51 protein-coding genes and 1 riboswitch (1 of these 52 running past the window's edge) are annotated in these 57,671 nt (G+C 70.9%); of the genes, 15 read left to right on the forward strand and 36 right to left on the reverse strand.

The annotated features are described in order from the left end of the window. Positions 1-122 precede the first annotated feature (122 nt). Both ACGFW6_RS17460 and ACGFW6_RS17465 read right to left on the reverse strand, forming a co-directional pair. On the reverse strand, positions 123-1,799 hold the full coding sequence (locus tag ACGFW6_RS17460; protein WP_393509913.1) for a PucR family transcriptional regulator: 1,677 nt from the start codon (positions 1,797-1,799) through the stop codon (positions 123-125). A gap of 144 nt (positions 1,800-1,943) precedes the next feature. Then, positions 1,944-4,370: an ATP/GTP-binding protein gene (locus tag ACGFW6_RS17465; protein ID WP_393509915.1), complete on the reverse strand. Its 2,427-nt coding sequence runs from the start codon at positions 4,368-4,370 to the stop codon at positions 1,944-1,946. A 286-nt stretch (positions 4,371-4,656) separates the two neighbouring features. On the opposite strand from ACGFW6_RS17465, the gene gabT reads away from it, so the two are divergent. After that, positions 4,657-5,991: a 4-aminobutyrate--2-oxoglutarate transaminase gene (gabT, locus tag ACGFW6_RS17470; protein ID WP_393509918.1), complete on the forward strand. Its 1,335-nt coding sequence runs from the start codon at positions 4,657-4,659 to the stop codon at positions 5,989-5,991. Between the two features lie 471 nt (positions 5,992-6,462). After that, positions 6,463-7,047 (forward strand): phosphatase PAP2 family protein, encoded by a 585-nt coding sequence (locus ACGFW6_RS17475; RefSeq protein WP_393509921.1) that lies wholly within the window; start codon positions 6,463-6,465, stop codon positions 7,045-7,047. On the opposite strand, the gene ACGFW6_RS17480 is transcribed toward ACGFW6_RS17475, so the two are convergent. The 8 genes from ACGFW6_RS17480 to ACGFW6_RS17515 form a co-directional block, all read right to left on the reverse strand. Then, entirely contained in the window at positions 6,986-8,779 is a 1,794-nt protein-coding gene (locus ACGFW6_RS17480; RefSeq protein ID WP_393509924.1) for a chitinase, read from the reverse strand. The two genes, ACGFW6_RS17475 and ACGFW6_RS17480, sit on opposite strands and share 62 nt — an antisense overlap. A gap of 173 nt (positions 8,780-8,952) precedes the next feature. Beyond that, positions 8,953-9,399, reverse strand: a complete 447-nt coding sequence (locus ACGFW6_RS17485) for a hypothetical protein (RefSeq protein ID WP_393509927.1) — start codon at positions 9,397-9,399, stop codon at positions 8,953-8,955. 129 nt (positions 9,400-9,528) lie between these two features. Then, positions 9,529-10,956: an NAD(P)/FAD-dependent oxidoreductase gene (locus ACGFW6_RS17490; RefSeq protein ID WP_393509930.1), complete on the reverse strand. Its 1,428-nt coding sequence runs from the start codon at positions 10,954-10,956 to the stop codon at positions 9,529-9,531. 22 nt (positions 10,957-10,978) lie between these two features. Then, positions 10,979-11,779, reverse strand: coding sequence for an ABC transporter permease (locus ACGFW6_RS17495; RefSeq protein WP_393509933.1), 801 nt, complete (start codon positions 11,777-11,779; stop codon positions 10,979-10,981). Beyond that, complete coding sequence (locus ACGFW6_RS17500; protein ID WP_393509936.1) at positions 11,780-12,706, reverse strand: ABC transporter permease; 927 nt, start codon at positions 12,704-12,706, stop codon at positions 11,780-11,782. Beyond that, complete coding sequence (locus tag ACGFW6_RS17505; protein ID WP_393509939.1) at positions 12,706-13,851, reverse strand: ABC transporter ATP-binding protein; 1,146 nt, start codon at positions 13,849-13,851, stop codon at positions 12,706-12,708. The genes ACGFW6_RS17500 and ACGFW6_RS17505 overlap by 1 nt, the downstream gene beginning before the upstream one ends. A gap of 7 nt (positions 13,852-13,858) precedes the next feature. After that, entirely contained in the window at positions 13,859-15,106 is a 1,248-nt protein-coding gene (locus ACGFW6_RS17510; RefSeq protein WP_393509942.1) for a PotD/PotF family extracellular solute-binding protein, read from the reverse strand. A gap of 70 nt (positions 15,107-15,176) precedes the next feature. Continuing rightward, on the reverse strand, positions 15,177-16,712 hold the full coding sequence (locus tag ACGFW6_RS17515; RefSeq protein WP_393509945.1) for a gamma-aminobutyraldehyde dehydrogenase: 1,536 nt from the start codon (positions 16,710-16,712) through the stop codon (positions 15,177-15,179). A gap of 167 nt (positions 16,713-16,879) precedes the next feature. Between ACGFW6_RS17515 and ACGFW6_RS17520 the strand changes: the two genes are divergently transcribed. Further along, positions 16,880-17,464, forward strand: a complete 585-nt coding sequence (locus ACGFW6_RS17520) for an NADAR family protein (RefSeq protein ID WP_393509948.1) — start codon at positions 16,880-16,882, stop codon at positions 17,462-17,464. Between the two features lie 242 nt (positions 17,465-17,706). Here ACGFW6_RS17520 and ACGFW6_RS17525 read toward each other — a convergent pair whose 3' ends face one another. After that, the gene (locus ACGFW6_RS17525; RefSeq protein ID WP_393509951.1) at positions 17,707-17,922 is read right to left on the reverse strand and encodes a DUF4190 domain-containing protein; all 216 of its coding nucleotides are present in this window, start codon (positions 17,920-17,922) and stop codon (positions 17,707-17,709) included. An 891-nt stretch (positions 17,923-18,813) separates the two neighbouring features. Here ACGFW6_RS17525 and ACGFW6_RS17530 point away from each other — a divergent pair. Both ACGFW6_RS17530 and ACGFW6_RS17535 read left to right on the forward strand, forming a co-directional pair. After that, positions 18,814-19,932, forward strand: a complete 1,119-nt coding sequence (locus ACGFW6_RS17530) for an adenosine deaminase (RefSeq protein WP_393510828.1) — start codon at positions 18,814-18,816, stop codon at positions 19,930-19,932. A gap of 55 nt (positions 19,933-19,987) precedes the next feature. After that, a complete protein-coding gene (locus ACGFW6_RS17535) occupies positions 19,988-20,665 on the forward strand; it encodes a glycerophosphodiester phosphodiesterase (protein WP_393509954.1) in 678 nt (225 codons plus the stop codon). Between the two features lie 219 nt (positions 20,666-20,884). On the opposite strand, the gene ACGFW6_RS17540 is transcribed toward ACGFW6_RS17535, so the two are convergent. Beyond that, on the reverse strand, positions 20,885-22,543 hold the full coding sequence (locus ACGFW6_RS17540; protein WP_393509957.1) for an RNA polymerase sigma factor: 1,659 nt from the start codon (positions 22,541-22,543) through the stop codon (positions 20,885-20,887). Positions 22,544-22,789: 246 nt separating this feature from the next. On the opposite strand from ACGFW6_RS17540, the gene ACGFW6_RS17545 reads away from it, so the two are divergent. After that, positions 22,790-23,950: a serine hydrolase domain-containing protein gene (locus ACGFW6_RS17545; RefSeq protein ID WP_393509960.1), complete on the forward strand. Its 1,161-nt coding sequence runs from the start codon at positions 22,790-22,792 to the stop codon at positions 23,948-23,950. Here the strand turns inward: ACGFW6_RS17545 and ACGFW6_RS17550 are convergent. Continuing rightward, the gene (locus ACGFW6_RS17550) at positions 23,940-24,476 is read right to left on the reverse strand and encodes a hypothetical protein (protein WP_393509962.1); all 537 of its coding nucleotides are present in this window, start codon (positions 24,474-24,476) and stop codon (positions 23,940-23,942) included. The two genes, ACGFW6_RS17545 and ACGFW6_RS17550, sit on opposite strands and share 11 nt — an antisense overlap. A gap of 125 nt (positions 24,477-24,601) precedes the next feature. Between ACGFW6_RS17550 and ACGFW6_RS17555 the strand changes: the two genes are divergently transcribed. After that, positions 24,602-26,005 carry a diacylglycerol/lipid kinase family protein gene (locus ACGFW6_RS17555; protein WP_393509965.1) on the forward strand — a complete coding sequence of 468 codons (1,404 nt, stop codon included), beginning with the start codon at positions 24,602-24,604 and terminating at the stop codon, positions 26,003-26,005. Here ACGFW6_RS17555 and ACGFW6_RS17560 read toward each other — a convergent pair. Continuing rightward, entirely contained in the window at positions 25,947-27,137 is a 1,191-nt protein-coding gene (locus tag ACGFW6_RS17560; RefSeq protein WP_393509968.1) for a spermidine/putrescine ABC transporter substrate-binding protein, read from the reverse strand. The genes ACGFW6_RS17555 and ACGFW6_RS17560 overlap by 59 nt on opposite strands. A 192-nt stretch (positions 27,138-27,329) precedes the next feature. Further along, positions 27,330-28,769, reverse strand: coding sequence for a gamma-aminobutyraldehyde dehydrogenase (locus ACGFW6_RS17565; RefSeq protein WP_393509970.1), 1,440 nt, complete (start codon positions 28,767-28,769; stop codon positions 27,330-27,332). A gap of 168 nt (positions 28,770-28,937) precedes the next feature. On the opposite strand from ACGFW6_RS17565, the gene ACGFW6_RS17570 reads away from it, so the two are divergent. From ACGFW6_RS17570 to ACGFW6_RS17600, 7 genes are all read left to right on the forward strand, one after another. Next, on the forward strand, positions 28,938-29,456 hold the full coding sequence (locus tag ACGFW6_RS17570) for an Lrp/AsnC family transcriptional regulator (protein WP_381459306.1): 519 nt from the start codon (positions 28,938-28,940) through the stop codon (positions 29,454-29,456). Positions 29,457-29,475: 19 nt separating this feature from the next. Further along, complete coding sequence (locus ACGFW6_RS17575) at positions 29,476-30,849, forward strand: aspartate aminotransferase family protein (RefSeq protein WP_393509973.1); 1,374 nt, start codon at positions 29,476-29,478, stop codon at positions 30,847-30,849. 214 nt (positions 30,850-31,063) lie between these two features. Continuing rightward, entirely contained in the window at positions 31,064-31,804 is a 741-nt protein-coding gene (locus ACGFW6_RS17580) for an ABC transporter ATP-binding protein (protein WP_393509976.1), read from the forward strand. Beyond that, positions 31,786-33,198: a hypothetical protein gene (locus ACGFW6_RS17585; protein WP_393509979.1), complete on the forward strand. Its 1,413-nt coding sequence runs from the start codon at positions 31,786-31,788 to the stop codon at positions 33,196-33,198. The genes ACGFW6_RS17580 and ACGFW6_RS17585 overlap by 19 nt, the downstream gene beginning before the upstream one ends. 128 nt (positions 33,199-33,326) lie before the next feature. Next, positions 33,327-33,746, forward strand: coding sequence for a VOC family protein (locus ACGFW6_RS17590; protein WP_393509982.1), 420 nt, complete (start codon positions 33,327-33,329; stop codon positions 33,744-33,746). 37 nt (positions 33,747-33,783) lie between these two features. Beyond that, the gene (locus tag ACGFW6_RS17595) at positions 33,784-34,905 is read left to right on the forward strand and encodes an LOG family protein (RefSeq protein WP_393509985.1); all 1,122 of its coding nucleotides are present in this window, start codon (positions 33,784-33,786) and stop codon (positions 34,903-34,905) included. A gap of 183 nt (positions 34,906-35,088) precedes the next feature. Further along, on the forward strand, positions 35,089-35,739 hold the full coding sequence (locus tag ACGFW6_RS17600) for an LAETG motif-containing sortase-dependent surface protein (protein ID WP_393509988.1): 651 nt from the start codon (positions 35,089-35,091) through the stop codon (positions 35,737-35,739). 70 nt (positions 35,740-35,809) lie between these two features. Here ACGFW6_RS17600 and ACGFW6_RS17605 read toward each other — a convergent pair whose 3' ends face one another. The 13 genes from ACGFW6_RS17605 to rpsB form a co-directional block, all read right to left on the reverse strand. Beyond that, the gene (locus ACGFW6_RS17605; RefSeq protein ID WP_393509991.1) at positions 35,810-37,558 is read right to left on the reverse strand and encodes a DEAD/DEAH box helicase; all 1,749 of its coding nucleotides are present in this window, start codon (positions 37,556-37,558) and stop codon (positions 35,810-35,812) included. 87 nt (positions 37,559-37,645) lie between these two features. Further along, a complete protein-coding gene (locus ACGFW6_RS17610; protein WP_007502648.1) occupies positions 37,646-37,849 on the reverse strand; it encodes a cold-shock protein in 204 nt (67 codons plus the stop codon). 208 nt (positions 37,850-38,057) lie between these two features. Beyond that, complete coding sequence (locus tag ACGFW6_RS17615) at positions 38,058-38,843, reverse strand: maleylpyruvate isomerase family mycothiol-dependent enzyme (protein ID WP_393509995.1); 786 nt, start codon at positions 38,841-38,843, stop codon at positions 38,058-38,060. A 24-nt stretch (positions 38,844-38,867) separates the two neighbouring features. Beyond that, positions 38,868-39,887 carry an ABC transporter ATP-binding protein gene (locus ACGFW6_RS17620; RefSeq protein WP_393509998.1) on the reverse strand — a complete coding sequence of 340 codons (1,020 nt, stop codon included), beginning with the start codon at positions 39,885-39,887 and terminating at the stop codon, positions 38,868-38,870. Continuing rightward, the gene (locus ACGFW6_RS17625; protein WP_393510001.1) at positions 39,888-41,504 is read right to left on the reverse strand and encodes an ABC transporter permease; all 1,617 of its coding nucleotides are present in this window, start codon (positions 41,502-41,504) and stop codon (positions 39,888-39,890) included. 29 nt (positions 41,505-41,533) lie between these two features. Next, entirely contained in the window at positions 41,534-42,619 is a 1,086-nt protein-coding gene (locus tag ACGFW6_RS17630; protein WP_393510004.1) for a thiamine ABC transporter substrate binding subunit, read from the reverse strand. Positions 42,620-42,701: 82 nt separating this feature from the next. Next, positions 42,702-42,809: riboswitch (TPP riboswitch) on the reverse strand. A gap of 31 nt (positions 42,810-42,840) precedes the next feature. Further along, positions 42,841-43,947, reverse strand: a complete 1,107-nt coding sequence (gene rlmN, locus ACGFW6_RS17635) for a 23S rRNA (adenine(2503)-C(2))-methyltransferase RlmN (RefSeq protein WP_393510006.1) — start codon at positions 43,945-43,947, stop codon at positions 42,841-42,843. 65 nt (positions 43,948-44,012) lie between these two features. Continuing rightward, complete coding sequence (locus ACGFW6_RS17640) at positions 44,013-44,462, reverse strand: SRPBCC family protein (protein WP_393510009.1); 450 nt, start codon at positions 44,460-44,462, stop codon at positions 44,013-44,015. A gap of 106 nt (positions 44,463-44,568) precedes the next feature. After that, on the reverse strand, positions 44,569-45,723 hold the full coding sequence (locus ACGFW6_RS17645; protein WP_393510012.1) for a phosphatidate cytidylyltransferase: 1,155 nt from the start codon (positions 45,721-45,723) through the stop codon (positions 44,569-44,571). Beyond that, a complete protein-coding gene (gene frr, locus ACGFW6_RS17650; protein ID WP_062666818.1) occupies positions 45,723-46,280 on the reverse strand; it encodes a ribosome recycling factor in 558 nt (185 codons plus the stop codon). Before frr ends, ACGFW6_RS17645 begins: the two co-directional genes overlap by 1 nt. Before the next feature lie 177 nt (positions 46,281-46,457). Continuing rightward, positions 46,458-47,216, reverse strand: a complete 759-nt coding sequence (pyrH, locus tag ACGFW6_RS17655; protein ID WP_062723113.1) for a UMP kinase — start codon at positions 47,214-47,216, stop codon at positions 46,458-46,460. A 195-nt stretch (positions 47,217-47,411) separates the two neighbouring features. Then, on the reverse strand, positions 47,412-48,248 hold the full coding sequence (gene tsf, locus ACGFW6_RS17660) for a translation elongation factor Ts (protein ID WP_393510016.1): 837 nt from the start codon (positions 48,246-48,248) through the stop codon (positions 47,412-47,414). Positions 48,249-48,402: 154 nt separating this feature from the next. Further along, positions 48,403-49,323, reverse strand: a complete 921-nt coding sequence (gene rpsB, locus ACGFW6_RS17665; protein ID WP_393510018.1) for a 30S ribosomal protein S2 — start codon at positions 49,321-49,323, stop codon at positions 48,403-48,405. A 626-nt stretch (positions 49,324-49,949) separates the two neighbouring features. Between rpsB and ACGFW6_RS17670 the strand changes: the two genes are divergently transcribed. Further along, positions 49,950-50,612, forward strand: a complete 663-nt coding sequence (locus ACGFW6_RS17670) for a M23 family metallopeptidase (protein ID WP_393510831.1) — start codon at positions 49,950-49,952, stop codon at positions 50,610-50,612. 393 nt (positions 50,613-51,005) lie between these two features. Here ACGFW6_RS17670 and ACGFW6_RS17675 read toward each other — a convergent pair whose 3' ends face one another. From ACGFW6_RS17675 to lepB, 8 genes are all read right to left on the reverse strand, one after another. After that, positions 51,006-51,563, reverse strand: a complete 558-nt coding sequence (locus ACGFW6_RS17675; protein ID WP_393510834.1) for a TetR/AcrR family transcriptional regulator — start codon at positions 51,561-51,563, stop codon at positions 51,006-51,008. A gap of 94 nt (positions 51,564-51,657) precedes the next feature. Next, positions 51,658-52,500, reverse strand: coding sequence for an RNA polymerase sigma factor WhiG (whiG, locus tag ACGFW6_RS17680; RefSeq protein ID WP_030952229.1), 843 nt, complete (start codon positions 52,498-52,500; stop codon positions 51,658-51,660). 304 nt (positions 52,501-52,804) lie between these two features. Beyond that, on the reverse strand, positions 52,805-53,992 hold the full coding sequence (gene dprA, locus ACGFW6_RS17685) for a DNA-processing protein DprA (RefSeq protein WP_393510021.1): 1,188 nt from the start codon (positions 53,990-53,992) through the stop codon (positions 52,805-52,807). 287 nt (positions 53,993-54,279) lie between these two features. Next, positions 54,280-55,884, reverse strand: coding sequence for a YifB family Mg chelatase-like AAA ATPase (locus ACGFW6_RS17690; protein WP_393510024.1), 1,605 nt, complete (start codon positions 55,882-55,884; stop codon positions 54,280-54,282). Next, complete coding sequence (locus tag ACGFW6_RS17695; RefSeq protein WP_393510027.1) at positions 55,885-56,247, reverse strand: YraN family protein; 363 nt, start codon at positions 56,245-56,247, stop codon at positions 55,885-55,887. A gap of 107 nt (positions 56,248-56,354) precedes the next feature. Continuing rightward, entirely contained in the window at positions 56,355-56,663 is a 309-nt protein-coding gene (locus tag ACGFW6_RS17700; RefSeq protein ID WP_003965949.1) for a DUF2469 domain-containing protein, read from the reverse strand. Between the two features lie 56 nt (positions 56,664-56,719). Continuing rightward, positions 56,720-57,232: an NUDIX hydrolase gene (locus ACGFW6_RS17705; RefSeq protein ID WP_393510029.1), complete on the reverse strand. Its 513-nt coding sequence runs from the start codon at positions 57,230-57,232 to the stop codon at positions 56,720-56,722. After that, a protein-coding gene (lepB, locus tag ACGFW6_RS17710) for a signal peptidase I (RefSeq protein ID WP_393510032.1) crosses the window boundary here: on the reverse strand, positions 57,222-57,671 show its 3' portion. Its footprint extends 324 nt past the window's final position; 450 of the gene's 774 nt are visible here — the last part of the coding sequence; its start codon lies beyond the right edge, outside the window; the stop codon is at positions 57,222-57,224. Before lepB ends, ACGFW6_RS17705 begins: the two co-directional genes overlap by 11 nt.

Consider the following 57,671-nt stretch of genomic DNA (forward strand, 5'->3'; position numbering starts at 1 on the left):
TGCGGGGGTCCGGGGGCGGCAGCCCCCGGGGACGATGGGGGTCCCCCCGCTCGAGCGAAGCCGAGAGTGGGGGAGGGTAGGGGCGGCGGGGGCGAGAAGAGACCGGGCCGCAACCACCCCGCCTACTCCGTCGACGTCGCCTTCAGCGCCAGCCAGAGCTCCATCCGAACATCCGCATCGTCCAGCGACCGCCCGAGAATCTCCTCCACCCGCCGCATCCGGTACCGCAGCGTATGCCGGTGCACCCCCAGATCCGCAGCCGCCGCATCCCACTGCCCGTGCCGGGACAACCACGCCCGCAGCGAGGCGACCAGATCACCCCGCCCCGTCGCGTCATGCTCGTGCAGCGCCCGCAGCAACCCGTCGGCGAACGCCCGCACCGCGTCGTCCGCGAGCAGCGGCAGCACGGACCCCGCGGCCAGCTGCTCGTGCTCCACGAACACCCGCCCCCGCCGCCTGGCCACCGACAGCGCCTGCTCGGCCTGCTTGTACGCCCCCGCCGCGGCGATGGGCCCGGCCGGCGCCGACAGCCCGACGACCAGCTCGTCGTCGATGCCCCCGGGCTGCTCCGGTACGGCCCCCGAGCGCGCCGCCTCCAGCGCCGCCGCGTACTCCGCGCACGCCGTGACCGCCGCCCCGCCGTCCGCGGCCAGCACCACCAGCCGCGCGGTCTCGCCCTCGCCCTCCGGCACCACCAGCACGGCCTCCCCGGCACGGGCCGCCGCGGACTCGACGACCTCGGTGAGCGCACCCAGCGGATCACCGTTCGCCTCCGCCGCCGCGACCAGCGCCGCGGCGGACGCCTTGCTCGGCACCGCCCGCGCCCCGGAGTCCACGACCCGTGCGGCCGACACCGGGGCCGACTCGGCGACGATCACCCGGAACGGCGCGTCGAGCAGCTCGCCGTACAAGCTCCCGGCCACGGCCCGGGCGTGGTCCGGCTGCCCGGCGAGCAGCATCCGCAGCACCGCCGCGCCGATCCGCTGCTCGGCCGCCTGGAGGGACCGGGAGCGCTCGGTGGTCAGGGTCAGCAGGGCGATGGCCGAGTGGACGGCGTAGCGCTCCGCGGTGCCGAGGGCGGTCGCCGTTCCGACGGCCAGGGCGGCCCGGGGGCGCCGGCCGGTGCCCAGGCTGTGCAGTTCGACCCGGTCCTCGTTCTCCGGTCCGCCGACCACGGACGAGGCGGGCGCGGGCCGCTCGCGCAGCCGTTCCACGTCCGCCGTCAGCCGTGCCGCCCGCCGCCCGGCCCACTCGGGCGCCGTCGCGACGACGGCACCGGAGGCGTCGTACAGCGCCGCCCAGCCGTCGACCTGCGAGGCGAGCGCGGACAGCAGCCCTTCGGGGCCGTCGGTCAGGGCGTGCTTGGTCAGCTCCCGCTGGGCCGCGAAGCCCGCCGTCACCGCGCGGTACTGATCCGCCGCGATGGCCGCCGACACGGCCTTGCTGATGGCGAGGAAGGGGGTCCGGCGCGGCACCTCCAGCAGCGGAAGGTCCTCCTCCGTCGCCGCGTCGACCAGGGCCTCGGGGATGTCCTCGTAGTGGACGCCGACCGCGAAGCCGAGCCCGACCACGCCGGCGCCCACCAGGCGCCGCACATAGCGCCGCATCGCCTCGGGGTTCTCGGCGTCCAGCTTCAGCGCGGTGATCAGCAGCAGCTCCCCGCCCTCCATGTAGGGGACGGGATCGGTGAGCTCGCTGGCATGCGCCCAGCGCACGGGCACGTCCAGGCGGTCCTCGCCCGCCCGCACGGTCAGCTTCAGCGCGGAGTGATGGACGAGCGAGGAGAGCGTGGGGGGCATGCGGCCTTCAAGTCGGTGTGATCTCGATGATCGTCTGCGGGATCTCTGCGATCTCTGTGATCTTTTGGCCGCCGTGTATGAACGACCTGTGTCGATTCTGCCTCACCGTACGGTCCCCCGTGGCCCTGTGGCCGGATAACCCGGTCAGCCCCGCAGATCCACCAGCAGCGGTGGCGCGTGCTCTCCCTGGACGCTGGTGAGCGACAGCACGGCGTGCCCCGGCGGCACCCCGTGCGCCAGTTCGGAGGCCGACCACCGCTCCCGCTCCACCTGCCGCACGGTGACCGCCTCCGTCGTCACCGCCTTGCCGGTCACCAGCTTGCGCAGGGCGTGCATGGCCCGGGTCATCGGCTGGTCGGCGAAGACGGTGTGCCGGGCGACGTCCGTGGTCTCGACCCACTCCGTGCCCCAGGCATCGGCGAACCGGCTGCCGTCCCAGGTCGTCACCCCGGCCATGGCCATCCGGCAGCCGACCGCCCCGTACAGCGGCCCGTGCAGGGGCTCCGGCACGTCGGAGATCGTGCGCAGCGCGAGCACCGCACCGGCGTTCTGCGACCGCAGCCGCTGGATGCGCCGCACCGAGGTGGGGGTGACGGTGCCGGTGGCATCGTCCAGGACGAGGCTGACGAAGTGTTCGCGTGAGCCTTCACGCGCGACGCTCGCGAACTGCGCCAGCACCAGCCGGGCGATCAGGCGGGAGGCCTGCTCATGACCGTGCTCGGGCAGGTCGATACGGACGCGCAGCGGGTGGTGGGCGACGGCGCGCAGCGAGAACGGGCGGATCGTGTCGCCGCCCGAGCCGAAGAAGTCGGCGAACACGGGCCGGTCCAGCAGAGCAAGCCGGTCGGCGAGGGCCGGACCGGGGTCGCCGGCGGTACCGGCCTGCCGTGCCCGGGCCTCCAGTTCCCGGCGCATCGCCGCGTGCCGTTCGTCGTCGAGTCGCCGGCGCAGGTCGGAGAGGGCGGCCGGGTGCCCTTCCAGCAGTTCCCGCAGGACGGGCAGCGCAGGGAAGTGCCCGTACGCGGCACGGTAGGGGCCGAGGAGTTGGGCGAGGGCGGTGGCCGCACGCTCGGCGCCCACGGAGTCGAGATCCCCGGCCAGGGCCTCGGCGAGGAATCCGGCGGCCTCGTCGGCGTCGTCGGAGTCCGCATACGGGTCCAGGTCGTGCACGGAGGCGGGGTCGCCGACGCGCACCACGACGTCGTACGACGAATCCGCCCCGACCGGTGTGCCCGCGCTGGACACGACGACGACCGCGCAGCTGCCGGTGAGCGCCTGGAGCGCGAGGGACTCGACGACCGGCGCGATCACGTGCCGGGTCTTCCCGGCTCCCGACGGCCCTACGACCAGCATCGAGGTGCCCAGCGTCTCGGGCCCGAGAGCCGCGCCGACGCCGCCGTATGCCGGCGGTGTGCGCTCGGCGGCCGCCCACTGGCCGATGCGTACCTGTCCGGTGAGCAGATCGTGCCGGGCGGCGCGGCCGTGCAGGTCCCGGGCGCCGGAGGGATGGGTGAACGCCGCGGCGCCCTGACGGAGCACCGTGTCCGTGAAGACGGGGAGCCGGCCCTCGCGCCGGGCCCGGATCCAGCCGTGGTCGACACGAGCACAGTCCACGTCGTTCATCCGCCCGGCGAGTACCTCGGCGGTGAGCACCTCGGCAGCCTGGTGCTGTCCGGCCTCCCGCAGCTCGGGCCAGCGGGCGCGGGACTGCTCGGCGGCCGACGACGCGTCCTGCTGTCCTTCGGCGCGGCGGCGGGCTGCGAGCCGGCTCCGGACCAGGGACCACCAACCGCCGAGCCTGGCGAAGGGCCAGAGGACGGCAAGGGTGATGACGGTGTACAGCGCGTCCGTCGACCACGGCGACTCGTAGATCCCGTAGCCGTCACTGATCAGCGCGATCAGCGAGAACAGAGGGTTCACGACCGGCAGGGCGTCCCAGCCGACGCCGGGGAAGGCGTCCGGGAACACGAAGCTGAGGGTAACGAGGGCGCCGAGGGCGGCGAGCAGGGCGCGGGCGGGCTGGGGCCGGTGGCCCACCACGTGGCGGACGACGGCCGGCCAGCCACCCAGTCGGCCCACGGCGTAGACGAGCAGGGCGAAGAAGAGCCCGTTGTAGACCTGCAGCGCCTCCACGCCCGGGTACTGGATCGACTGGTCCTCCAGCCGTTTGGGCGAGGCGAGCGTGCCGCCCCACCACCAGTCGTCTGGGGTGAACAGCCGCAGGAACGTGTACTGGTACGGGATCGCGCCGCGCCGCCAGAAGGACCACACCACGAGCGCCACTGCGAGCGGGATCAGCATGCCGACGACGGTCACCGGAGCAAGCCGCTCCCCGTTCAGGCCCGCCTTCGGCATGCGGTAGCCGAAGCGCCAGATGCCGGTCCCGGCCTCGGGCCGGGCCTCGTCGAGCCAGGCGGCGACCGCCTCGCCCCGGTCGTGCTCCTGCTGTGGTGGCACCCCCGGTTCCCACGCAGGTCGCGGCGGCACCACCGGGGCCTCCGGCGGCATCGCCGGACGCGGCACAGGCGTCGCGTGTGTGCCCCGCGCGTCCTGCGTCCCGTCGCTGTCCATCGCCCTTGCCCCCTGACCAGCCGTTCCATCCGTGCCATCCACCATCAGCGAGTCAATCTAACGCCCTCTCCTGGGGAGTTCACCGCTTACACGGCCGACGGAACCCACCGAGATACTCCGGTGATCCTCGGGAACCCGGAAACGCACGGCACCGGCTCGCTATGTCCACCACGGACAACCGGCATCGCTGACAACGCCCACATGGAGCATGCCCACCCCCCACTCCCCGCCCTAGCCTGCGAGAAAAGAACAAGACAAGCGTCAGCAAAACCCCCAGGAGCCCCTCATGAGCGCAGTTCCGCAGGAGCGCCGCGTCGTCACCGCCATCCCCGGTCCGAAGTCGCAGGAGTTGCAGGCCCGCCGTACCGCCGCGGTCGCGCAGGGCGTGGGCTCCGTGCTGCCCGTCTTCACCGCGCGCGCGGGTGGCGGCATCCTCGAGGACGTCGACGGCAACCGGCTCATCGACTTCGGTTCGGGTATCGCCGTGACCAGCGTCGGCGCCTCCGCCGAGGCCGTCGTACGCCGGGCGTCCGCCCAGCTCGCGGACTTCACCCACACCTGTTTCATGGTCACGCCGTACGAGGGGTACGTCGAGGTCGCCGAGGCCCTCGCCGAGCTGACGCCCGGTGACCACGCCAAGAAGTCCGCGCTGTTCAACTCCGGCGCCGAGGCCGTCGAGAACGCGGTCAAGATCGCGCGCGCCTACACCAAGCGCCAGGCCGTCGTCGTGTTCGACCACGGCTACCACGGCCGGACGAACCTGACCATGGCGCTGACCGCGAAGAACATGCCGTACAAGCACGGCTTCGGTCCGTTCGCGCCCGAGGTCTACCGCGTCCCGGTCGCCTACGGCTACCGCTGGCCGACCGGTGCCGAGAACGCCGGCCCGGAGGCCGCCGCGCAGGCCATCGACCAGATCACCAAGCAGGTCGGCCCGGACAACGTCGCCGCGATCATCATCGAGCCGGTGCTCGGCGAGGGCGGCTTCATCGAGCCGGCCAAGGGCTTCCTGCCCGCGATCCGCCAGTTCGCCGCCGACAACGGCATCGTCTTCGTCGCCGACGAGATCCAGTCCGGCTTCTGCCGCACCGGCCAGTGGTTCGCGTGCGAGGACGAGGGCATCGTCCCCGACCTGATCACGACGGCGAAGGGCATCGCCGGCGGCCTCCCGCTGGCCGCCGTCACCGGCCGCGCCGAGATCATGGACGCCGCTCACGCGGGCGGCCTGGGCGGCACCTACGGCGGCAACCCCGTCGCCTGCGCCGGTGCGCTCGGCTCCATCGAGACGATGAAGGAGCTGGACCTCAACGCCAAGGCCAAGAACATCGAGGCGATCATGAAGGCCCGCCTGGACGCCATGGCCGAGAAGTTCGACATCGTCGGCGACGTCCGCGGCCGTGGCGCGATGATCGCCATCGAGCTGGTCAAGGACCGCACCACCAAGGAGCCGAACCCGGAGGCGACCGCCGCGCTGGCCAAGGCCTGCCACGCCGAGGGCCTGCTGGTCCTGACCTGTGGCACTTACGGCAACGTGCTGCGCTTCCTGCCGCCGCTGGTCATCGGCGAGGACCTGCTGAACGAGGGCCTCGACATCATCGAGCAGGCCTTCGCCCGCATCTGAGGCCCCAGGGAAACCACTGGTGGGAGACGGGGTTCCGCTCCCGGGAACCCCTTGCGCCCCGGCCGTGACGACTCCGTCGATTCCGGGGCCGGGGCCACGTTAGTCAGAGCGTGTGAAGAAGGTGTGCGAGGTGGATGTCAGGACGCGATTCCGTCTGTCTAACGCCCTCGCCCTGCCGTAGGTTCTAAGCAGATGAGAGATACACCCCGCCCAGAGGGGACTCTGGGCGACTTCAGGCCGTGGCCTCCCCAGCTTCGACCTGGTCGTGCCCTCGCGCACACACCCGGAGCTTCCGGCTCCGGATCTCCTCACCGATCGGACAGTCGCCCGCCCCAAACCCCCCGGGGCGCGCGACCATCCGATCCGGACGGCCGCCTCGGAACTACCCCCCCTGTTCCGGGGCGGCCGACCTCCCTCTCTCTCCTTCTCGGGCTTCCGGCCCTTCTTTTCGCGCTCATCACCTGGCAGGTGATGGCCGACGGCCCGCTGACCGACCTCGACGAGGCGGCCAGCAGGGCCCTGATCCACCCCGACCGCCTCTCCGAGCTCCTCGCCGACCTGGGCAATGTGCCGGTCGCCGTGCCGGTCCTCGCGGTCGTCCTCGTGTACGTCACCTGGCGGCATCGCCGCACCGGTACAGACCACTGGTGGTGGCCGGCGGCCGCGGCGGCCGTGCTGATGGCGCTGGTCCCGGTCCTGATCGTTCCCCTCAAGGAACTCACCGACCGCCCGGGCACCCCGGCCGTACCGCCCGCCACCGGTTACTACCCCTCGGGCCACACGGCCACGGCAGCCGTCGCGTACGGCGCCGCGGCCCTGCTCCTCCTCCCCTGGCTGCGCTCCGCGGTCGCCCGCCGCACCACCCTCGCGGTGTGCGCCGCCCTCAACCTGGGCGTCGCCTTCGGCCTGGTCCGGCGCGGCTACCACTGGCCACTGGACGTGGTGGCCAGTTGGTGCCTCGGTACGGTGCTGATCACGCTGCTGTGGCTGTTCCTCAGCCGAAGTAGCCGTCGAACGTCCGCTGGAACTCCCAGTTCGAGTAGCGGTCCCAGTTGATCGACCACGTCATCAGGCCGCGCAGGGCCGGCCAGGTGCCGTGGGTCGCGTAGGAACCGCAGTTGGTCTTCCTGGTGAGGCAGTCGAGGGCCTTGGTGACCTCGGCCGGGGGGACGTGCCCGTTGCCCGCGTTGGTCGACGCCGGCATGCCGATGGCGACCTGGTCGGGGCGCAGCGGCGGGAAGACGTTGTTCGCGTTGCCGGCGACCGGGAAGCCGGTCAGCAGCATGTCGGTCATGGCGATGTGGAAGTCGGCGCCGCCCATGGAGTGGTACTGGTTGTCCAGGCCCATGATCGGTCCCGAGTTGTAGTCCTGGACGTGCAGGAGTGTCAGGTCGTCGCGCAGGGCGTGGATGACCGGCAGGTACGCACCCGCTCGGGGGTCCTGGCCGCCCCACTGGCCGGTGCCGTAGTACTGGTAGCCGAGCTGGACGAAGAAGGTCTCCGGGGCCATGGTCAGCACGAAGTCGTCGCCGTACTTGGCCTTCAGGGTCTTCAGCGCCGCGATGAGGTTGACGATCACCGGGGTCTTCGGGTTCTTGAAGTCGGTGTCGTCGGCGTTCAGGGACAGGGAGTGGCCCTCGAAGTCGATGTCCAGGCCGTCGAGGCCGTACTCGTCGATGATCTTCGAGACGGACGTGACGAAGGTGTCCCGCGCGGCCGTGGTGGTCAGCTGTACCTGGCCGTTCTGGCCGCCGATCGAGATCAGGACCTTCTTGCCGGCAGCCTGCTTGGTCTTGATCGCCGCCTTGAAGTCGGCGTCGGACTCGACGTTCGGGCACTCGGCCACCGGGCAGCGGTCGAAGCGGATGTCGCCGGAGGTGACGGAGGTGGGTTCGCCGAAGGCCAGGTCGATGACGTCCCAGCTGTCGGGGACGTCGGCCATGCGCGTGTAACCGGAGCCGTTGGCGAAGCTCGCGTGGAGGTAGCCGACCAGGGCGTGCGCCGGGAGGTCGGTGCCCGGGCCGTCGGGGCCCGCGATGGTCGTGGCGGTCACGGTGGCCGACTTCGCCGACTCGCCCGCGTCGTTCACCGCCGCGACCTGGAAGCCGTACGCGGTGGAGGGCGAGAGTCCCCCGACGGTCGCCGAAGTGCCGGTCACCGTCTGGACCTTGGCGCCGTTGCGGTAGACGGCGTAGCTCGTCGCGCCCGCCACCGGCGACCAGGACAGGGCGATGCTCGTCGCGGCGATCGCGCCGGTCCTCAGTCCGGTCGGCGCGGTGGGCGGCTGACCCGCGTCCACACCGGGTCCGACCAGGGATATGTCGTCGGCCTGGTAGGCGCCGGTGCCGTACCAACCGTGGGTGTAGAGGGTGACGCGGGTGGTGGAGGGGCCCGTGCGGAAGGTCGTCGTCAGCTGCTGCCAGGAGGGGGCGGACTGGGTCCAGGCGGAGACGTCGGTGGTGCCGGTGCCGCTCGCGCCGAGGTAGACGTAGGCGCCGCGGACGTATCCGGACAGCGTGTACTGGGAGTCCGGTTTCACGGTCACCGTCTGGGCGCACCGGGCGTTGTCGGCGCCGGCCGGGGTGGCCTGGAGTGCCGAGGCGCCGCTGCGGACGGGTGAGTTGACGGTGGTACCGGCCGTGCAGGTCCAGCCGTCGAGGCCGGATTCGAAGCCGCCGTTGCGGGCGAGGTCGGCGTCGGCCGCACGGGCGGCCGACGAGAGCGCGGTGAGGCCGGGCAGGGTCACTGCCGCGGCGGTGAGGAGGGCGAGCGGTCTGAAGCGATCCACAAGTGCCTCCGGGGCTGGGGGATGTGGAGGGCTGGAGCGCACTCAACTTGGTCCAGACCAATCCGGGTTGTCAAGACACTGGACGGTTCGGCAACACCCCCAAGGGGCGCGGGGAACTGCGCGACCAGCCACAACGCACCCGCGGCCGACACACAACCCGGCGCGGCTCCCCCCTAGTCTTCATCGGCCAGGCCGGCGGCGGCCTCGTGCATCGCCAGTTCGAGAAGCGCCGGGTCGGTGAGGGTTCCGGTGCCGTCCGGCGCGACCAGCCAGCGCACCCCTCCGGTGGCCCGGCCCGGGTACGGCACGACGATCCAGGTGCCGGCCCCGACCGTGCGGATGCCGGTGCCGAGCCAGCGGGCGGCCGTGCCGGGCGGTACGAAGAAGCCCATCCGGGAGTCGCCGAAGTCGACCAGGACCGGGCCGAGTTGGTCGATGATGCGGGTGAGGACGTCGAGCGTGGGATAGCCCAGCTCACCCGGCAGGATGAGCACGTCCCAGGCCTTGCCGGCGGGCAGCAGTGCCACCCCGAGGGGATTGCGCTCCCACTCCCAGCGGCAGGCCTCGGGGTCCGGAGCCACGGACGCCAGCCACTCGACCGCCGTTTTCGCCCCTGTCATGACGGTGACCTCCCTCTCTGTCGTGGACGCCCGATCGCGTCACGAGGGAGAGGGAGGTCACCGGCCGGCATTACGCGAGTTTTCGCGACCAGTTCAAAAAATGATCCAGGTCACTTCACTCACGGCTCATCAGCTGTCGAAGCCCAGGCCCAGCCTGTCCATCGCCTTCAGCCACAGATTGCGCCGGCCACCGTGCGCGTCGGCGCGGGCCAGCGACCACTTGGTGAGGGCGATGCCGGTCCAGGCGAAGGGCTCCGGCGGGAACGGCAGCGGCTTCTTGCGGACCATCTCCAGCTCCGTGCGCTCGGTGCGCTCCCCCGCCAGCAGGTCCAGCATCACGTCGGCGCCGAACCGGGTCGAGCCGACACCGAGCCCCGTGTAGCCGGCCGCGTAGGCCACCTTGCCCTGATGCGCCGTGCCGAAGAACGCCGAGAAGCGCGAGCAGGTGTCGATGGCGCCGCCCCACGCGTGCGTGAAGCGCATGCCCTCCAGTTGCGGGAAGCAGGTGAAGAAGTGCTCCGCGAGCTTGGCGTAGGTCTCCGGGCGGTCGTCGTACTCGGCACGCACCCGGCCGCCGTACGGGTAGATCGCGTCGTAGCCGCCCCACAGGATGCGGTTGTCGGCGGAGAGCCGGAAGTAGTGGAACTGGTTCGCCGAGTCGCCGAGGCCCTGGCGGTTCTTCCAGCCGATCGACGCGAGTTGCTCGTCGGTGAGCGGCTCGGTCATCAGGGCGTAGTCGTAGACCGGGACGGTGTAGGCCCGCACCCGCTTGACCAGGCTCGGGAAGATGTTCGTGCCGAGCGCGACCTGGCGGGCACGGATCCGGCCGTACGGGGTGCTGACGGCCATGCCGGCGCCGTACGGCTTGAGGGTGAGGGCGGGGGTGTGCTCGCGGACGCGGACGCCGAGGTCCATGCACGCCCGCTTCAGGCCCCAGGCCAGCTTGGCGGGGTTGACCATGGCGACGCCCCGGCGGTCGTAGAGGCCGGCCTGGAAGGTCGGTGAGTCGACCTGCGCCCGCACGGCCTCGGCGTCCAGGAACTCGACGCCCTCGGCGAGGCCCTTCTCGCGCAGTTCCTCGTACCAGTCGCGCAGTTCCCGCGCCTGGTACGTCTCGGTGGCGACGTCGATCTCGCCGGTGCGCTCGAAGTCGCAGTCCAGGTGGTAGCGGGCGACCGCCTGCTCGATCTCGTCGAGGTTGCGCCTGCCGAGCTCCTCCAGCTTGTGGATCTCGTCCGGCCAGCGGGTCAGCCCGTTGGGCAGGCCGTGGGTGAGGGAGGCTGCGCAGAAGCCGCCGTTGCGGCCGGAGGCGGCCCAGCCCACCTCACGGCCTTCGACCAGGACGACGTCCCGCTGCGGATCGCGCTCCTTGGCGATGAGCGCGGTCCACAGTCCGCTGTAGCCGCCGCCGACGACCAGCAGGTCACAGGTCTCGGCGGTGGTGAGGGCGGGCTCGGGGCGGGGGCGGCCCGGGTCGTCCAGCCAGTACGGGACCGGCTGGGCTTCGGAAAGGGATGTGTTCCAGTTGGTGCCACGACTCATGGCGCTTGGGGCCATGATTTCAACTCCCTACAGCGGTTTATGCCTTTTGCTTGGTGCGGCGATTACTGATGGCCATGGAGACCAGGACGAACAGTACGGCGATGATGAACATGGCCGTACCGATGACATTGATCTGAACGGGCGTTCCGCGCTGGGCCGAGCCCCAGACGAACATCGGGAAGGTGACGGTGGAGCCCGCGTTGAAATTGGTGATGATGAAATCGTCGAAGGAGAGCGCGAAGGCCAGCAGCGCGCCCGCCGCGATGCCGGGGGCGGCGATCGGCAGGGTGACCCTGACGAACGTCTGGACCGGGCCGGCGTAGAGGTCCTGCGCGGCCTGCTCCAGCCTCGGGTCCATCGACATCACGCGCGCCTTGACGGCGGTGACGACGAAGCTCAGGCAGAACATGATGTGCGCGATGAGGATCGTCCAGAAGCCGAGCTGAGCACCCAGGTTGAGGAACAGGGTGAGCAGCGAGGCGGCCATGACGACCTCGGGCATCGCCATCGGCAGGAAGATCAGCGAGTTCACCGCGCCGCGTGCGCGGAAGCGGTAGCGGACCAGCGCGAAGGCGATCAGCGTGCCCAGCAGCGTGGCGCCGATGGTCGCCCAGAACGCGATCTGGAGGCTGACCGACAGCGAGCCGCACAGGTCGGAGACTCCGCACGGGTCCTGCCATGCGGCCGTGGAGAACTCCTGCCATTCGTAGTTGAAACGCCCCTTCGGTTTGTTGAAGGAGAAGATCGTCACAATGACGTTGGGGAGCAGGAGATAGGAAAGCGTCAGCAGTCCCGCGATGACGACGAGATTGCGCTTGAGCCAGTTGACGACGGTCATTTAAACCAGATCCTCCGTGCCGGACCTGCGGATGTAGAGCGTCACCATGACGAGGATGGCGGCCATGAGGATGAAGGACAGGGCCGCGGCCGTCGGATAGTCCAGGATCCGCAGGAACTGCGTCTGGATGACGTTGCCGACCATGCGGGTGTCCGTGGAGCCCAGCAGGTCGGCGTTGACGTAGTCACCGGCCGCCGGGATGAAGGTCAGCAGCGTGCCGGAGACGACGCCCGGCATCGACAGCGGGAAGGTGACCCTGCGGAAGGTGGTGACGGGCTTCGCGTACAGGTCACCGGCCGCCTCGTGCAGCCGTGGGTCGATGCGCTCCAGCGAGGTGTAGAGCGGCAGGACCATGAACGGCAGGAAGTTGTACGTCAGACCGCAGACCACCGCCAGCGGCGTGGCCAGCACGCGGTCGCCCTCGGTCATGCCGAGCCAGGTGGTGACGTCCAGGACGTGCAGCGTGTTGAGGGCGCCGACGACGGGGCCGCCGTCCGCGAGGATCGTCTTCCAGGCGAGGGTGCGGATCAGGAAGCTGGTGAAGAACGGCGCGATCACCAGGATCATGATCAGGTTCCGCCAGCGGCCCGCGCGGAAGGCGATGAGGTACGCCAGCGGGTAGCCGAGCAGCAGACACAGGATCGTCGCCGAGCCGGCGTAGAGCACCGAGCGCAGGAACTGCGGGTAGTACTCGGACAGGGCGTCCCAGTAGGTCGCGAAGTGCCAGGTGACCTTGTAGCCCTCCTCCAGGGAGCCCGTCTGCACGGACGTGGAGGCCTGGTAGATCATCGGCATCGCGAAGAAGATCAGCAGCCACAGGATGCCGGGGAGCAGGAGCCAGTACGGCGTCCAACGTCCCCTCTTGCGCGGTGGCCTGGGTTCCTCGGGAGCCGGCGCCAGGGGTGGCGCCTCGGTGACTGTCGCCATCAGACCCCCGCCTCTTCCTGGATCCCGGCGTCGATGTCCTGGGCGGCGTCGAGGCCGAAGGTGTGCGCCGGGTTCCAGTGCAGGACGACCTCGGCGCCGGGCACGAGCCGGGTGTCGCGGTCGATGTTCTGGGCGTAGACCTCGAACTCGGGGCAGACGGGGCTGTCGACGACGTACTGCGTGGAGACGCCGATGAAGGAGGAGTCGGCGATCCGGCCGGTGATGCGGTTGCGGCCCTCCGGTATCTCCCCGGCGTCCTCGGCGGGAAGGAGGGAGATCTTCTCGGGGCGTACGCCGACCAGCACCTTGCCGCCGGTCGTCGTGGGCGCGGAACATCGCGCCCCGGGCAGCAGCAGCTTGCCGCCGCCGGCCTTCAGCACGATGTCGTCACCGCTCTTGGAGTCGACCTCGGCCTCGATGAAGTTGGAGGTGCCGAGGAAGTTGGCGACGAAGGTGGTGCGCGGGTTCTCGTAGAGGTCGGCCGGCGAGCCGAGCTGCTCGACACGGCCCGCGTTCATCACGGCGACCGTGTCGGCCATCGTCATGGCCTCCTCCTGGTCGTGCGTGACATGGACGAAGGTGATGCCGACCTCGGTCTGGATGCGCTTGAGCTCCAGCTGCATCTGACGGCGCAGCTTGAGGTCGAGGGCGCCGAGGGGCTCGTCGAGGAGGAGCACCTTGGGGTGGTTGATCAGCGCGCGGGCGACGGCGACGCGCTGCTGCTGGCCACCGGAGAGCTGGTGCGGCTTCTTGCGGGCCTGCTCGCCGAGCTGGACGAGTTCGAGCATGTCCTCGACCTGCTTCTTCACGCTCTTGATGCCGCGCCGGCGCAGACCGAAGGCGACGTTCTCGAAGATGTCGAGGTGCGGGAAGAGGGCGTACGACTGGAAGACCGTGTTCACGGGCCGCTTGTACGGCGGGAGCGCGGTCACGTCCTGCTCGCCGAGGTGGACGGTGCCGGCGGAAGGTTCCTCCAGACCGGCGATCATGCGCAGGGTGGTGGTCTTCCCGCAGCCGGAGGCGCCGAGCAGGGCGAAGAAGGAGCCCTGGGGCACGGTGAGGTCGAGCGGATGCACGGCGGTGAAGGAGCCGTAGGTCTTGGCTATGCCGGAGAGGCGGACGTCGCCGCTGGTGTCGTTGGTCATGGTGTGGTCACGCCCCTGTGAGCTTCGCGAACTTCTCTTCGTAGGCCGTCTCTTCCTTCGAGCTCAGTGAGCGGAAGGCACGGGACTGCGCCTGCATGGCCTTGTCGGGGAGGATCAGCGGGTTGTTCGCCGCGTCCTCGTCGATCTTCGCGAGCTCTTCCTTCACGCCGTCCACGGGACAGACGTAGTTGATGTAGGCGGCGAGCTCGGCGGCTGCCTTCGGCTCGTAGTAGTAGTCGATCAGCCGCTCGGCGTTCGTCTTGTGACGGGCCTTGTTGGGGACGAGCATGTTGTCGCTCGACGTCATGTAGCCGCTGTCCGGGATCAGGAAGTCGATGTCCGGGCTGTCGGCCTTGAGCTGTACGACGTCACCGGCCCAGGCGAGGCATGCCGCGAAGTCCCCGCTGGTGAGGTCGGAGGTGTAGTCGTTGCCGGTGAACCGGCGGATCTGCTTGCTGTCGACGGCCTTCTGGAGCCGGGCGACCGCCGCGTCGTAGTCGTCGTCGGTGAACTTGGCGGGGTCCTTGTCCATGTCGAGCAGCGTCATCCCGATGGTGTCGCGCATCTCGGTGAGCAGCCCGACCCGGCCCTTGAGCTTGGGGTTGTCGAGCAGGTCGGAGAGCGACTTCACCTCGACGCCGTCGAGCGCCTTCTTGTTGTAGGCGATGACGGTCGAGATGCCCTGCCAGGGATAGGAGTAGGCCCGCCCCGGGTCCCAGTCGGGTTCGCGGAACTGCTGGGACAGGTTGGCGAAGGCGTGCGGCAGGTTCGACGGGTCGAGTTTCTGGACCCAGCCGAGGCGTATGAGACGTGCGGCGAGCCAGTCGGTGAGGACGACTATGTCCCGGCCGGTGTCCTGCCCCGCCGCCAGCTGCGGCTTGATCTTCCCGAAGAACTCGTTGTTGTCGTTGATGTCCTCGGTGTACTTGACCTTGATGCCGGTCCGCTTCGTGAACTGCTCCAGCGTCGGGTGGTGCTTGCCGCTGTCGTCGACGTCCATGTACTCGGTCCAGTTGGAGAAGCTGACCTCCTTCTCCTTGGCCGAGTGGTCCTCGGAGGACGTGCCGCCCTCGGTCTTGCCGGCCGCGGGAATCCCGCAGGCGCTGAGCGTGCCCAGTCCGCCCACCGCGAGCGCGCCGCCCGCGGAGGCGCGCAGCAGGCTACGGCGGGTCATGGCCGCCCTGCCGTTGCGGAGGCTGCGCCGCATGGCGGCCACTTGGGCCGGGGAGAGGCGGTCGGGCTCGTACTGCTCCATGCGCTTGGTGCCCTTTCGGGAGGGGGACGGCCGGACGCGGGTCGGGCGCCGGCCGTGCCTGCTGATCTGGCTATCGGTCCCCGAAGACGGTGCGGTGCCAGTCCTTCGCGGCCACCGCGGTGTTGTCGAACATGACGTGTTTGATCTGGGTGTACTCCTCGAAGGAGTACGCGGACATGTCCTTGCCGAAGCCGGACGCCTTGTAGCCGCCGTGCGGCATCTCGCTGATGATCGGGATGTGGTCGTTGACCCACACGCACCCGGCCTTGATCTCGCGCGTGGCACGGTTCGCCCGGTAGACGTCCCGGCTCCACGCGGAGGCGGCCAGTCCGTACGGGGTGTCGTTGGCCAGCCGGATCCCCTCGTCGTCGCTGTCGAACGGGAGGACGACCAGTACCGGGCCGAAGATCTCGGACTGGACGATCTCGCTGTCCTGGGCGGCGTCGGCGACGAGCGTGGGCAGATAGTACGCGCCCGCCTCCAGCTCTCCCTTCGGCGCGGCGCCGCCGGTGACCACGCGCGCGTAGCCGCGCGCACGCTCGACGAAGCCGGCGACCCGGTCGCGCTGGACGTGGGAGATCAGCGGCCCGAGGTCGGTGCCCGCGGCGAACGGGTCGCCGAGCCGGACGCTCTCCATCAGCGCGGCGGTGCGCTCGACGAACGCCTCGTACAGCGGCCGCTGCACGTACGCGCGTGTGGCGGCCGTGCAGTCCTGCCCGGTGTTGATGAGCGAGCCCGCGACGGCGCCGTGGGCGGCGGCCTCCAGGTCGGCGTCGTCGAAGACCACGAACGGCGCCTTGCCGCCGAGCTCCAGGTGGATCCGCTTGACGGTGGCGGTCGCGATCTCCGCGACGCGCTTGCCGACGGCGGTGGAGCCGGTGAAGGAGGTCATGGCGACGTCGGGATGACCGACGAGACGCTCTCCGGCTTCCTTCCCCGTGCCGGTGACGATGTTGATGACACCGTCCGGGATGCCGGCGTCCGTGGCGGCCCGGGCGAACAGCAGGGAGGTGAGCGGGGTGAGCTCGGCGGGCTTCAGCACGATGGTGTTGCCCGCGGCGATCGCCGGGAGGATCTTCCAGGCGGCCATCTGGAGGGGGTAGTTCCAGGGCGCGATGGATCCGACGACGCCGATGGGCTCACGGCGGACGTACGAGGTGTGATCCCCGGAGTACTCCCCGGCGGACTGCCCCTGCAGGTGCCGGGCGGCGCCGGCGAAGTAGGCGGTGTTGTCGATGGTCCCCGGCACGTCGAACTCACGCGTCAGCTTCAGCGGCTTGCCGCACTGGAGGGACTCCGCACGGGCGAATTCCTCGGCGCGTTCGGCCAGCACACCGGCGAAGCGGTGCAGCGCGTCGGACCGCTCGCCGGGGGTGGCGCCGGACCAGCCGGGGAAGGCGGCGCGGGCGGCGGCGACGGCCGCGTCGACGTCATCGGCGCCGGCCAGGTCGTAGGTGTACACCTCCTCGCCCGTGGCGGGATCGACGACGGCGTGGGTACGCCCCGAGGTCCCCTTCGCCGACCGGCCCGCGATGAACTGCGCGCCGTCCGCGAAGCGGTCCTGGGCCGGGAATCGTTCCGGGGTGGCGGTGCCCGGGTTGTGCATGTCGCTCCCTCCGCGCCCCAGAAGGGGCCGGCGTGGCTCAGGCTCGAATTGAGTGCCGATCCTGACAGAGCAGCAGGACTCCAACAAGTGATTCCGTTGTTGCCTTTTGGTTACGCGACGGAATCTGTCGACCAGGTGTCGAGTGGGCCTGGAAAACCGAGGACGGAATGTCGGTGGTGCGTGCCAGACTCGGCCCTATGGCGAAGATCGATTCTTGGGATGTCCTGATTCAGGAGGTCCGCTCGGGGGCGAGAGTCAGGTATCTCCACTTCTGGGGACACCGACCGCAGCCCGACGGCCGTGTCGGCGCGAGCTGTCTGAGCCAGTGGTGGCCCTCCCCCTTCACGGTGTCCGGCGTGTCCTACGCGACCGCGGAGCACTGGATGATGGCGGAGAAGGCACGACTGTTCGAGGACCCGGACGCCGAACGACAGGTACTGGCCGCCGACCACCCCTCCCTGGCGAAGAAGGCCGGACGGCTGGTCCGGGGGTTCGACGACACGGCATGGGAACGGGAGCGGTTCCGCATAGTCGTCGAGGGCTCGGTCCACAAGTTCGCCGCCCACCCGGAACTCCGGGCCTTCCTGCTGGGCACCGGGGACCGCGTACTGGTCGAGGCGAGCCCGGTCGACCGGGTATGGGGGATCGGGCTGGCGGCCCAGGACGACGGCGCGGGCGACCCGGAGCGGTGGCGGGGGCCGAATCTGCTGGGCTTCGCACTGATGGAGGCACGGGAGCGGCTGCGGGGTTGATCCCGCCCGGCCGGCTCTTCACGCCGGTCCGCACTTTTCAGCCCGTCCGGCGTTCGTGTGCACGGCCGATGACGACAGCCGGTCCCCGCCCTTTTCAGCCCGTCCGGCATTTGAGGACGAGGCCGTTCAGGCCGATGCGGGGGTCCGGGGGCGGCAGCCCTCGGGGACGATGGGGGTCCCCCCGCTCGAGCGAAGCCGAGAGTGGGGGAGGGCAGGGGCGGCGGGGGGAAACCCGGCAACCCCTACGCCCCCGTGGCAACCAGCAACACCAGCAACCCCACCCCCAGGGCCACCCCCGCGACCCCACAGATGATCCCGGCCAACGCCTGCCCCGGATTCGTCGCCTCTCCCCGCCGCGCCTTACCCCGCCCCACCGCCCCGAAGATCACCGCAAGCACCCCCACCACAATGGCCACCGGCCACAGACAGAAGATCACGGCGGAGATGATCCCGAGCACCAGCCCGGCCGTACCCATCCCATTGCTCGGCAACGGCTGCATCCCCGGCCACCCGTAGTAGCCGGGCCCACCCGGCCCCGGCACGGGATAGCCGGGCCCACCCGGCCCACCGACGGCCGGATAACCGGGCCCGCCCGGATAGCCGTACGGCACCTGCCCGGGCCCGTCGGGCGCGATCGGCGGCAGAGGCACGGGCTCGCCGTGAGCGGCGTAGGGAACGGACGCGGTCGGCGGCACAAAGGGATTCCCCGGCGTGGCTCCCGGCGGCGCGAAGGGATCGCCCCCCGAGCCACCCACCCCCGGCGCACCGGCATGCGGCGCCGGCGAAGGGTTCACCCAGGGCGACCCCGGCACGGCGTCCCGCGGCTCCCCCACCGCCCCCGAGGACGGCATCGACGTGACCGTCCGCTGGTCGTGCACGGAAGGCGCGGCCCAGCCCGGAGGGTCGTTCGAGGCAAGGGTGTACCCGGGCCCAGCGGGCTCACCGGGACGCGACTGCCCATCCGAGACCGGCGGCGCCCAGGGATCCACCGAGCTCTGTCCACCTTGCGGGACCGCCCCGGCCGCCGCCCCGGCACCCGGCGCCGCCCCTCCCGGCTTGTCGAAGGAGGCCCCTGTGTCGAGGGAGGTCCCCTTGTCGAAGGAGGCCCCTGTGTCGAGGGAGGGCCCCTTGTCGAGCGAGGTCCTGGCCGCCTCCCCCTCCGAAGCCGCCGCCCCGGAGCCACCCGGCGCGGCGAACCCCCCGGCAGCCGCCTCCCCCGGCGCTTCCGGCGTCTGCGCGTCGTCGGACATGCGCGGGACCCCCCTCTGTCGTACGTGCCGTCATGCTAAGGCCCTCGCATCGCCGCCGCGGGACCGGCCTACGATGATCCCCGAGTCACCGATCAGCCGATCACCGCGCCCCGCCGGCCACGAACCGGGCGGAAGGCGCCGTTCCGGGGAGGAACCTTGACCGACCATCTCGTCGACGCCCGCGTCCCGCGTGACCTGCACGCCTTCATCGCCGGACTGCCCAAGGCCGAACTGCACGTCCACCACGTCGGCTCCGCCTCTCCCCGCATCGTCGCGGCACTCGCCGCCCGCCACCCCGACTCCAAGGTCCCCACGGACCCGGAGGCGCTCGCGGACTACTTCACGTTCACGGACTTCGCCCACTTCATCGACGTGTACCTGTCCGTCGTGGACCTGATCCGCACCCCGGAGGACGTACGTCTGCTGACGTACGAGGTGGCCCGCGACCTGGCCCGGCAGCAGGTGCGCTACGCCGAGCTGACCATCACGCCGTTCTCCTCCACCCGCCGCGGCATCGACGAGCGCGCGTTCATGGACGCCATCGAGGACGCCCGCAAGGCGGCCGAGGCCGAGTTCGGCACCGTGCTGCGCTGGTGCTTCGACATCCCCGGCGAGGCCGGTCTGGAGTCCGCCGAGGAGACCGCGCGGCTCGCCACCGACGACCGGTTGCGCCCGGAGGGGCTGGTCTCCTTCGGACTCGGCGGGCCCGAGATCGGCGTGCCGAGGCCGCAGTTCAAGCCGTACTTCGACCGGGCCATCGCCGCCGGCCTGCACTCGGTGCCGCACGCCGGTGAGACGACCGGCCCGGAGACCGTCTGGGACGCCCTCACCCACCTGCGCGCCGAGCGCATCGGCCACGGCACCAGCTCCGCGCAGGACCCGAAGCTGCTCGCCCATCTCGCCGAGCACCGGATCGCGCTGGAGGTGTGCCCGACCTCGAACATCGCGACGCGCGCGGTGCGCACGCTGGACGAGCACCCGATCAAGGAGTTCGCGAAGGCCGGGATCATCGTCACGATCAACTCCGACGACCCGCCGATGTTCGGCACCGACCTCAACAACGAGTACGCGGTCGCCGCCCGCCTCCTCGACCTGGACGAGCGGGGTCTGGCCGATCTCGCGAAGAACGCCGTGACCGCGTCGTTCCTCGACGAGCCCGGAAAGGCCCGGATCGCCGAGGAGATCGACACGTACACGGCGAACTGGCTCGCACCCTGACCCGGCCGCGCCCGCACGTCCCCGCACCGGCCTCCGCCCCCACCAGAATGGCCTCATGCTGAACGTGACCGCCGTGGCCCATCGCGGCGACCCCTATCGCGTCCGCGAGAACACGCTCGACTCGCTGCGCTCCGCACTCGCCCTGGGTGCGGACGCGGTGGAGGTCGACGTACGTCTCACGAGGGACGGCGTGCCCGTGCTGCTGCACGACGAGACGCTGAAGCGTCTGTGGGAGCAGGACCGGCCGCTGCGCGCGCTGTCGGCGGCGGAGGTGCGAGGGCTGACGGAGGGCGGGGTGCCGACGCTGGCGGAGGCTCTCGCGGTGTGCGAGGGGACCCGGGTCATGCTCGACCTGCCGGGCAGGCCCGACGTGCGGGCGGCGCGCCGGATCGTGGACATCGTCCGGGAGTGCGGGGCCCAGGACCGGGTGTACTACTGCGCGGACGCCTCCGCCATGCTCGCCGTGCGGGCGGCCGACCCGGCCGCCGAGATCGCGCTGACCTGGACGACGCTGGCGCCACCGCGGCCCGGTCTGCTGGACGCGGTGCGCCCCCGCTGGCTGAACTACCGCTTCGGCCTGGTCGACCACGCCCTCGCCGAGCGCGTCCACCGGGGCGGTCATCTGCTGTCGGTCTGGACCCCGGACACCCGGCGCTCGATCCGCCGGCTGCTGGACGTCGGCGTCGACTCGATCACGACGAACCGCCTCGAAGTCCTCCTCGGCCTGCGCTAGCGCTCCGCTGGGTGGGCCGCCGTCGTGTCGTACGTCAGCTGCGGCTTCGTGGTGGCTGATCGCGCAGTTCCCCGCGCCCCTTCGGGGCGCTGACGAACACCAGGCGGCGCAGAGGTGGTGCCGCCTCGGGCAACGCCCCAGGGGCGCGGGGAACTGCGCGACCGGCCACGACGGCGTCGCAGCTGACGGACGACCTGACGCGGCGCACCCAGCGGAGCGTCACCGTACGGCGGACTCCTGCGGAACCGTCGCCGCGTCCGCCGGCGTCGCCCGCGTGACGTACTGCGGGACCGGCGCGGTGTCCTCGCCGGTGTCGCGGACCAGGCCGTAACGGATCGCGCCCTGGTCGGGGCCGGTCCGTACATCCTTGTCGGCCGCCTCCCAGGTGGACGGGAAGACGATCACGCCGTAGTCGGCGCCCCGTTCGTTCTGGTGGAGGGTGACCGAGCCGCTGAGGTAGAAGTACTCGTTCTGCCACATCTGCTGCGTGCCGTCCGGCAGGACCGTGTAGCCGGTGGCGGGGCCGCCCATCCCGGTGGTGTCCGGACCGGTGGTGTCGTCCATGCGGCGGCCGCCGCCGGACGCGACATGGAACAGCTTGCCTTTCAGGCCGGTCCAGGTCGGCATGACCAGTGCGCCGGGCCGTGACTGCGGGGAGATCTGCCAGCGCACCAGGACATATCCCTGGCCGCTGAGCGTCACCGCTTCGCCCCGGTGCTGCATGACGGCCTTCGCACCCCAGGTGCTGGTGACGCCCGACTCGGGCCGGTGGGGCAGGCTCCCGGGCACGGCGTCCGGATCGGGGGCCGGCTCGACGGCGTCGACGACCGTGCCGTACAACTCGGCCCTCCGCGTCGGTGACGGCGGTGGCGTCCCCGACGGTGACACGGCCGCTGTGGGCGTCGGGGACGGTGGCCGGGCGGTGCTCGCCGCGGTGGGGGCGGCCGTACGCGGCGGTGGCAGGTCGGGGGGCCGGGTGACGACGTAGGCGCCGCCCGCGACGAGCGTCGCGCCGGCCGTGACCGCGACGACGGGCTGGGTGAGGGCGGCCATCGCCTTGGCGGACCAGCCGGCGGAGACCGCCGTCGCCGCGGCCGCCGTCTTGCCGCCGAACGCCAGGGACAGCGTGAAGCCGACCGGGACGGGGACGAGGGCGATACCGGCGAGGAGCCGCTCCGCCGGTACGACGGCCTCGCGGGTGTCGCCGCAGTAGCCGCAGCCCCTGACGTGCCGGGCCAGCCGCTTGCGCCAGACCGAGTCGGGGCGGCCGTTCCAGCGGGCGGTCACCTCGCGCAGGTCGGAGCAGGCGCCGTCCAGCGCGCGCACGATGCCCCGAGCGGTCTCCAGCCGCTCCTTCACGCGCTGCACCCGCACCGCCGCGTGCTGCCGGCTGATCCCGGCCGCGGCGGCGAGTTCACGCCGGGTCAGCTCGCCCGCGACCTCCAGCCACCACAGCGACAGCAGCCGGCGGTCCTCGTCGTCCAGCCAGCGCACGGCCTCCGCGACCTCGCGTCGCTGGCCCTCCAACTGCAGCCGCAGCACCGTCAGTTCGGCGAAGTCGGCGGTCTCGTGGGCGGCGGACTCGTCGAGGTGCGCGGGCTGTCTGCGGCGGGCACGGTCCCGTACCTGCCGCATGGCGATGGCGACGAGCCAGGAGCGGAAGCTGTCCGGGTCCCGCAGCGAGGCGAGGTTGCCGACCGCGCGCAGCATGGTCTCCTGGACGACGTCGTCGACGTCGGCGTGACCGTTGAGGGCCCGCCCGACCACGTTGTAGACCAGCGGCAGCCAGCCCTCGACCAGTTCGTCCAGGGCCTGCCGGTCCCCGGCCTGCGCCGCCGCGATGGTGGAGCGCCACTGCCGGCCGGCTCGCTCGTCCACCTGCGTCCTCTCCCGACTCGTCGGAGATCACATTCCATGAGTGGAGACGGGCGAGGGCGCCGGCGATAACACTTTTCCGCCGGCCGGCGTCCCGTAAGGGCGATCCCTCACAACACCCTTGTCGGGCAGGGCACTTGCTCCGGGCTCCCCCAGGGTCGCAGCCCCTCCTCACCGACGATCCGCAGCAGGACCGTACGGCCCGACGATGATCACGGACATCCCACCGACCGATTCCAGGAGCAACAGATGCCCGTACGTCCGCTTCCCGCCCTCCTCACCTCCGCGCTCGCCCTCACCCTGGCCGCACTGCCGCTCGCCGGGACGGCCTCCGCGCGGCCCGCGTCATCGTCCTGTTCCGCGCACGCCATCGAGACGGCCCCGACGAGCGGCCCCGACGTCAAGGCCCTGTGCGCCGCACTCGCCGGGCTGCCCGACAAGGACGCCACCGCCGCGCTGATCCGCGTGGGCGGCAAGGGAAGCTGGCACGGGGCGGCCGGTGTGCGGGACCTGCGGACCGGGGCGCCGGCGCTCGAGAACGCCCGCTTCCGGGCCGGCTCCACGACGAAGATCGTGACCGCCGCGATCGTGCTGCAGCTCGCCGCCGAGGGACGGATCTCGCTCGACGGGACGGTGCAGCGCTATCTGCCCGGCCTGCTCACCAAGGACTTCGCGCCCATCACCGTACGGCAGTTGCTGAACTTCACCAGCGGCCTGCAGCCGGGGGCCTCGCTCGGCGAGGACGTGGACGACGGCTACCCGCACCGCTTCGAGACGCTGACCCCCGAGGAGGTGGTGGCCGCGTCGGTCGCCAAGGGCCCGGACCCGGACCACGCGCCCGGCACGCACCAGCGGTACGGCAACATCCACTACACCGTCCTGGGCCTGCTGATCGAGAAGGTCACCGGCGACTCCCTCGCCCAGCAGGCGGCCGTACGGATCTTCCGCCCGCTCGGCATGCGGCACACCTCGTTCCCGGCGGGCCCCGACCCGCGGATCCACGGGCCCCACAACCGCGGCTACGACTGGATCGACGGCAAGCTGGTCGACGTGACCGAGTGGAACATGTCGGACCGGTTCGCGGCCGGCGACATGATCTCGACGACGGCCGACCTGGAGCGCCTGGTGTTCGCGCTGTTCCGCGGCCAGGTGGTGCCCGAGCCGCAGTTGGCGGAGATGTTCACGGTTCCCGACATCGAGGGGGCCACGATGGGCGCCGCGTTGGAGCGTTTCGAGCTGGGCGGCCGGGAGATCTGGGGAAAGACGGGTGCCCGCCCCGGCTATCACACCGTGATCGCGGCCACCCGTGACCTGTCCCGGACGGTCGTCTACTCCGTCAACTCCACCGACGCGAAGGGCGACGGCCTGGCCATCGCCCAGCGCTTCGCCTTCCCCGCGTTCAACCGCTGACGGCGGCGGCAGCGGCCGGGGGCGCCGACGGCGCGGTCAGCGCCTCCAGCCGCTTGATCTTCCCGCGCACGACGTACAGCGGGATCACCCCGAAGACGCCGAAGGACATGTCGATCACCGACCACCAGAAGGGGATGTCGCGGATCGGCCCGCAGATCAGGGCCAGCGGGATGACGCCGGCGCAGGCGATCATCCCGAACTCGACGACCCAGATGTTGCGGACCGGGTCGCGGTAGGGCCCGTAGAAGGCGACGGCGATGACGAGGTGCGCGAAGGCCAGCCAGTCGGTGCCGTAGAGCAGGAACGGGTGGTCGGCGTCGGCGGTGTCGAGCCCGCGCCGGACGCGCTCGATCCAGTCCATCAGGCCGGGGAGGTGGTCCGGCACGGACAGGGCGCGCAACAGGTCCTCGGTCCAGCGCAGTTCGTGGACGAGGGGGAAGGCCGTGGCGCCGCTGAGCACCAGGCAGACGACGAAGAAGGCCAGCCACACGCGGATGCCCTTGAGCAGGGCGGCTCTGTCGCTCATGGGGTCAGCGTATACCTGGAGTTGAACGCGTTCAAAACTTGTTTCGGCTGCGGAGCCCGAACCGGTGGCCGCCATGCGGTCCGCACCGGCCCGGCCCTACGATGTCCGCCGACGAGGGAGGATGCATGGGCCTGGACCTGAGCGAACGGGCTTACCGGGGGCAGCGTTGGGCGGCAAGGGCATCACTGGCCGCCGCGGGGCTCGCCCTGCTCGTGCCGCTCGCCTACGGAGGGGTCGGCGGCGTTGTGCTGCTGGTGGCCGCCGTGGTGGGCCTGGGGATCAGCGCCGTCGCGGTGTGGTGGACGCTGACGTTGCGCGGACCGCTGCGCTGGGTGGCGGGCGTCGTGGCCCTGTCCGTACCGGCCGCCGTGATCGCGCTGTTCGCGGCCACGCTGTTCTGGGCGCTGCTGGCGTCCGTGGCGCTGTGGTCGGTGGCCGTGTGGAGCGGCCGGTACGCGTTGCGGGGCACGGGCAGCCCGCGGGTGCGGGTCATGCGGGGGCGCAAGGCGGCGCCGCCGCGGCGGGCGGTCCTGATCATGAACCCGCGCTCGGGCGGCGGGAAGGTGGAGCGTTTCGCGCTCAAGGAGAAGGCGGAACGGCTCGGCGCCGAGGTCGTCCTCCTCGACCCCGAGGAGCATCAGGACGTCACCGCCCTGGCGCGCAAGGCCGTCTCGGACGGCGCGGACCTGCTGGGGGTCGCGGGCGGGGACGGCACCCAGGCGCTGGTCGCGGCCGTCGCCGCGGCGTACGACATACCGTTCCTGGTGATCAGCGCCGGCACCCGGAACCACTTCGCCATGGACCTCGGCCTCGACCGCGAGGACCCCGCCGCGTGTCTCGACGCGCTCGTCGACGGCGTGGAACTGCGCGTCGACCTGGGCTTCGCGAGCGGTCGGCCGTTCGTCAACAACGCCTCCTTCGGGGCGTACGCGGCCATCGTGCAGAGTCCCGGCTATCGCGACGACAAGATCGGCACCAGCCTGGAGCTGCTGCCCGACCTGCTCACCCGGCAGCAGGGGCCGCTGCTGACCGTCAGGGCGGCGGGCAGGGTTCTCGTAGCTCCGCACGCCGTGCTGGTCAGCAACAACCCGTACCGCACGGACGACCCCTTCGGGCTCGGGCGCCGCGACCGTCTCGACGCCGCCGTGCTCGGCGTGCTCGGCATCCGGGTGGACAGCGCGGCCGAGGCCGCCGCCCTGCTCCTGGACCCCGCGCCGCCCGGCCTGTCCATCCTGACCGCGCCCGAGGTGGTCATCGAGGCCGACCGCGAGGAGATCGAGGCCGGCATCGACGGCGAGGCCCTCGTCCTGCCCACCCCGGTCCACGTCCGCATCACGGCGGGCGCCCTGCGCGTCCGCGTCCCCCGCAAACGCCCCGGCGTCCCCCAGCGAGGCCCTCGCCTGGACTGGCGCCGGCTGCGCAAACTCGCGGCGACGGTGGGGCGTACGGCGGTGCACCGGCGTGGGCTGCCTACAGACCCGCTGTCGAGTTCCACCGCTTGGCGAACTCCACCCGCTCCTCCGACGTGATGTCCCGCGCGATGGCGAGGCGTGCGCGCATCGCCTCGTCCGGGAAGATCAGCGGGTCCTCGGCCAGGGCGGCCGTCTCCTCGTCCTTGGCGGAGGCGAGGACGTCCCGGGCGGCGGGCACGGGGCAGACGTAGTTGACCCAGGTGGCCAGTTCGGCGGCGACCTCGGGCTCGTAGTAGTAGTCGATGAGCCGCTCGGCGTTGGCCTTGTGCCGGGCGAGGTTGGGCACCATCAGGGACTCCGACCACAGCTCGGCGCCCTCCTCGGGGACGACGAAGCGGATGTCGGGGTCGTCGGCCTGGAGCTGGATGACGTCACCGGAGTACGCCTGGCAGGCGAGGACGTCGCCGCTGGACAGGTCCTTGATGTAGTCGTTGCCGGTGAAGCGGCGGATCTGGCCCCGGCCGATCTGCCGCTCCACCTGGTCGCAGACCGTGTGGAAGTCGTCCGCCGTCCAGCGGGTGATGTCGACGCCGTTGCCCTGCATGAGCAGGGCGAAGGCCTCGTCGAGACCGGAGAGCAGGGTCACCCGGCCCTTGAGGTCGCTCGCCCACAGGTCGGAGACATGCCGGATCTCGCGGCCGAGGCGGCGGCGGTTGTACGCGATGCCGGTGATGCCGGACTGCCACGGCACGGTGAACTTCCGTCCGGGATCGAAGGCCGGTGAACGCAGCAGCGGATCCAGGTGCTTCGTCACGTTCGGCTGACTCGAGCGGTCCAGCTCCTGCACCCAGCCCAGCCGTACGAACCGGGCGCACATCCAGTCGCTGATGACGATGAGGTCGCGGCCGGTGCGCTGATGGTTCATCAGGGCGGGGCTGATCTTGCCGAAGAACTCGTCGTTGTCGTTGATCTCCTCGACGTAGTCGACGGAGATCCCGGTGCGCTTCTCGAACGCCTCCAGCGTCGGCCGGCGCGTCGCGTTGTCGTCGTCCGTGTCGATGTACAGCGGCCAGTTCGCCCAGTTGAGCCGCTTGTCGGTGGCGGAGACATCAGTGGCGGCCCGGTCCGCGGGCGACACGTAGGCCGGCCGTACACCGCATCCGGCGAGCCCGCCGAGCAGGGTGCCCGCACCGAGGGTGCGCAGCAGATTCCGGCGGGACAGCGGGGAGTTCATCGGGGGGAGGGCCATTGCCGCAGCATGCCGCCGCCGACCACGGCCGGGCAATCGACGCCCCGTCGAGCGGAACAGCGCCTGACGGACACCTTGTCGATCGGGAACGCCGCAGCCCCGGACGGCACTTGACCGTCCGGGGCTGCAACTCGCCCAGAGGCGCGGGGACCTGCGCGATCAGCCCGCACGCACCCGCGGGCCATGTACGACCTAGGCGTCCAGCGACGTCATCACGTGCTTGATCCGCGTGTAGTCGTCGAACCCGTACGCCGAGAGGTCCTTGCCGTAGCCGGACTTCTTGAACCCGCCGTGCGGCATCTCCGCGACCAGCGGGATGTGGGTGTTGATCCACACGCAGCCGAAGTCCAGCACCTTGGACATCCGCATCGCGCGGCCGTGGTCCTTGGTCCACACCGACGACGCGAGCGCGTACTCGACGCCGTTCGCCCACTGGACGGCCTGCGCCTCGTCCGCGAAGGACTGCACGGTGATGACCGGGCCGAAGACCTCCTTCTGGATGATCTCGTCGTCCTGCTTGAGGCCGGAGACGACGGTCGGCGCGTAGAAGTACCCCTTGTCACCGACCTGGTGACCGCCGGCCTCGACCTTGGCGTGGGCGGGCAGCCGCTCGATGAACCCGGCGACCTGCTTGAGCTGGTTGGGGTTGTTGAGGGGACCGAAGAGCACGTCCTCGTCGTCCGGCTGGCCCGTCTTGGTGTCGGCTGCGGCCTTCGCGAGCGCCTGCACGAACTCGTCGTGGATGGACTCGTGGACGAGGACGCGCGTGGCGGCCGTGCAGTCCTGCCCGGCGTTGAAGAAGCCCGCGACGGAGATGTCCTCGACGGCCTTGGCGATGTCGGTGTCCTCGAAGACCACGACCGGCGCCTTGCCGCCGAGCTCCAGGTGGACCCGCTTGAGATCCTTCGACGCCGACTCGGCGACCGACATGCCGGCCCGCACGGAACCGGTGATGGAGGCCATCGCGGGGGTCGGGTGCTCGACCATGAGGCGGCCGGTGTCACGGTCGCCGGTGATGACGTTGAAGACGCCCTTGGGCAGGACCGAGCCGATGATCTCGGCGATCAGGACCGTCGACGCCGGCGTGGTGTCGGACGGCTTGAGGACGACCGTGTTGCCCGCGGCGAGCGCCGGGGCGAACTTCCATACGGCCATCATCATCGGGTAGTTCCAGGGCGCGACCTGCGCGCAGACGCCGATCGGCTCGCGGCGCACGATGGAGGTCAGGCCCTCCATGTACTCACCGGCCGAGCGGCCCTCCAGCATCCGCGCCGCGCCGGCGAAGAAGCGGATCTGGTCGACCATCGGCGGGATCTCCTCGGACCGCGTGAGGCCGATCGGCTTGCCGGTGTTCTCGACCTCGGCGGCGATCAGGTCCTCGGCGCGCTCCTCGAAGGCGTCCGCGATCTTCAGCAGGGCCTTCTGGCGCTCCGCGGGGGTCGTGTCACGCCAGGCGGGGAAGGCGCGCGCGGCGGCCTCCATCGCGGCGTCGACGTCCGCCTGCCCGGACAGCGGCGCGGTTGCGTACGCCTCGCCCGTCGCGGGGTTGACCACCTCGGTGGTCCGTCCGTCGGCGGCGTCCCGGAACTCACCGTCGATGTAGTTGCGCAGACGACGCAGCTCGGTGCTCACTGCCGGCCTCCTGTCAGGTGCAGCTGTCCATTCTCTGAGACACCCACCCTAATCGCCCGGCCCACGTTTTCAACACCCCCACTGGCGCCACTTCTGCGAAATCCGCAGGACTCAGTCACGTAAACAACGAATTTCATCGCCTCGGCCTTGCGGAACTGTCGAGACGTCGTGCACAGTGACGTCGTGGCCAGTCGAAGCGCAGAGCACAGGGACTCCCGCGAGTCCAGGAACGGCGGCGGTCCCACGCTGGACGCCGTCTCCCTCGCCATCATCGAACAGCTCCAGGAGGACGGCCGCCGGCCGTACGCCGCCATCGGCAAGGCCGTGGGCCTGTCCGAGGCGGCCGTGCGCCAGCGCGTCCAGAAGCTGCTCGACCAGGGCGTCATGCAGATCGTCGCCGTCACGGACCCGCTCACGGTGGGCTTCCGCAGGCAGGCGATGGTCGGTGTGAACGTCGAGGGCGACGTGGAGTCCGTGGCCGACGCGCTGACGGCCATGTCCGAATGCGAGTACGTGGTGATGACCGCGGGGTCGTTCGACCTGATGGTGGAGATCGTCTGCGAGGACGACGACCACCTCCTGGACGTCATCAACCGACGCATCCGGGCCGTCCCCGGAGTGCGCTCGACGGAGAGCTTCGTCTACCTCAAGCTCAAGAAGCAGACCTACATGTGGGGAACCCGATAACCGTGAGGACCCGATAACCGTGAGCACCAACAGCCCTCAGGACCTCAGCAGGACCGCGTACGACCACTTGTGGATGCACTTCACGCGTATGTCCTCGTACGAGAAGGCGCCCGTCCCGACCATCGTCCGGGGCGAGGGCACCTACATCTACGACGACAAGGGCAGGCGTTACCTCGACGGTCTCGCCGGCCTGTTCGTGGTCCAGGCCGGCCACGGCCGCGTCGAGCTGGCCGAGACCGCCTTCAAGCAGGCGCAGGAGCTGGCGTTCTTCCCGGTGTGGTCCTACGCCCACCCGAAGGCGGTCGAGCTCGCGGAGCGGCTGGCCGACGAGGCGCCGGGCGACCTCAACAAGGTCTTCTTCACCACCGGCGGCGGCGAGGCGGTCGAGACCGCCTGGAAGCTCGCCAAGCAGTACTTCAAGCTGGTCGGCAAGCCCACCAAGTACAAGGTCATCTCGCGCGCCGTCGCCTACCACGGCACCCCGCAGGGCGCCCTGTCCATCACCGGCCTGCCGGGCCTGAAGGCCCCCTTCGAGCCGCTGGTGCCGGGTGCGCACAAGGTCCCGAACACCAACATCTACCGCGCCCCGATCTTCGGCGACGACCCCGAGGCCTACGGCCGCTGGGCCGCGGACCAGATCGAGCAGCAGATCCTCTTCGAGGGCCCGGACACCGTCGCCGCCGTCTTCCTGGAGCCGGTGCAGAACGCGGGCGGCTGCTTCCCGCCCCCGCCCGGCTACTTCCAGCGGGTGCGCGAGATCTGCGACCAGTACGACGTGCTGCTCGTGTCGGACGAGGTCATCTGCGCCTTCGGCCGCCTGGGCACGACGTTCGCCTGCGACAAGTTCGGCTACGTCCCGGACATGATCACCTGCGCCAAGGGCATGACCTCGGGCTACTCCCCGATCGGCGCCTGCATCATCTCCGACCGCCTGGCCGAGCCGTTCTACAAGGGCGACAACACCTTCCTGCACGGCTACACCTTCGGCGGCCACCCGGTCTCCGCGGCCGTGGGCGTCGCCAACCTCGACCTGTTCGCCCGCGAGGGCCTCAACCAGCACGTCCTCGACAACGAGGGCGCGTTCCGCGGGACGCTGGAGAAGCTGTACGACCTGCCGATCGTCGGCGACGTCCGCGGCAACGGCTTCTTCTACGGCATCGAGCTGGTGAAGGACAAGGCCACCAAGGAGTCCTTCAACGACGAGGAGACCGAGCGCGTCCTGTACGGCTTCCTGTCCAAGAAGCTCTTCGAGAACGGCCTGTACTGCCGCGCGGACGACCGCGGCGACCCGGTCATCCAGCTCGCCCCGCCGCTGATCTCCAACCAGGAGACGTTCGACGAGATCGAGCAGATCCTGCGCGAGACGCTGTCGGAGGCGTGGACGAAGCTGTGACCCCCGGCTGACCTTCCGCCACCCTCGGCCGGAATGATCAACACACTGGCCCCGGTGCCGCCCGTTCGAGTGAGACACGGCGGCCCGGGGCCCTGTGCTGTCCCGGCTTCGGGCGACGGCTGCCTAGCGTGCCAGTGACCGATCAGCCCAGCCTTCGTTCCCCCGCACGGGGGATCGAGGAACGGGAAAACGGATCAGAACCGAGGTGTACGCCATGGTGGCCCCGCCGGACAACGACGTGCTCTGGGCACGCGCCCTGCACTTCTCGTACAACGACGGCTCGCCCGCGCTCAGCGGCGTCTCACTCGGTGTCCAGGAGGGTGAGATCCTCGCCGTCCTCGGTCCGCGCGGCAGCGGCAAGACCGCTCTGCTGCGCTGTCTGTCCGGCCTGGCCCAGGCGGGCCGCGGGGAGATCTGGTTCAACAGCGTGCCGGTCCACAAGATGGGCCCGGTGGCCCGCGAGCGGCTGCGCCGCGACCGGTTCGCCTGGGTCGATCCCACGCCCTCGCTCGTCCCCGAGCTGAACGTCTGGGAGAACACGGCCCTCCCGCTGATGCTGCGCGGCACCAGCCGCCGCCGTGCCAAGAAGGCCGCGCTGGAGTGGCTGGAGCGCCTGGACGTCGGTGAGGCGGCCCGCAAGCGCCCGCACCAACTCGTTCACGCCGTACGCCAGCGCGTCTGCATCGCCCGTGCGCTGGCCCCCTCCCCGACGGTGCTGTTCGCCGACGAGCCGACGGCTCCGCTGCACCGCGCCGACCGCACACATGTGCTGCGCACCCTGACGACGGCGGCCCGCTCGCACGGCATCACCGTGCTGCTGGCCAGCCATGACGCGGACACGGCAGCCCTCGCCGACCGAAGCGTGACGCTGCTCGACGGGCGGCGCGTGAACACGGTGCAGCTGCCTCCGGCCACCGAGGCGGAAGGCCGGGCCGCGTGCTCGCTCTCCGTCTGACCCGCGGCGCCCACCCCGCCGTACAGCTGCGTCGGCTGCTCGTCGCGGCGGCGTCGGCGGGGACGGGCTTCCTGCTGCTGTCCGCCCTCGGCTACGCGATGTCCCACCCGGACTCCCCCGGCGCGGCCACGCTTCGACTGGCCTGGTGCACGCCCCCGCTGGCCGCGACGATCCACCTCGCGGTGGCGGTGGCGCGCACGGACCCGGGTACCCGACCGCGCCCCGGCCTCGCGGCACTGGGCCTCGGACCGGGCCGCCTCATGCTGGTCTCGGCCACCACCACGGCCCTGTCCTGCACGCTCGGCTCGATGCTGGCCCTCCTGGTCTTCCTGCACCTGCGGGGCGACCTGACGGGCATGCCCTTCGACGGCGCCGCCTCCCGGTTCCTCGCGGCGGACACCCCGCTGCCGCTGCCGGCCGCCCTGACCCTGCTGGCCCTCGCCCCGGTGCTGGCGTCGGCCACGGTCGCCCTGCTGCTGCGCCCGAGGAACCTCGCGCCGGCCAGGCCGAAGGCGAAGGGCCGCCCGCACGGCCGCTTCGGCTCGTCCGGCAAGCCGTCGGACAAGGAGACGTTCGGGGCGTACGGGCGGTTCGGGGCGAGACTGCGGGACGCCGTACGGGGCGCCGCGCCCGCTCCGCAGAAGGGGGGAGCCGCCCGGGCCGACGCCCCGCAGAAGGCCGACGCCCCGCAGGCTCCGGCGAGCGCACCGGTTCCCGCGCCGGCCGAGGAGGTCGGCAGCCCGCAGACGCCGGACGACCTGACCGACTTCCCGGTCCCCCGCAAACCCCCCGCGGGCCTTCCCTGGGGCATCACGATCCTCACCGCGGGCCTGGCCGTGGAGACCTACGCCGGCCGCGCCACCGCCGACGATGCGCTGCCCCTGCCGACGGCGCTGCCCACCGGTCCCACCGCGGTCCTGGTCGGCTGGGTCCTCGCCGCCGCCGGCCTCGCCCTCGCCGCCCCCGGACTCACCCATCTCTGCGGCCGGCTCCTGCAGTCCGTGCGGCCCGGCCCGCTCCGGCTCCTCGCGGGCCGCGGGCTCATGGCGGAGGCCACCCGGATCGGCCGTCCCCTCGGTGTCGTGTGCGCGGTGGCCGCCGCCGTCCACGCCATGGCCCCGCTCACCGGCTCCGCGGCCACCGCCGCCATCGGACCCCTCTCCGCCCTCGGTGCGACCGTGGTCGGCGGCGCGACCGTGGCCACCCTCCTCATGGCCGCCCTGGAGGCCAGGCAGGCCCGCGCCGACACCACCGCCGCGCTGCTCCGCCTCGGCGCGCCGACCGCGATGCTCCGCAGCGCCGCCGCTCTGCGCACCGGCGTCCTGCTGGCGGTCTTCGGCCCGCTGACCCTGATCGTGGCGGAGCTGGCCGCGCTGCCTCTGGCCGCCCGCTGACCCGGCTGCCGCGGCCGAGGGCCGACGCCCGAGAACTCGTGAGAAAAAGTCTCCACCGGGCGATGAGTTGCGATCGGACCCCCGGTCTACCCCACCGAACAGCAACCACCCCGATGGGAGAGACCACGATGACCGCCCCCGCCTACCAGCAGATGATCTTCGTGAACCTGCCCGTGAACGACCTCGACGCGTCGAAGAAGTTCTTCACGGAGCTGGGTTACTCGATCAACGCGCAGTTCAGCGACGAGAACGCGGCGTCCGTCGTGATCAGCGACACCATCGTCGCCATGCTGCTGACCAAGCCGTTCTACTCGACCTTCACCAAGAAGGAGATCGCGGACGCCACGACGACCAGCGAGGTGCTGATCTGTCTGAGCGCCGAGAGCCGCGACAAGGTGGACGAGCTGGTCGAGAAGGCGGTCGCCGCCGGCGGCACCGCGTCGGACAAGGTCCAGGACATGGGCTTCATGTACGGCCGCGCCTTCGACGACCTCGACGGCCACACCTGGGAGGTCGTGTGGATGGACCCGTCGGCCGTCCAGGGCTGACGACAGCCGCACGACGGACGGTGCCTAGCATGGGCGGGTGCAGACGATGCCCGCCCATGCGGCCCACCACGACGACCGTGAGATAGAGACGCTTCAGGAGTTCGACGCGACCGTCTCGGCGCGCGGCTCCCTCGCCGGATTCCGTGTCCAGGCAGTGGACCTGACGGACCGTACGCGCGAACTGCTCGGCACGGACACCACGGGTGCCGTCTTCCTCGGCTGCGCGATGCGCGAGGAGGCGGCCGCGAAGATCCGCGGCGGCGGCGCCCTGGTCTTCCCTCCGGTCCCGGACCTCCCCTTCGACCCGTACCGGGGCCTGGTCTACTCCCCCGACGAACTCTTCGCCTCCCTCGCGAGCGGCTACGAGAACACACCGGACGCCCACGCCTACGCCTGGTTCCAGCGGACGAAGGCCGACCGCGACGTCTACGGCTCCATGCTCCGCGCCATCCACGACGACTCCATCTCGGACGCGCTGGACGAACTCCTGACCGGCGCCCGCGTGGTGGGCGTGATGGGCGGCCACGCGATGCGCCGCGGCACGCAGTCCTACGAGGGCGCCGCGCGGCTCGGCCGGGAGCTGACGCGCGCCGGCCTCACCGTCGCCACCGGAGGCGGCCCGGGAGCGATGGAGGCCGCCAACCTGGGCGCGTACGCCGCCCCGTTCGACGACGGGATGCTCACCGACGCCCTCCGACTCCTCGCCAAGGCACCGGGGTTCACGCCCTCGATCACCGACTGGGCGTCCGCGGCCTTCGAGGTGCGGGCCGGCTGGCCCGAGGGCGGCCGGTCCGTCGGCATCCCGACCTGGTTCTACGGCCACGAGCCGCCGAACCCCTTCGCCTCGCACATCGCGAAGTACTTCGCCAACGCCACCCGCGAGGACGGCCTGCTGGCGCGCTCCAACGCGGGCGTCGTCTTCCTGCCGGGGGCCGCCGGGACCGTACAGGAGATCTTCGACAACGCGACGCCGAACTACTACGAGTCGCGGGGTGAACCCACCCCGATGGTCCTGGTCGACCGCGCGCACTGGACGGAGCGGCTGCCGGCCTGGCCGCTGCTCAAGTCCCTTGCCCGGGAACGGTCGATGGACGCCCGGATCGCCCTGGTTGACCGGATCGAGGAGGCGCCGGAGGCGTTGAAACGTCTCGGCTGTTAATAAGAGGGCAAAGCCAACTCCTGTAGGCTGCATATGCGTTGACACTCCTTATGCCACGCTTATAAACCTGTGAGTCTCCTGGGGACGGTGATGTCGCGTCACCGCTCCCCCGAACCCCCCTCATCGGTGCAACTCCCGTAAAGGACAAACGTGTCCATAAATCGCCGTACCGTTGCGCGTTCCGTGCGCGCCCTGGGTGTCGCCTCCGCGTCGGCCGCGCTGGCGCTCTCCGCCGCGGGCACCGCCCTCGCGTGCAACATCAGTGAGTTCTCCGCCGAAGCCAAGTGCGACGGCGACAAGGGCATCATCACCGTCACCGACGTGGACCCCAGCGGTGTCCCCGCGACCATCACGGTGTTCCTCCAGAACAACGGCGCCGACCTCAAGAAGGTCGGCGAGCAGGAGGTCAAGGGCTCCCGCGAGGGCGTCACGATCACCTTCGCCGAGGACTGGAAGCCGGACGCCGAGTACCGCGTCCACGTCAAGGCCGCCGGCTATGTCGACGAGGACATCAAGCCGAACCTGACGACCCCCTCCACGGCCTGCAAGAAGGAGGAGCCGCCGGCCCCGTCGGACACCCCGACCCCGTCGGCCCCCGCCTCGACCCCGGCCGAGGAGACCGACTCGCCGACGCCGACCCCGTCGGAGAGCGACAGCAGCGCCCCGCCCGCGAGCAGCGCCCCGTCCCCGGCGGCCGGTGACTCCAACCTCGCCGAGACCGGTGCGAACTCCAACACGGGCATGATCGCCGGCATCGCGGTCGGCCTGGTCGCCCTCGGCGGCGGCGCGGTCTTCTTCGGCCTGCGCCGACGCGGAGCGAGCAGCGACCGCTGACCCACCCGCACCACACACGTGGCCCGCCCCCGTTCCCGGGGGCGGGCCACGTCGTTCAAGCGGGGTCGGGCTAGTTGGCCGAGGTGCGTCGGCCGCCCCGGCGGTCGGAGTTGCGGCTGCCGGACGTGCCGGCGTCACCCGCTCCTCCGCCGGTCCTCGACCGTCGGCCGGTGCCGCCGCGAGGAGCCTTGCCGACGCCGGCCCCGGTGCCCGTGCCGGTCGCCGCACCCGCCGTGGAGCGGCGTTCGGAGCCACGGCCGCCCGCTCTGGCCGCCGCGCCCGTCGTCGCCCCTCCGGACGCCGTCCGGCGAGCGGTTCCGCGCCCGCCGGTCGTGGCGGTGCCGCCGGACGCCGTCGCCCCGGCCGCGGACCGGCGGTCGGAACCGCGGCTGCCCGTCCTGGTGGCGGTACCGGCCGCCGCACCGGCCTCGGCGCCGTTCCGGCGTCGGCCCGCGGACCGCCTGCCGGGCTTGGCGCCGGCCTTTCCGTCGGTGCGGGACGCCGTCGCGGTCACCGGTTGCGGGACCTCGATGACGACGGCCACGCCGGAGGGCTCGCGCGCGCCGGTGATGACGGTCAGCTCCGGGTCGCTCGACGTGATCCGGGACGTCCGGGGGCGGATGCCCGCGTCCGACATGAGCCGGGTGACGTCCCGCTTCTGCTCGGGCAGGACCAGCGTGGCCACGCTGCCGGATCCGCCGGCGCGGGCCGTGCGACCGCCCCGGTGCAGGTAGTCCTTGTGATCGGTCGGGGGATCGACGTTCACGACCAGGTCGAGGTCGTCGACGTGTATACCCCGGGCCGCGACGTTCGTCGCCACCAGGGCGGTGACCTGGCCGCTCTTGAACTGCTCCAGCGTGCGATTGCGCTGCGGCTGGGAGCGGCCTCCGTGCAGGGCCGCCGCGCGGACACCGACGGCCAGCAGCCGCTTGGTCAGCCGGTCGGCGGCCCGCTTGGTGTCGAGGAACAGGATGACCCGCCCGTCACGGGCCGCGATGCGCGTGGTGACGGCCTTCTTGTCGGTCTCGTCCTGGACGTGCAGGACGTAGTGCTCCATGGTCGTCACCGCTCCCGCCGACGGGTCCACGGAGTGCACCACGGGGTCGGTCAGGAACCGCTGCACCAGGCGGTCGATGTTCCGGTCCAGCGTGGCGGAGAAGAGCATGCGCTGCCCGTCCGGCCGCACCTGCTGGATCAGCTTGGTGATCTGCGGCAGGAAGCCCATGTCGGTCATCTGGTCGGCTTCGTCCAGCACCGTGATGCGCACGTCACCGAGGACGCAGTCACCCCGGTCCAGGAGGTCGTTGAGCCGGCCGGGGGTCGCCACGAGCACCTCGGCGCCGCGCCGCAGCGTGGCGGCCTGCTTGGTGATCGACAGCCCGCCGACCACGGTGGCCAGCCGCAGGTTCACGGCCGTCGCATAGGGGGTCAGCGCGTCCGTCACCTGCTGGGCCAGCTCCCGGGTGGGCACCAGCACCAGCGCCAGGGGCGCCTTGGGCTGCGCGCGCAGTCCGGCCGTGCGGGCCAGGAGCGCCAGGCCGAACGCGAGGGTCTTGCCCGAGCCGGTCCGCCCCCGTCCGAGCAGGTCACGGCCCGCCAGCGAGTTGGGCAGGGTGGCGCCCTGAATGGGAAAAGGGGTGGTCACGCCCTGCGCGGTGAGCGTCTTCAGCAGCCCGGCCGGCATGTCCAGAGCGGCGAAGTCCTCGACGGCGGGGAGTGCGGGTGTCGTGCTTTCCGGCAGCCGGAACTCCCTCGGCTGCGACACGGACGGTGCGGGCGACGAGGTGCGCCGGTTCGGCTTCTGGGGCCTGCGGGGCATGCGGCTTTCTGCCTTCCTGAAACAGCACAAACCGGGGTCCGCACCATGGCGGTGCGGACCCCGGTTGAGCGGATACGCGTCCGGCTATCAGGCGGGAACGATGTTCTCCGCCTGCGGGCCCTTCTGGCCCTGCGTGACGTCGAAGCTGACCCGCTGGCCTTCCTGGAGCTCACGGAAGCCCTGGGTGGCGATGTTCGAGTAGTGGGCGAAGACGTCGGGGCCGCCGCCGTCCTGCTCGATGAAGCCGAAACCCTTTTCAGAGTTGAACCACTTCACGGTTCCCTGTGCCATGACCTTCTCCTTCTGTAGGCAGAGGCCCCATCCGGATAGGCCGGGAAAACAACTAATGCGCCCGATGGATAGCATTCCCGTCAGGCGCACATAGGTTCATGGGTACCACAACTGCAACACGTAAACCGTAGCACAGCTCGGCGGCCGAAGTAGATCATCGAGGGGCGCGCCGCGTGGTTTTTCTGAAGCCGGCACCCCCTCGCGGGCGCTAGAAGCTCGCCCGTTCCAGCCAGAACTCCAGCAGCTCCCGCTCGCCGAGCACCTCCAGCTCGCCGCTGTCCAGCGGCAGTCGACGGTAGAAGGCGAGCAGTACGGCGGTGAGCGGCCCCCTCAGCGCGACGGTCGCCTTCTCGTGTCCGCGCCGCCAGAGGATCGCCTCTCCGGAGACGTCGATCAGCCATTCGGCCGTCACCCCGGGCGGGTCGTCGGTGGCGTGCAGGTGGATGCTGCCCGGCCGGCGCAGGTCCGTCGTCGGATCGTCCGGCAGGTTGCGCTGGGCCCACTGGATGATCTCGAGCCACTCGTCGATCGCGTCGGCGGCCACGTCGGGCGCGACCTCGTAGGGCAGTCCGGCGGCAAGGGTGGCGTCGGCACGGTGGATCGTCAGCTCGTGAGCCATACGGCGGGCCCAGAACCCGGCGCTGTGGACCCCCGCCCATCCCCACACCTTCGTGTCGGGCCCGGCCTCCTTCAGGGCGGCGACCAGCAGGTCGCCGGTCTCCGCGAGCCAGGCGTCCAGGGCGGCGGCGTCGCCGTCCGGGCCGCCGTGGAGCGGGACCGTCTCCTCCGGGATCTCCTCCTGCGCCCGGGTCCGCACCATCAGCTCCACCCAGCGCAGGGCGCCGCCCGTATGCCGGACGAGCCGCTCCAGCGACCAGTCCGGGCAGGTCGGCACGGTGGCCGACAGGTCGGCGCCGGAGGTCACCACGTCCCTGAGCAGGCCGACCTGGTGGGTGATCTCGGCGCAGTAGCGATCATGGGCGAGGGATGTCATGTCCGCACCCTATGCGGGCCGTGATCAGCCCAGCACGACAATTTCGGCCGCGTCGAACTCGACCCCGACGGCGTCCCCCACCCCGGGCGCGTCCCGCAGCGCGCACGCCGCCTCCAGGCGCGGCGCGTCCTCCGGCTGGAGGTGCACGGCGACATGCGTGCCCCTGAACGTCCGAGCGGCGACCGTGCAGCGCAGCCCGGCCTCGGGGGACACGAGCCGCACGCCGGCCGGCCGGACCAGCAGCGTGCGCACCCCCTGCGCGGCGTCCTCGCCGACCGGGAGCTTCCCCCAGGCCGTGTCCGCGGCCTGACCGGCGACCGTGCCCTCGACCACGTTGTCGAAGCCGAGGAAGCGCGCGACGAACTCGTCCGCCGGCCGCTGCCACACCTGAAGCGGCGTGCCGCTCTGGGCGATCCGCCCGTCCCTCATCACCACGACCCGGTCGGCGAGCGCGAACGCCTCGCCCTGGTCGTGCGTGACGGCCAGCACGGTCGTGCCCAACCGCCCGAACAGCTCCCGGAGTTCGACGACGAGCCGCTCCCGCAGCGAACGGTCGAGCTGGCCCAGCGGCTCGTCCAGCATCAGCAGCCGCGGCCGGGGAGCGAGCGCCCGGGCCAGCGCGACCCGCTGCTGCTCACCGCCGGACAGCGAGGCGACGGCCCGCCCGGCCGCCCCCGGCAGTCCGACCAGGTCCAGCAACTCCCGTACGCGCTCACGCTGTTCGGACCTGGAGGCGCCGTGCATCCGCGCGCCGAAGGCGACATTGCCGCCGACGTCCCGCTGCGGGAACAGCTGATGGTCCTGGAACATCAGCCCGACGCCCCGCTTGTGGGCGGGCACCCCCGACTGGTCGTGCCCGTCGAGCGACACCCGCCCGGCGTCCAGGGGTTGCAGCCCCGCCACGGCCCGCAGCAGCGTCGACTTGCCGCTGCCGCTCGGCCCGAGCACACACACGATCTCGTGCTCGGCGACATCGAGGTCGACGTCGTCCAGGACGGCCCGCCCGCCGAAACGTACGGTCGCACCCGCCAGACTCAACAGCATCTAGAACTCCCCCGTCCGATCGGTACGAAGCCGCTCCAAAACCAGCAACGCCACCGCGCACACCACCATCAGTACCGTCGACAGGGCCATCGCCTGGCCGTAGTTGAGCTCGCCGGCCCGTCCCAGCAGCCGTGCGACGGCAACCGGGAGCGTCGGGTTGTCGGGCCGGGCGATGAACACGGTCGCGCCGAACTCGCCCAGCGACACCGCGAAGGCGAACCCGGCCGCGATCAGCAGCGCCCGCCGCACCATCGGCAGATCGACCTCGCGCCAGACCCGCCAGGGCGAGGCCCCCAGCACGGACGCCGCCTCGCGCAGCCGCTGGTCCACCGCCCGCAGGACGGGCAGCATGGTCCGTACGACGAAGGGCACCCCGACCAGCGCCTGGGCCAGCGGCACCAGGATCCAGGAGGACCGCAGATCCAGCGGCGGCTCGTCCAGAGCGATCAGGAAGCCGAACCCGACCGTCACCGCCGACACCCCGAGCGGCAGCATCAGCAGCGCGTCGAAGCCCCGGACGAACCGGCCCGCGTCCCGCCGGGCCAGCGCGGCCGCCGCGAGACCGCCGATCAGCACGGCGATGAGCGTGGCGACGACGGCGTACTGGAGCGAATTGCCGATCGCCTCGATCGGCGCGACGAGGAAGACCCCGCCGTCGGCGCTGGTCAGCGCCCGGTAGTAGCCGAAGTCGGGGGCGTCCAGCGACCGCTGCACCAGCACGGCCAGCGGCAGCAGCAGGAGTACGGCGATGACGGCCAGGACGCCGGCCAGCAGGGCCCACTGCCCCGCGCCACGTGGCCGCCTCGCCGTCACCGACGCGTCCACCAGACGCAGGGCGCTCTCCCGCCGCCGTACCGTCCAGGCATGCACGGCGAGGATCGCGGCGACCGCCAGGAACTGGACGATCGTCAGGACGGCGGCCGTGGACAGGTCGAAGATCTCGGAGGTCTGGCGGTAGATCTCCACCTCCAGGGTGGAGAAGGTCGGTCCACCGAGGATCTGCACCACACCGAAGGAGGTGAAGGTGAACAGGAAGACCATGAGCGCGGCGGCGGCCACGGCGGGCCCGAGCGCGGGGAGGGTGACCTGACGCCAGGCTTTCAGGGGCGACGCCCCGAGCATCCGCGCGGCCTCCTCCTGCCGCGGGTCGAGCTGCGCCCAGAGTCCGCCGACGGTGCGGACGACGACGGCGTAGTTGAAGAAGACGTGCGCGAGCAGGATGGCCCACACGGTGGTGTCGAGCCGTACGCCCCACAGCTCGTCGAGGAGTCCGCCGCGGCCGACGAGCGCGAGGAACGCCGTACCGACGACGACCGTCGGCAGCACGAAGGGGACGGTCACCACGGCCCGCAGGACCTGTTTGCCGGGGAAGTCGAAGCGGGCGAAGACATAGGCGCCCGGCAGCGCGATCAGCAGGGTGAGTGCGGTGGAGGCGAGCGCCTGCCAGGTGGTGAACCACAGGACCTGCCGGACGTCGGACTCCCCGAGCACCTCCCACAGCCGCCCCAGCTGCCACACCCCGTCGACCTTCAGACCGCGCGCGACGATCGCGGCGACGGGGTAGGCGAAGAAGACGGCGAAGAACGCGACGGGGACGGCGATGAGGCCGAGCCGCACCGCCGTCGCGCCCTTCTTCCGCGGGGCCGCTACCTCAGTACGAGCGAGGTCCACGACTTGACCCAGTCGTCACGGTTGTCGGCGATCTTGGCCGGGTCCAGGGTCTCGGGGTTCTCGGCCCGCGGGCCGTACTTCACGAACTCCGGCGGGACCTGGGCGGCCTCCCGCACCGGGTAGACGAACATGTTCAGCGGCATGTCGTCCTGGAACGTCTTGGTCAGCAGGAAGTCGAGGAGCGCCTTGCCGCCCTCGGTGTTCTCGGCGTTGCTCAGCAGGCCCGCGTACTCGACCTGCCGGAAGCAGGTGCCGGCCGCGACACCCGTCGGCGCGCTGGCCGGCTTCGGGTCGGCGTAGATCACCTCGGCGGGCGGGGACGAGGCGTACGACACGACGAGCGGCCGGTCGGCCTTGGCCTTCTTGCCGCCGGCCGAGCCGGAGAACTCCTCGTTGTAGGCCTGCTCCCAGCCGTCGACGACCTTGACGCCGTTGGCCTTCAGCTTCTTCCAGTAGTCCTGCCAGCCGTCGTCGCCGTACTGGGCGGCGGTGCCGAGCAGGAAGCCGAGTCCGGGCGAGGAGGTGGAGGCGTTCTCGGTGACGAGAAGGTCCTTGTACTCGGGCTTGATGAGGTCGTCGAACGAGCTGGGAGGCGTCAGCTTGTGCTCGCTGAAGTACGCCTTGTCGTAGTTGACGCAGATGTCGCCGGTGTCGACGGGAGTGACCCGGTGCTTGTCCTCGTCGACCCGGAACTCGGGCAGGACCAGGTCGGTGCCCTTGGCCTCGTACGACTGGAACAGGTCGTTGTCGAGCGCCCGGGACAGCAGGGTGTTGTCGACGCCGAAGAGGACGTCGCCCTGCGGGTTGTCCTTGGTCAGGATCGCCTTGTTCACGGCCTGCCCGGCGTCGCCGTCCTTCAGGACCTTGACCTTGTAGCCGGACTGCTTCTCGAACGCGGCGAGGACGTCCTTGGAGACGGCCCACGAGTTGTGGCTGACGAGGGTCACGGTCTTGCTCGTGGATGCGGGGGTGTCGCCGCCCGAGTCGGACGACCCGCACGCGGAGAGCGTGACGAGGCCGAGACCGACGGCGAGGACCGTGGCCTTCTTGGTGATGCTCACTTGATTCCTCCTGGGGTTGACCAGGAAGAGACGCGGCCCTGCCCGGGAGCCCTCTCATGGGCTCCCGGGCAGGGCGCAACAGCTTGAGTGATGACCGAACTTCCTACCCAGAATGACCTGGGCAAGGTTCAGAGGGTCTGCGGCCCGATTGCCGCACTCTCAGCGCTGTGGCGCTCCCCTGTCGGAATATGAAGATGTACGTACGGGTGTACGCGCTCAGATTACCGCTCGGTGGCCGCGAGCTGACCGCAGGCCCCGTCGATCTCCTGACCACGGGTGTCCCGGATCGTCACCGGTACACCATGTGCGGCGATGGCCTCGACGAACGCCTTCTCGTCCTCGGGCCGCGAGGCGGTCCACTTCGACCCGGGTGTCGGGTTCAGCGGAATCAGGTTCACGTGCACCGGCTTGCCCCTGAGCAGCCGCCCGAGCCGGTCACCGCGCCAGGCCTGGTCGTTGATGTCCCTGATGAGGGCGTACTCGATGGACAGCCGGCGGCCGCTCTTCTCGACGTAGTCGAAGCCTGCGTCCAGCACCTCGCGCACCTTCCACCGCGTGTTCACGGGCACGAGGGTGTCGCGCAGCTCGTCGTCGGGGGCGTGCAGCGAGATCGCGAGCCGGCACTTGAAGCCCTCGTCGGCGAACCGGTTGATGGCCGGGACGAGACCGACGGTCGAGACGGTGATCCCGCGCTGCGACAGCCCCAGCCCGTCCGGCTCGGGGTCGGTGAGCCGGCGAATGGCGCCCACGACCCGGTTGTAGTTCGCGAGCGGCTCGCCCATCCCCATGAAGACGATGTTGGAAAGCCGTGCGGGCCCCCCGGGAACATCCCCGTCCCGGAGCGCCCGCATCCCGTCCACGATCTGATGGACGATCTCGGCGGTGGACAGATTCCGGTCCAGACCCGCCTGTCCGGTCGCGCAGAACGGGCAGTTCATCCCGCATCCGGCCTGCGAGCTGATGCACATGGTCACCCGGTCCGGGTACCGCATCAGCACCGACTCGACGAGCGTCCCGTCGAACAGCCGCCACAGCGTCTTACGGGTGTCGCCGTCGTCGGTCGACAGATGCCGTACGACGGTCATCAGCTCCGGGAAGAGCTCCTCCCGCAGCTTGGCACGCGACCCGGCAGGGATGTCGGTCCACTGCTCCGGGTCGTGCGTGTACCGCGCGAAGTAGTGCTGCGACAGCTGCTTGGCACGAAAGGGCTTCTCCCCGACCGCGGCAACAGCGTCCTTACGCTCACCGGGCGTGAGATCAGCAAGGTGCCGCGGCGGCTTCTTGGCTCCGCGGGGGGCGACGAAAGTGAGTTCTCCGGGCTTAGGCATGGCTGTACCAGTGTCGCAGATCCACTCGTGTGGCCCGCCCCACCATGGATCGGGAAGATCAACCCCTACTCCGTCGTGCCCTCCAGCCGGCTCTTGAGGAGCTTCTCGTCGCGGGGCAGTTCCTTGCGGACCTGCGGGCGGACGACGAGGGGGACGAGGACCTTGCCGAGGCCGTGGCCCTCGAAGTCGATGTCGATCGTCACGCGGGAGCGCCGGCCGTCGTCGAGAGGCTCGATGCTGCCGTGGGTGCGGGCCCGGACAGGGCCGTCGATCCCGTGCAGGTCCCAGCTGTACGGAGGGTCGAGCTGGTCGAACCGCACGGTCATCGGCATCTGACGGTTCCCGACGCGCCGGGTGACCCGGACCCGGGAGCCGGTGTGGATCGGGCCCTCGTCCAGCGATTCGGCCGAGACGGCGCTCAGCTGCCATTCGGGCAGGTGAGAGGGATCCGTGATGTACGCGTAGACATCGGCTGGGGTCCGGTCGACGTCGATGATTTCTCGGATGGCGGTCATGACGACCCCCTTTGAGTGCCTTTGCGGGCGTACACAGAAATCGTCCCACAAACCGAGGAGCCCCCGCTCCACGAGAGCGGGGGCTCCTTCGACACGTGCCGAGCCGTCAGCCGGACCCGACGAACAGCACCAGCAGCAGCCACACCACCGGCGCCGTCGGCAGCAGCGAGTCGAGCCGGTCCATGATCCCGCCGTGCCCCGGCAGCAGCGTGCCCATGTCCTTGATGCCGAGGTCCCGCTTGATCATCGACTCACCGAGGTCACCCAGCGTGGCACTGGCCGCGACCGCCAGGCCCAGGAGCAGGCCCTGCCACCAGGTGCCGTCGTCGATGAGGAACTGCATGCACAGCGCGCCCGCCACCATCGCGAAGCTCACCGCACCGAGCAGGCCCTCGCGGGTCTTGCCGGGGCTGATGCGCGGGGCGAGCTTGGTCCTGCCGAAGCGCCAGCCGATCGCGTACGCGCCGGTGTCGCTGACGACCGTCAGGAGCAGGAAGGTCAGGACGCGCCACGGGCCGTCGTCCGCCGTGAGCATCATCGCGACGAAGGTCGCCAGGAACGGCACGTAGAACGCCGCGAAGACGCCGGCGGTGACGTCCTTGAGGTAGCCCTCCGGCGGCTCGGTCATCCGCCAGACCAGCACCGCCAGGGCGGTCAGCGCCATCGCCACCCAGGCACCCTCGGCGCCCCGGACGTATCCGGAGACGACCATGGCCGCACCGCCCAGCGCGAGCGGAACGAGGGGCGCGTTGATGCCCTTGCGCTCCTCCAGCCGTTTGGTCAGCTCCCACAGGCCCACGACGACGGCGACCGCGACGACACCGACGAACACGGCCTTGACGACGAACAGCGACGCGACGATCACCACGCCGAGTCCGACACCGACCCCTATGGCCGCACCCAGGTCGCGCCCCGCGCTCTTCTTCTGCTGGGGCGCCGGCGGCGGGGCGTCGGGCATGGGCTCCGGATTCTGCGACGCCGCCTCGAAGGGCCGCGCCTGCGGCGTGTCATGAGACCGCGACTGCGGCGGCCGGGTGCTGAACGAGGGGCCGCCCAGCCGAGCGGCCCCCCGGTCGTCATCCTGGTCTCCGCCGAACGCGGGTACGTCGGGCACGATGGGCATGGGGCGAGTGTGCTGCGCCTCAGGCGCATCGTACGCGGGACCCGCCGGGGTAGCCCCCTGGACTGGTCCACGCTCGGCGGTCCCCCAGTACCCGGCCTGCCCGGCCGCGGGCGGCGCCCCCCAGGAAGAGTCGTTCATCAGACCTCGAGCAGCTCGGCTTCCTTGTGCTTGAGGAGCTCGTCCACCTGAGCGACGTACTTGTGCGTGGTGTCGTCGAGCTCCTTCTCCGCGCGGCGGCCCTCGTCCTCGCCGATCTCGCCGTCCTTGATCAGCTTGTCGATGGCGTCCTTGGCCTTGCGGCGGACCGAGCGGATGGACACCTTGGCGTCCTCGCCCTTGCCCTTGGCGACCTTGATGTAGTCGCGGCGGCGCTCCTCGGTGAGCTCCGGGAACACCACACGGATGATGTTGCCGTCGTTGCTCGGGTTGACGCCGAGGTCGGAGTCGCGGATCGCCTGCTCGATGTTGCGCAGCGCGCTCTTGTCGAACGGGGTCACGACCGCCATGCGCGGCTCCGGCACGGAGAACGAAGCCAGCTGGTTGATCGGCGTCGGGGCGCCGTAGTAGTCGGCCACGATCTTGTTGAACATCGCCGGGTGCGCACGGCCTGTGCGGATCGCGGCGAAGTCCTCCTTGGCGACCACGACGGCCTTCTCCATCTTCTCCTCGGCCTCGAGGAGGGTCTCTTCGATCACCACTTGCTCCTGCGTGTCTTGAGTAAGGCCCGGCTGCGGTTCCTCGGTGGGGCGGCGGCCGGCTGCGTCGCGTCTTCTTCCTGCACGGTTCCCGACCGGCAGGACATTGTCCATCCCCCGGTCAGGGTCCGCCCCGTCCGTCCCCCGGACGGGTCCGTTTGCGGAGTTGTCGAAGCGTCAGCCCCGACCGCCCTGCTCACCCACAAGCGTGCCGATCTTCTCACCCTTGACGGCGCGGGCGATATTGCCCTCCGCCAGGAGCTCGAAGACAAGGATCGGGAGCTTGTTGTCGCGGCACAGCGTGATCGCCGTGGCGTCGGCGACCTTCAGGTCGCGCGTGATGACCTCGCCGTAGCCGAGGGAGTCGAACTTGACCGCGTCCGGGTTGCGCTTGGGGTCGGAGTCGTAGACGCCGTCGACACCGTTCTTGCCCATGAGCAGCGCCTCGGCGTCGATCTCCAGAGCGCGCTGAGCCGCGGTGGTGTCGGTGGAGAAGTACGGCATGCCCATCCCGGCGCCGAAGATGACCACGCGGCCCTTCTCCAGGTGGCGCACGGCACGCAGCGGGATGTAGGGCTCGGCGACCTGCCCCATGGTGATCGCCGTCTGGACCCGGCTGTCGATGCCTTCCTTCTCCAGGAAGTCCTGGAGGGCGAGGCAGTTCATGACGGTGCCGAGCATGCCCATGTAGTCGGAGCGGGCCCGGTCCATGCCGCGCTGCTGGAGTTCGGCGCCGCGGAAGAAGTTGCCGCCGCCGATGACGACCGCGACCTGTGCGCCGTCGCGCACGACGGCCGCGATCTCGCGGGCGATCTTGTGCACCACGTCCGGGTCGACGCCGAGGCCCCCGCCACCGGAGAAGGCCTCTCCGGACAGCTTCAGCAGAAACCGGCCGCGTACTTTGCCGTCGTCGCTCTTCTGGGCCTTGGTGGTCATGGAGATCCCGCCTTTGTTACGTGGTGCACATACGAAGAAGGCCATTGCCGGCTCGGGTGTGTTTCGCATCCCATGCGCGGCAACGGCCTCCTCGTCAGATCTGCTGTCGTCCGTCACGCGCGCGTGCGCGGTGGCGGCGTCCGCCAACGACTGCTCCCGACCCTATAGGGACGGGGCGCCGATCGCGGTACGGACTCAGATGCCGACCTTGATGCGCGTGAAGCGCTTCAGGGTGACACCGGCCTCGTCCAGAACCTTCTGGACCGACTTCTTGTTGTCGAGCGCGTAGGGCTGACCGAGCAGCGTGGCGTCCTTGAAGAAGCCGTTGAGGCGACCCTCGACGATCTTCGGCAGGGCGGCCTCGGGCTTGCCCTCGGCGCGGGTGGTCTCCTCGGCGACGCGGCGCTCGGACTCGACGACCTCGGCCGGCACGTCCTCCTTGGAGAGGTACTTCGGCGCGAAGGCGGCGATGTGCTGGGCGACGCCCTTGGCGATCTCGGCGTTGGGCTTGTCGAGCTCGACGAGGACACCGATCTGCGGGGGCAGGTCGGGCATCGTGCGGTGCATGTACGCGAGGACGAAGCCGTCGGCGTACTGCGCGAAGCGGTCCAGGACGATCTTCTCGCCCAGGTTGGCGTTGGCCTCGTCCACGAACGCCTGGACGGTCTTGCCGGCCTCGATCTCGGAGGCGAGCAGGGCCTCGAGGTCGGCCGGGGAGGTCTTCGCGACGTGCTCGGCGATCGCGGTGGCGACGGCCTGGAACTTCTCGCCCTTGGCGACGAAGTCCGTCTCGCACTTCAGCTCGACGAGGACACCGGAAGAGTTGTCGTCGGCGATGATCGAGACCACGGCGCCGTTCTCGGCGGAGCGGCCCTCGCGCTTGGCGACGCCCTTCTGGCCCTTGATCCGGAGCGCCTCGACGGCCTTCTCGACGTTGCCCTCGGCCTCGTCCAGCGCCTTCTTGCAGTCCATCATGCCGGCGCCGGTGAGCTCACGGAGCTTCTTGACGTCAGCGGCGGTGTAGTTCGCCATGAGTCTGTAAGTCTTTCTCGAAGTCTGGAAGATCGAAGATCTACGGGGTCTACGGCCCTTGGAGTAGCCGGGGCCGCCGACCTTTCGTCGACCTACGGGTGAACGGCGGGAGCGGAGTTGATGTCACCGCTCCCGCCGTCAACGCTGACGGGTGTCAGGCCTGCTCGCCCTCGGCGGTCTTCTCGCCCTCGGCGGCCTCGGCGGGAGCAGCCTCGGCGGGGGCGGCCTCGGCAGCCGGAGCCTCGGCAGCGGGGGCCTCCGCAGCCGGAGCCTCGGCGGCGGCCGGAGCCTCGTCCGCCTTCTTCTCGCCCTCGAGCAGGTCGCGCTCCCACTCGGCGAGCGGCTCGCCCGCGGCCTTCTCGCCCTTGTCACCGGTGGCGACGCCGGAACGGGCGATGAGGCCCTCGGCGACGGCGTCGGCGATCACACGGGTGAGCAGGGTGACGGAGCGGATCGCGTCGTCGTTGCCCGGGATCTTGTAGTCGACCTCGTCGGGGTCGCAGTTGGTGTCGAGGATGGCGACGACCGGAATGTTGAGCTTCCGGGCCTCACCGACCGCGATGTGCTCCTTCTTGGTGTCCACGATCCAGACGGCGCTGGGCACCTTCTGCATCTCGCGGATACCACCGAGGGTCTTCTCGAGCTTGGCCTTCTCACGCGAGAGGACCAGGAGCTCCTTCTTGGTCAGACCCGACGCCGCGACGTCCTCGAAGTCGATCTGCTCGAGCTCCTTCAGGCGCTGAAGGCGCTTGTAGACGGTCGAGAAGTTGGTGAGCATGCCGCCCAGCCAGCGCTGGTTGACGTAGGGCATGCCGACGCGGGTGGCCTGCTCGGCGATGGCCTCCTGCGCCTGCTTCTTCGTGCCGACGAACATGACCGTGCCGCCGTGGGCGACGGTCTCCTTGACGAACTCGTAGGCGCGGTCGATGTACGACAGCGACTGGAGCAGGTCGATGATGTAGATGCCGTTGCGCTCGGTGAAGATGAAGCGCTTCATCTTCGGGTTCCAGCGACGGGTCTGGTGACCGAAGTGGACGCCGCTCTCCAGCAGCTCCCGCATCGTGACGACGGCCATGGCCGTATCTCCTTGAATTTCTCGGTTGTGCCGCGGGGGCCGGACGGCTCCCGCGCCTGACGCCCACATGCGCCGTGCCACTAGGGACCGAGGGGCGCTGACACGGACCGTTTCCGGTGGCCGTGTCGGGGCGTGCGAAGTCGACCCGGTGACCCGGATCGCCAGAAGAAGTGTACGGGACCCACGGGGTACCGGGTGACGCCGCTGTCCACAACCCAGGAGTTATCCACAGATACCGGCCATGATCGATGGAGGTGGGGGACGGTTCTCGCATGCGAGCGAAGCGATGTGTGGGGGCGACGGGGGTTGCGCGGCGGGCGTTGACGCCAGTCGCGGGATGGGCGGGATGGCCGACATGGGCGACATGGGGGGAGCGGGTGGCCGGGGTGGCGGGGACGCTGCGGGTGCCACCGGCGGCGAGACGGTGGGGGGCTAGGGGGACGACGTGCGGACGGTCGGTGGGGCGGCCGACAGGACGGCCGGGGGGACGGCTGGGGGGACGGCCGTTGGGACCGCCGGTGGAGCGGCCGGTGGGGCGATCTGTGGAACGGCGGGTGGAGCGACCTGCAGGGCGGCGGACGGGGCGGCCTATGGGACGGCTGGTGGGGCGGCTGGTGGGGCGGCTGGTGTTGCTGCTGCTCGTGACGGCGACCGCGTTATTGGCGCCGGTGCCACGGATGACCCCGACTGCCGCCACGGACGGCATGAGCGTGCCTACTGCGCCTGACCCGGGCCATGGCCGCCCTGGTCCGGGCTCGGATCAGGGTCCGGGCTCGCGTCAGCGTCCGGGTCCGGACTTGGGTCCGGACCCAGGTCCGGCCTCCACCGTGCCGGCGGTCGGCAGGGCATGGCCCGTGGGCGTCCTTCCCCCGATCCTCCGCGGCTGGGAGCCACCGGCGACCACGTACGGCCGAGGCCACCGCGGCGTGGACCTCGCGGCCCCGGCCGGGACCCCGGTACGGGCGGTTGCGGCGGGACGGGTCTCCTTCGCGGGCCGGGTGGCCGGAAAGGGAGTCGTGTCGGTGGAGCTCCCGGGGACGGGGGACCCGGCATTGCGGACGACGTACGAGCCGGTGCGGGCCATGGTGGAGAAGGGCGACGAGGTGGAGGCGGGCGAGGTCGTCGGGACGGTGGAGGCGACCGGGTCCCACTGCGCGGAAACGTGCGTGCACTGGGGCCTGCGGAGATCCGACACCTACCTGGACCCGCTCTCCCTCCTCCCTCCGTGGCTGCTCCGCAAGGGCCCGTCGAGGCTGCTGCCGGTCCTGGGGGTGCCGTTGCCGTCTTAGTCGACGGGGTTGGGAGAGGGTGGCTGCCGCAGGCCCTTGGGAGGCCGCTGCCGTCCTACGCGACGGATCCGGAGAGGTCGGCGGCCGCCGTCCTAGCCGACGGATTCCGGAGGTGCAGGCTGCTGCCGACCCTCGGGGTGCCGCTGCCGTCTTGGTCGACGGGTTCGGCCACCGAGGGTGCGTCGGTCCGGGGGTGTCCCTGCCGCTTTGGTCGGCGGGTGCGACCCCCGGCGAGCGGTTGTCGAACCTTTTCGGCCACGACCGGGGCCCGGCTGCACCTCGCAGGCCCCGGGCTGGCTGCACATTGCAGCCGCCGAGCCGCGCCGGCCGGACTCCCCTTGACGGCCGCCGGCAGCCGGCGGCCGTCAGCGGTCAGCGGTCAGCTGTCAGCGGTCAGCCCCGAACGCCCCGCAGCGCCATGGACACCGCCGCCTCGGTGATCGCCGTCGGATCCTCCGCCGCGCCCAGCTCGATCCTGCGGACCGCCGCGTCCACGACGCCCTGCAACAGCATCGCCGCCAGCCGGGGCTCCGCGTGCCCCATCTCCGCCAGCGCCTCGACGATCATCGCGACGAGCCCGCCGTGCGCCGCCCGGATCTTCTCCCGGGCACCGGCGTCGAGCTCGCTCGCGGAGATGGCGACCACGGCCCGGTGGCGCCGGTCCCCCACCAGCTCGAGCTGCTTGCGGACGTACGCCTCGACCTTGTCCTCGGCCGCCGCCGCGCCCTCCATCGCCGCCGAGACGTCCGCGGCCCACACCGGGAAGTCGACCTCGCACAGCTCCTCGACCACGGCGGCCCGCGACCGGAAGTACTCGTAGACGGACGACCGCGCGAGCCCTGTCCGCTCGGCGAGGGCAGGGAAGGTCAGCGCCTCCGTCCCACCCTCGGACAACAGGGATCGCGCCGCGTCCAGCAGGGCGGCTCGCTGCATCGACCGGTGCTCGGCCACGGAGGCCGCTCGAATCCTTGGCACGTCAACCACTCTACGGACGTGCCCTCGCGGACGGGAGTCTCTCCGCGAACCCCGCATACGTCCGGCCAGGTCAACGACCGAAGCCGGCCAGTTTCGCCCGCAGCTGGAGCACCGACTTGGTGTGGATCTGGCTGACCCGGCTCTCGGTCACCCCGAGCACGTTGCCGATCTCGGCGAGGGTGAGCCCCTCGTAGTAGTACAGCGTCACCACGGTCTTCTCGCGCTCCGGCAACGTGTTGATCGCCCGCGCCAGGAAACGCCGCAGCTCCCGGTCCTCGGCCACCTCCACCGGATTGTCGGCGGCGGTGTCCTCCAGGGTGTCCATGACGCTCAGGCCGTCGCCGCCCTCGCCCCCGACATGCAGCAACTCCTCCAGCGCCACCACGTTCGCCAGCGACAACTGACTGAAGACGGCGTGGAGTTCGTCCACCGCGATCCCCATCTCGACGGCCACCTCGGCCTCCGTCGGCGTCCGCCGCAAGCGGGCCTCCAGGGTGGCGTACGCCCGCTCGACGTTGCGCGCCTTCTGCCGCACCGAGCGCGGGATCCAGTCCAGCGCCCTGAGCTCGTCGATCATCGCCCCGCGGATCCGGGTGATCGCGTAGGTCTCGAACTTGATCTCCCGGTCGATGTCGAACTTCTCGATCGCGTCGATCAGCCCGAACACCCCCGACGACACGAAGTCGGCCTGCTCCACGTTGGGCGGCAGGCCGACACTGACCCGGCCCGCCACGTACTTGACGAGCGGCGAGTAGTGCAGGATCAGCTGCTCGCGCAATCGCTCGTCCCCCGTCGCCTTGTACGACCGCCACAGCTCGTCGAGTGTCGAAGGAGCGGGCGGCCGCACGCTGCCACCGTCACGGGCGGCTGGGGGGACCGCCGCCCGGTCGGACCCGGAGGTGTGCTGGGGCATTCGTTGCCTTGTGCCGTTCTGCCGTGAAGTGGGGGTGCTTTGGGGAGCTGTCGGTCTGATGTCGCTCTGGTGCCGTTCTGGGGACCTTCCGGTGTCGAGGTGCCGGTCTGCGCCGGAATCCTCGTGAGCGTAGCGTGACTGAAGTGTCGCGGTGCGCGAAGGACGGAGCGCAAGCCGTACGCAGATACGTTCCGCTCGACGCCCCGCCGGGGCATGCCGGTCGCTCTAAGTGATCACCCGAACACCCCAACTGGGGGAATTCACAAGGGCGTCCGTGTTCCCCCGTACGGCGGAACACGCTCGGTCAGCATCCACTTCGACCGGTGCGAACGGAGATCATCGCCTGGCGTGTCAACTTCCAGCCGTCGCCGTGTCGTTCGACGTAGCCAAGTGAGCGGAGCTCGTACAGCCTCGCGACCGCGTCGTCCTCGGTGGTCTGCGCACCGCGGGCGACCTCGTCCGCTCTGGCCGCGCCGCGGCCGGGCAGCGCGGCGAGGACCCGACGGGCCGCCGGCTCCAGCAGATCCCGGGGCAGGACGGGCCCGCGCCGCTCCGGGGCCAGCTCTCCCATGTCGCCGACCAGTTCGACGACCTCGGCGGCGTCGGTGACGAGCACGGCGTCCTGGCGCAGGAGCTCGTGGATGCCGGCGGACAGGCCGCTGGTGGCCGGGCCGGGGACTCCCATCGTGTGACGGCCGAGCCGCTGGGCGGCGCGTGCGGTGACCAGTGAGCCGCTGCGATGGGCGGCCTCCACGACGACCGTGCCCCGTGTCAGGGCCGCGATCACCCTGTTCCGCACGATGAATCTGCTGGGCGTCGGATGGTCCCCGGGCGGCAGTTCCCCGATCACCAGCCCTTGTTCGGCGATCCTGTTGATCAACTGGGTGTGCCCGCGCGGATAGGGCCGGTCGACGCCGCAGGCGAGCACGGCGACAGTGGCGCCGCCTGCTCCGAGCGCTCCTCGATGGGCGGCGCCGTCGACTCCGTAGGCGCCCCCGGACACGACCACCCATCCCCGTTCGGCGAGACCGGCGGCGAGGGTGGTCGCCATGTGGGCGCCGTACTCGGTGCAGGCGCGCGCTCCGACCACGGCCACGGACTTCAGGGCCCACATCCGCAGGCTGGCCGGCCCCCGCACCCACAGTCCGACGGGCCGGGCGTCCCCCAGGTCATCGAGCTGTCCGGGCCACTCCACGTCCCCCGGACACACGAACCGCACCCCCGCCTCCCGTGCGACAGCGAGATCGGCCCCGGGCTCGGCCCGCACTCCGCGAGCCCGCAGTCCCTCCCACCGCTTGAAACTCACCCCGGGCAGGGGTTCCGTCCCCGCGCGCACTCGCCGCACCACCTCCCCCACCCCGAACTCCCGCACCCACCGCCCGACGACCTCGTCCCCGGGCTCGACGACACGGCTGAGAAAGACCCGATCGAGCAGTTCGCCGTCCCCCTGCGGCCCGCGCCCGCCGGACCCGGCGCGAGGGCGCTCATCCACCGTCTCCCGTCCGTCCGCTGCTCCGCGGCCGCCCGGGCCGGCAAGCAGATCCACATGCTGTGCCGTGGGGCGGACAGCTGCCCCTCGGTGTGGTTGGAGGTCCTCGGCATGGTCGAGGTGCGGCGAGTCGGCCGGCGGATCGCGGTCAGGGAATACCGCGGCGGAGCGATCCCCGCCGGTAGCCGCCCCTGACTCACCGCCAAAGGGAGTGCGTTCGCCCTCGCCGCTTGTCACGGGGCGGTCCAGCGGCGCTCCAGCTCGGTCACGTCGATGTTCTCCGCAGCCGCTCATGTTCCGATCCCCTCCAGCACCGCGCCGCGCCGGACGCCGGTGCGCAGTTCGAGGGCCCAGTTCACGTCGTTCGCCGAGGGCCGGTCGCGAGCCGCCAGGTCGGCCAGGGTCCACGCCACGCGCAGGACCCGGTCCAGACCGCGCGCCGTGAGGAGGCCCCGGTCGAGGTCCTCCTCGGCCTTCCGCAGGGCTCCCGGCTGAACGTGCCACCGAGTGCGCAGCTCATGGCCGGGCACTTCGCTGTTGGTGCGCCAGGGCGTTCCCTCGTAGCGCCTGGCTGCTCGTTCCCGAGCGGCTTTGACGCGTTCGGCCACCGTTGCCGTCGTCTCCGCGCCCGTGTGGAGCTGGAGCAGTTCGGCCCGGGCGACCGGCTCGACCGTCACCCGGAGGTCCACGCGATCCATCAGCGGGCCTGACAGTCGGGCGCGGTATCGCTTGATCGAGGAGGGCCGGCATTCGCAGATGTCCTCACCTCGACCGTGCCGACCGCAGGGGCATGGATTGGCCGCCAGGACCATGAGGAACCTCGCGGGCATCCGCAGTATCCCGGCCGCCCTGGCGATCACGACGTGGCCGGATTCCAGCGGCTGACGCAACGCGTCCAGGACGCTGCTGTGGAACTCTGCGGCCTCGTCGAGAAACAGCACCCCGTTGTGTGACAGGGACACCGCGCCCGGCCTCGGAAGGCCGTTGCCGCCACCGACGAGCGAGGCCATGGTCGCCGAGTGGTGCGGAGCGCAGTAGGGCGGGATGTCGACCAGAGGGTGACCGGGCGGAAGGATGCCTGCCACCGAATGCACCGCTGTGACCTCCAGCGACTCCTGTCGGCTCAGCTCCGGCAGCAGACCCGGAAGCCGTTCGGCCAGCATGGTCTTGCCGGCTCCGGGTGGGCCCTTGAAGAAGACGTGATGCCGCCCCGCCGCCGCCACCTCCAGGGCCGCTCGGGCCACCTGCTGGCCCGCGACGTCCGCCAGGTCCGGTGTGTGACCGCTCGTGACCGAGCCGAGCCCGGTACCCGGGAGTGCCAGCCCCGCCAGGAACGGGTCCGGGCGGATCTCGCCCGAGACCGGTTCCTCGTCCGGGACGGGCTCATCGGTGAGGACCGCGATGAGCTGGCGCAGGCTCCGCACACCCAGCACCGAGACACCCGGCACGAGTGACGCCTCCGGCACCGCGCACTCGGGTACGACCACCTGCTCGTATCCCGCATCCGCCGCGGCGAGCACCGCCGGCAGGACACCTCGCACCGGTCGGACCCGTCCGTCGAGGCCCAGTTCCCCGATCATCACGATGTCGGCGAGCACGCGAGGGTCGATCCGCTCGGCCGCCCCGAGGACCGCCGCGGCGACGGCCAGGTCGAAGCCACTGCCGCTCTTCGGCACGGAGGCCGGGCTCAGGCCGACGGTCAGCTTCTTCTGAGGCCACGCGACACCCGAGTTCACGACCGCCGCGCGCACGCGGTCCTTGCTCTCCGTCAGGCTCTTGTCCGGCAGGCCCACCAGTGCGAACGCCGCGACGCCGGGCTCCAGATCCGCCTGGACCTCGACCACGACACCCTCGACGCCGACCAGCGCCACCGAGCACGTACGGGCGAACCCCATTCAGGCCACCCCCCGCGCGTGCTCCAGGACGGGAGCGCCCCGCTCGGGCAGGAGGACGCCGATCAGGTCGATTCGGACGCCTCCCGGTGGTGCGCCCCCGTGGGAGTGGATCCAGCTTTCCGCGAGGCCCCGGAGGCGCTCCGCCTTCTCCGGGGTCACCGCGGCCATCGGATGCTCGAAGGCACCCTTCCTGCGTGTCTTCACCTCGCAGACGACCAGGACGTCGCCGTCCTGCGCCACGATGTCGATCTCTCCGGCCCTGCCACAGCGCCAGTTGCGCTCCAGCACCGTCATCCCGGACTCGACCAGCCGCCTCGCGGCCAGGTCCTCGCCGTACCTGCCGAGTGCACTGCGTGCGTTCATGTCGGCACCACCTCCGGCGCCAACAATGCGAGCGGCTCAGCGAGCTATTGGATCTTGGTGGACAGGTGCGCGACTGTGGATAACTTCCTCACTCCGGCGAGTGAACGTCACCCGCCCGGAAGTTCCAGATCGCTCTTGTTGAGTTCTTCAATGTTCACGTCCTTGAACGTGAGCACCCGAACCTGCTTCACGAACCGCGCCGGCCGGTACATGTCCCACACCCAGGCGTCCGCCATGGACACCTCGAAGAACACCTCACCCTGGACCGAGTGCACCTGCATCTCGTAGTCGTTGGTCAGGTAGAAGCGCCGCTCGGTCTCGATCACATACTTGAACAGACCGACGACATCTCGGTACTCCCGATAGAGCTTGAGCTCCATCTCGGTCTCGTACTTCTCGAGGTCCTCGGCGCTCATGGCATGTTCCCCTTCAGCCGTGCGATCCCACCATTGTGCGCCAGTCCCGTCAGCACCTAGACAATTTCGCGGTCAAGGGTCACGGGCCCGGCGGGGGGACCTTCGTCGAGCAGTGTGCGCAGCAGTTCGGCGAGTCTGGTCGGATACACCGTCTCATGCGCTCGGGCAAGTTCCTGCCACGTCCACCAGCGTGCACCGGCGACGCTGCGACGCTCCAGCTCGGTGAGGGCCAGGGCCCGGGTCGCCGTCTGTGTCGTACGCGCCAGGTAGTACCACTCGTCCTGGTCCCAGCGGCGTCCCGCGAACGGGAACGAGCACATGCGCCGCCACAGCACGGGGCCGAGGTCGACCTCCGTGATGCCCGTCTCCTCCGCGAGTTCCCGCAGTGCGGCCTCTTCTCGCGTCTCGTCGCCCTCCAGTCCTCCGCCGGGCGTGAACCACCAGTCGTCGGCCGGATCCTCCGGCTCGTGGCCGTGCAGGAGCAGGATGCGGTCCTGAGGGTCGAGGAGTACCACCCGGGCGACCTTGCGCAGCCCGTCGTCGTGCCCCTGCTCCGCCTCAGCGGGCACCCGCGAGCCCCGTCCGTGCGCGGGAGCGGCCCACGAGCCGCTTCTCGAGGGGGCCGTACGCCCCGCCGGCCAGGACCAGCACACCGCCCACCACGATGAGCGCGACCATCGTCCGCAGCGGCCCCTGGGCCGACAGCGCGCCGAGCTGCTCGAAGCCCGTGGGGCGCTCCAGCATGCCGCTCATGGGCCACACGACGGCGTCCACCCGGGCCGAGACGGCGCTGCGGGCCACGGTGCCGCCGGCGGCGTCCGTGAGGTGCGCCGAGGAGTCCAGGGAACCGCTGCGCTCGTCGCCGAGGAGGAAGAGCCTGCCCTCCGGCACGGTCACGGTCGGGAAGTTCTGGAGATCGGCCAGGTCGTCGTCGGCGAGGTACGGCTCGTCGATCTTCTTGTCGTTGACGGTCAGCTTGCCGTCCGTCACGGCGACCTTGTCGCCGCC

Origin of the sequence: Streptomyces sp. Y7 (assembly GCF_043195415.1) — a bacterium.
Taxonomy (GTDB): Bacteria; Actinomycetota; Actinomycetes; order Streptomycetales; family Streptomycetaceae; genus Streptomyces.

Bases quoted from the DNA above. Each gene is read 5' to 3' on its own strand.
- ACGFW6_RS17485 (WP_393509927.1), bottom strand. From the start codon at position 9,399: ATGACAGGGGCGAAAACGGCGGTCGAGTGGCTGGCGTCCGTGGCTCCG.
- gabT (WP_393509918.1), top strand. From the start codon at position 4,657: ATGAGCGCAGTTCCGCAGGAGCGCCGCGTCGTCACCGCCATCCCCGGT.
- ACGFW6_RS17490 (WP_393509930.1), bottom strand. From the start codon at position 10,956: ATGGCCCCAAGCGCCATGAGTCGTGGCACCAACTGGAACACATCCCTT.
- ACGFW6_RS17605 (WP_393509991.1), bottom strand. From the start codon at position 37,558: ATGCCCCGCAGGCCCCAGAAGCCGAACCGGCGCACCTCGTCGCCCGCA.
- ACGFW6_RS17555 (WP_393509965.1), top strand. From the start codon at position 24,602: ATGGGCCTGGACCTGAGCGAACGGGCTTACCGGGGGCAGCGTTGGGCG.
- ACGFW6_RS17475 (WP_393509921.1), top strand. From the start codon at position 6,463: ATGGCCGACGGCCCGCTGACCGACCTCGACGAGGCGGCCAGCAGGGCC.
- ACGFW6_RS17580 (WP_393509976.1), top strand. From the start codon at position 31,064: ATGGTGGCCCCGCCGGACAACGACGTGCTCTGGGCACGCGCCCTGCAC.
- ACGFW6_RS17640 (WP_393510009.1), bottom strand. From the start codon at position 44,462: ATGACCGCCATCCGAGAAATCATCGACGTCGACCGGACCCCAGCCGAT.
- tsf (WP_393510016.1), bottom strand. From the start codon at position 48,248: ATGGCGAACTACACCGCCGCTGACGTCAAGAAGCTCCGTGAGCTCACC.
- ACGFW6_RS17615 (WP_393509995.1), bottom strand. From the start codon at position 38,843: ATGACATCCCTCGCCCATGATCGCTACTGCGCCGAGATCACCCACCAG.
- ACGFW6_RS17505 (WP_393509939.1), bottom strand. From the start codon at position 13,851: ATGACCAACGACACCAGCGGCGACGTCCGCCTCTCCGGCATAGCCAAG.
- ACGFW6_RS17560 (WP_393509968.1), bottom strand. From the start codon at position 27,137: ATGGCCCTCCCCCCGATGAACTCCCCGCTGTCCCGCCGGAATCTGCTG.
- ACGFW6_RS17700 (WP_003965949.1), bottom strand. From the start codon at position 56,663: ATGAGCGCCGAGGACCTCGAGAAGTACGAGACCGAGATGGAGCTCAAG.
- ACGFW6_RS17520 (WP_393509948.1), top strand. From the start codon at position 16,880: ATGTCGGTGGTGCGTGCCAGACTCGGCCCTATGGCGAAGATCGATTCT.
- ACGFW6_RS17610 (WP_007502648.1), bottom strand. From the start codon at position 37,849: ATGGCACAGGGAACCGTGAAGTGGTTCAACTCTGAAAAGGGTTTCGGC.
- rlmN (WP_393510006.1), bottom strand. From the start codon at position 43,947: ATGCCTAAGCCCGGAGAACTCACTTTCGTCGCCCCCCGCGGAGCCAAG.
- ACGFW6_RS17590 (WP_393509982.1), top strand. From the start codon at position 33,327: ATGACCGCCCCCGCCTACCAGCAGATGATCTTCGTGAACCTGCCCGTG.
- ACGFW6_RS17465 (WP_393509915.1), bottom strand. From the start codon at position 4,370: ATGGACAGCGACGGGACGCAGGACGCGCGGGGCACACACGCGACGCCT.
- pyrH (WP_062723113.1), bottom strand. From the start codon at position 47,216: ATGACCACCAAGGCCCAGAAGAGCGACGACGGCAAAGTACGCGGCCGG.
- ACGFW6_RS17510 (WP_393509942.1), bottom strand. From the start codon at position 15,106: ATGGAGCAGTACGAGCCCGACCGCCTCTCCCCGGCCCAAGTGGCCGCC.
- whiG (WP_030952229.1), bottom strand. From the start codon at position 52,500: ATGCCCCAGCACACCTCCGGGTCCGACCGGGCGGCGGTCCCCCCAGCC.
- ACGFW6_RS17460 (WP_393509913.1), bottom strand. From the start codon at position 1,799: ATGCCCCCCACGCTCTCCTCGCTCGTCCATCACTCCGCGCTGAAGCTG.
- ACGFW6_RS17645 (WP_393510012.1), bottom strand. From the start codon at position 45,723: ATGAACGACTCTTCCTGGGGGGCGCCGCCCGCGGCCGGGCAGGCCGGG.
- ACGFW6_RS17545 (WP_393509960.1), top strand. From the start codon at position 22,790: ATGCCCGTACGTCCGCTTCCCGCCCTCCTCACCTCCGCGCTCGCCCTC.
- ACGFW6_RS17690 (WP_393510024.1), bottom strand. From the start codon at position 55,884: ATGGGGTTCGCCCGTACGTGCTCGGTGGCGCTGGTCGGCGTCGAGGGT.
- ACGFW6_RS17495 (WP_393509933.1), bottom strand. From the start codon at position 11,779: ATGACCGTCGTCAACTGGCTCAAGCGCAATCTCGTCGTCATCGCGGGA.
- ACGFW6_RS17500 (WP_393509936.1), bottom strand. From the start codon at position 12,706: ATGGCGACAGTCACCGAGGCGCCACCCCTGGCGCCGGCTCCCGAGGAA.
- ACGFW6_RS17695 (WP_393510027.1), bottom strand. From the start codon at position 56,247: ATGAACGCACGCAGTGCACTCGGCAGGTACGGCGAGGACCTGGCCGCG.
- ACGFW6_RS17550 (WP_393509962.1), bottom strand. From the start codon at position 24,476: ATGAGCGACAGAGCCGCCCTGCTCAAGGGCATCCGCGTGTGGCTGGCC.
- ACGFW6_RS17515 (WP_393509945.1), bottom strand. From the start codon at position 16,712: ATGCACAACCCGGGCACCGCCACCCCGGAACGATTCCCGGCCCAGGAC.
- ACGFW6_RS17620 (WP_393509998.1), bottom strand. From the start codon at position 39,887: ATGCTGTTGAGTCTGGCGGGTGCGACCGTACGTTTCGGCGGGCGGGCC.
- ACGFW6_RS17535 (WP_393509954.1), top strand. From the start codon at position 19,988: ATGCTGAACGTGACCGCCGTGGCCCATCGCGGCGACCCCTATCGCGTC.
- rpsB (WP_393510018.1), bottom strand. From the start codon at position 49,323: ATGGCCGTCGTCACGATGCGGGAGCTGCTGGAGAGCGGCGTCCACTTC.